Raw genomic sequence first — 57,671 nt, 5'->3', positions numbered from 1 at the left:
GCGCTCTGCCGAGGGATGTCTGCTCGCGCATTACCGTGCGGTATCGGACTGGATGTATCGGGCATCGTCACCGCTGTTGGCAGCGGCGTGCACGACGTCAATGTGGGAGACGCCGTGTTCGGCCCCGCAGATTTCAGAAACTATCCCACTGCCGGCGCGGCCGATTACGCCATCCTTTACCACTGGAGTGCGCTTCCCGATGCACTGTCGCATATCAATGCGGCAGCGCTTCCGATGGTTGTCGAAACGGCAGCACGCTACCTTGCATGGTCAGGGCTGCAAGCGGGTCAAACCGTCCTCATCAATGGCGCCGGCACGATGGTCGGCTTTGCCGCAGTCCAAATGGCGCTTAAGTTAGGCGCCCGCGTCATCGCCTCGGCCGGCGAGACATTTGGCCCATCGCTCCGCTCTATGGGGGCCGTCGTCGTCGCGCACGGTGCAGGAATGGTAGAGCGAGTCCGCGCCCTTGACGGCTACACACCCGACGTTCTCGTGGACGCGGCGCCCGTCAACTTGAAAGCAGGCACTCCCAGCGCACTACCCGATTTGATCGCCATCGCGGACGGAGATGTCGCACGCGTCATCACGATCACCGACTTCGAAGGCGCAGCGAAGACCGGCGTCCGCACCGGCGCAGAAAACGTCGAAGCCGAAGGCGGTTTCAAACTGCGCTGGGATGTGCTCGGTGATTACGGGCAACTGGCAGCCAAGGGGCAATTCGCCATACCCGTCGCCCGCACCTTCGCCTTGGAGGACTGGCGCGAGGCGCTTGATATCAGTCTTGCGGGACGCGCGCGCGGCAAGCTTGTTTTGACGACCGGCGTTTGAACTGCTCACCTACCCATCCTTCGCACGGAAGCAGACGCGCGACGCGCCGTAGTCGGCCGCCTCCGCAGGCGCTCATCTCAAAACGCCACTACCGAAAGCCTTCTTTGCAATAGGCTTTTTCGCATCGCCAGGACAATAGGCTTTTTCGCATCGCCAGGATCTCAGGCACCATGGGGATGGCGACCGGCCGCCATTGCTGCGGCTTTCTCGACGCGCCATCCGGCCAGGCCGCTTGCGCCCATCCGCCCATCGGCGCGGTAGGCGGCGAAGGCTATATGGCGGGCGCTGCGGAGGAGAGGATTGCCGCCGCGCTTAGAACGCCACGCGCAGTTTCGCAGACACGGTTTGATTGGTGTAATGCTGCCGCCCTTCCGCCGCGTAATCCAACGACAAGGTCGTCGCCGAACTCAACTGTCCCGAAATACCCAGCCCACCATCGACTAACCAGTGACTGGGGCGCACACCGTACGTGGAGAACGTCGCACCGCCACCGACGAAACTCGATGAAATCAAGTTCTGGCGCGCCAATGCGTCATAGCCGGCGCCCAGCGAGAGCGAGACCTTAATGCGGTCGGTGATGTACTGATCCAGCTGATTACCGAAGCGGAAAATCAGCGCTTGCGTCGTATGGCCGCCGACGTTCAGATTCAACGCACCGGCCCCCGTTTCCTGATAGCCGCCCTCGCGAATCCACGTGTAATCCATGCTCAAACGGGGCGTGAAGTAGGCATGATTCAACGGCAGCGGGATCGTGCGCGACAAGCCGATTCCAGCGTGCCCGCTATAACCATTGAAGCCGGAGCTGGCATTACGACTGAGGCCACCAAAGCTGATCAGTCGTGCACCGCTCGTGCGGTGATAGCCACCGTCGAGCTGGAAATCGGCATTCGTGATTTCATCGATACGGTGGGTGCCGTACAGAATAGCTTGATAGCTGTTGACATCGGCCGTGCTCGGCGCATCGCTGTCGCTGTTATTGAGATGGCTATGACCATATGCCAATGCCACGCCGACGCGATCTGCGCCGGAAACATTGGCGTCCGCTCCCGCGACCAAGCCGAAACTGTTTGCCTGGAACCCGGATAAGCCGTCGTATCCGCTTTGGGCCGCATGCGAGCCGAATGGCTTCACCCATGCGGCTTTGTTTGCCAGCACGGCTTCGCCGCTCGAAATCCCCGTCAGCGTGCTCTGCCGCGCCGATACCGCCGATTGGGTTTGCGACAACGTATCCTGTACGCCCGCAACAGCATTACCTGCCAGTACCGGCAGCGTCTGCTTGGCGGCATTGCTTACCTGCGCAGCCGTCGACAAGCGCCCCATTGCACTGATCACCGTATCCATATCGCTGTTACCGGTCGTGCCGTTTGCCGCGAAATTGACCACGAAACTGTCAAGCACGCCAGCCGCGCCACGGGCCGCGCTCGCATGCTGTATCGAGACGGACGACGTGACGGAATCCGCACCACTCGTATTGCTCGTAGTCGTGACAGGGCTCGTTGTCGATGTTCCGCTGCTGCCCGTATCGGTACTTCCCGTACCAGTACCAGTACCAGTACCAGTACCAGTACCAGTACCATTGCCAGTGCCAGTTCCCGTTCCGGTGCCACTGGTCGATGCCGCTACCACTTGCAATCCGACCGTGTTGCCGCTCACGACCGGTACAAAGTTGAACAGCAAGGAATTGTCCGTCACGGTGAAGCCGCTCTGAACCAAGGTGCCGGCGGTGATAATGCCGCTCAGCGCAGCAGTGGTGAAATTAAACGACGAATTGGCAACGTTGACGTCGATCGTCGTGCCGGCGGCGAACGTTGCGGTGCCTGTTACATTCAGCTTGCCATACGTGCCGTCGGTTCCTACATCGGTACGAAACACACCGGTGGACGTCTGCGTGTAATTACCGTCGATCGTTGGAGTCTGATTCGCCTGCACTTCGAAGGTGCCGGCGTTAGTGACGCCCGTAGCATTGTAGGTCGTGATAGCGTTGGACAGATTGAACGACGTATTGCGCGTTGCGCCAACCACCCATGTTGCGCCATCCGCGATGTTCAATGCGCTGACGCCAAAGTCGTTCACCTGCGTAAACGTGGCGCCCGTCGCGAGATTAACCGTGATCAGACCGCCATATACGTCTCCATTGATCGCCGACGTCGTGCCCAGAATGTTGAGCGTGACCGTTTCGCTGTTCCCAACGATCGCGAACATGCCCCCGGTAATCGTGCCGGCGTTGTTGATCACTAATCCGGACGCATTGCTGTTCGCAATCACATCGATCGCCGTTCCTGCCGAACTCGGGAACGACGCCCCATTCGTGCTCGTGATCAGGCCGTAGTTGTTCAACGTTTGAAGTGTACCAACGCGCGTATTACCGCTGCCGTTACCAACTTGTACAGCGTCATAGCCTGCCGAGGTGCCATCGATCGTGCCATAGTTCGTCAGCGTCGTGCCATTGGTGACATAAACAGCATAAGGCAACGCCGTGCCACCCGTGGCTGTCACGGTATTGCCGCTCGCATTCGTATAAACGCCGCCTGAGGAGAACGTGCAAGTGCTAGTGGACGAATCGGAGCACGCGGGAGACGTCACCGGAACCGCATGCGCTTGCTCGGACAGCACCATCATCGCCGCACTGGCCGCCAGTATGGGAGCGATACGACGCAATGCTGAGGAAGACGACTTACCGTTTGATCTTGCACGCTCGTCTGCCACCACGAAACATTGCAGACGATGACTCCAGACGCTACGAAAAATGCGATTCATTGGTTTTTTAATTCGATTTGTTCAGATGCAATCTCTCGTCCCCGGTAGCGCATCGACATGCTTGTACTACGACGAGATTTCGATCGAAACTTTATCATCACGGGTTTTATTTTCGTTTTAATAAGTGATGGTTATTTTTCGTCGCGACATGCTTTGTATCAAATTAGATACAGCAAATACATTCATACAACCGTTTGATTTGTCTGTCCGTGCCACCTATTGAATAGACGCTCGGGGGGGCTAAGTCGCGCACAATGGCCGCTGCAACAAGGCCGGCCAAACGGAAGCCCAGGCACCTTCGTGTGACATTTCGGGAACCACGACGGTGCTTGCACAGCGGCCATGGCTAAGCTGTATCCGCTCGACGAAGTCGTGTGCGATCACGGGAGGAACCACCGTATCGCGTGCGCCGGTAAAGTGCACTTGCGGAATCGTCGCGACGCGCCCTACCACGTTCAACGGGTCGAGAGATGCGGGCATCGCACTGACTTTATGAAGTCGATTGACCGCTTCTGACTCCAGGTTTCCGGCAACGGTGCGGATCGACATGACGTCATGTCGCCGGGCCGCCATCAAGATGGCTATCGCGCCGCCGCCGGAATAGCCCACCAGCTCGACGCCCTGTCCTGGGGCTCGCGCGACGAATGTGTCGAGCGCCGCGTTCTCTGCATCGACAATTCGTGACGCAAACCTGGCATCCGTCCAATCGGGAATACGGCACCCGTGACGCGCCGGTCCCTCCACGAACTGACATGGGCGCGCGAGGTAGACGACGTTGTCGCTAGTATCGCTGGCCGCGAGCAGCAAGCCCGTAGCTTGCCGCGGCGTTGGGTCGAGCGACGGTAGATCGACCTGCGTCCATGCCAGGCCATCGCCTTCAATGTAGACACGTATCGGCCTGTCCGCGCTCTGCAAGCGCGAAAACGTCGCGATAGTGTAGCGGGCTGTCGGTATGTCGATACGCTGCAAGCGAGCGGCGGCCGCGATCTGTCGTGCATGCGCCTGCGCTGCCATCAAGCTATTCGGGTCATCGTCAAGCGCGCATCCGATCAAGGCGAAACTCAGGGAGGCACAGAGCGTCAACGCACGATATACATTCATTTTAAAGACGGTCCGAAAACGACTTAGCACGATGAGAAAGTCGAGAAGCGGATTCTACAAACATTTGCCGCCTAGATGGCATCTCCTTTACGTGCGACCTCGAATCGGAAGCGGCTTCCCTGCGTCACTTCGGCTCTCGGCGTGATCTTCATTGGCGTCTCTGCAACGAAGGCACCATCGCGCAACGTCAGCCTTTCGTCGACCAGGTTCGCCAAGCCTTCGAGCCGATGCGTAATCAGGATCACCGTACGCCCCTCCATCAAATGCGCCAGTGCACGGTATAGCGATCGTGCCGTTGCCGCATCCAGCCCCTCGGTCGGTTCGTCCATTACCAGAATCGGACGGTCTGCCAGCAAGGCACGCGCGATTGCAACTCGCCGCGCTTGCCCACCCGACAGCAACACGCCGCCCTCGCCCAACCAGGTATGCAAGCCCTCGGGCAGGCTGTTCAGCATCGGCTCCAGCTGGGCCGCGACGATGACGTCGCGAATCTGCTCGGTGGTTGCGTCGGGCCGTGCGACCAGGAGATTGTCGAGCAGCGTGCCATTAAAAATATGCGTCCGTTGTTCGACTACCGCGATCAGCTCACGCACGGCATCGCCGGCAAGCGCGTCCACCGCGCGATCCCCCACGCGTATCTGCCCTTTTTGAATCGGGTAGAAACGCAGCAAGGCGCCGATCAAACTGCTTTTCCCCGCACCCGAGGGACCGACGATCGCGATCCGGTGCCCCGCAGGCACGTCCAGATTCACGCCACGTAGCGCCCACCCTGCCGCCTCGTGCTTTGCAAAAGCGTGCCCGACATCTGACGCGCCGAAAGACGCCGCGGTATTTTCGGGATAGCGCAGCCAGACATCGCGAAACTGGATATCCACTGCAGCGGGCCGGGACGCATCGATCATCGGCAAGCCCCCCGATTCCGACGATTCCTCAACCGCCGGCGTCGCATCGATCAACGCGAACACGCGTCCCGCCGATACCAGCGTGGCGCCAAGCTGGCTGATCGCTTCAGGCAGACTGGCCAACACGTCGAACTGCGCCAAGGCCAGCAACACGACCATCGATAACTGCGCCGCGCCAAGGTGGTGCTGATCCAACTCGCGCGCCGCCAGGAGAAAGCTCGCAATCGTGGTCCACTGTGCAGCCAGCGCCACGACCGCACTGCCACCGGCTTGCAAGCGATCCAATTGGGCACGGCGACGACCATGCTCTGAAGTAAGCGCCGCAATGCGCGCCGCATGACGGCACTCACCGCCGTAGAGCCGCAATTCGGCCGCACCCAGTAAGGCGTCGCTGGTCAACGTTCTGAGCGTCGTTTCAAGCTCGACCACCGCTACCGATGCGGCGGCACTCCGGCGGGCGAGCCAGATTGGCAAAGCGACTGCCACGAGCAACACCATCGCGACGCTGACCACCGCCACCGGCCACACGAAGCAGGCAAGTACGATGGTCACCAGCGGCAGGGAGATCGCGGCAACGAGGATCGGCAAGAGGACTGCCAGATAGGCATGCTCGAGTCGATCGACATCGGCACGCAAGCGCGAAAAAAGCGCGGCATGACCGAGAAAGCCGGTCCGCGCAGGCGCCAACGGCAACAAGCGCCTAAAGAGCCAGACCCGCAAATGACTCACCACACGCAGCGTGACATCGTGATTAATAAGCCGCTCCGCATAGCGGCCCACCGTACGCACGATCGCCGCGCCACGAATGACTGCAGCAGGCACGAAATAATTCATGCTGACGCCCGCAACGCCGGCTAGACCCATGCTGGCGAGAAACCACCCGGACATGCCCATCAAGCCGATGCCGGCAATGGCAGCCACGCTGGAAAGCAAGACGCCCACGACCATCCGCTTGCGGTAGGGCGTGAACAGTGTCAGCACGCGCCAGAACACATGCCAGGACGTCGCGGCGTTCGAATTCATTTGCGTCCTGGCTTGCATCGCTTGCGTTTTCATAGCACACCATCCGCTTCCAGCAAGCTGGCGTAGAGACCATCCGCTTGTTTCAATTCCGCAGGGCTGCCTTGTTGCACGACGCGTCCCGCATCGAGCACTACGACGTGGTCGGCGCGCTCGGCCAGCGCCATCCTATGCCCCACCTGAATAATCGTCCGTCCGTCTGCCGCGCGTTGCGCCAGTACTTGATTGATGACATCTATGGACGCCGGATCCAACTGCTGCGTCGGCTCATCGAGGATCAATACAGGCGCATCTCGTAATAAGGCGCGCGCCAGGGCGATTCGCTGTGCTTCGCCACCCGACAAGCCGTAACCATGCTCGCCCAGCGGCGTCTCCCAGCCACGCGGCAAGCACGCGATGATCGGATCCAATGCGGCACGAGACGCTGCGGCCCGCAGCGCGGCGTCGTCGGCATCGGGCATCGCAATCAGGATGTTTTCTCGCAAGCTGCCAGCAAACAACCGCGGACGTTGTGGCACCCAACTGATTTGTCGATGCCACATCGCGCTATCGATCTGCGTCAGCGCAACGCCATCGACGAGCACGCTCCCTAGCTGAGGCTGCTCCAATCCCAATAACAGTTGCAGCAACGTGCTTTTTCCCGCACCGCTCGGGCCGATGATCGCTGTCGTTCGGCCGGCGGGGAAAGTCGCGCTGACATCGTGCAGCGCACCGCGTGCTTCGGCATAGCAGAAGCTGACATTCGCCAATGACACCGTTGGCGCTTTATTCTGGGATGCCATGGCGGAACACGCCGACCGTGGACTGTCGTTTGCTGATTCCGGCGTTTTTTCCGCCGATGCCTCCGACGAAATCGGCGTCTCCAGCAAGAGACGAACATCTGTGGCGATCGCCATAGCGTCCATCTTCACATGACGCAGAGCACCCAGGCCACGCAGCGGCAGGTAGAATTCAGGCGCCAGCAACAGCACGAACATCGCGTGCGAAAACACCTGCTGGCCCCAGTACAAGCGAAAGCCGATCAATACCGCCACCACGGCGATACTGACCGTCGCAAAAAACTCCAGTACGAACGACGAGAGAAACGCCACGCGCAGCACCTGCATCGTGCCGCGTCGGTAGGTTTCGCTGCCGGTCTCCAACAACAGGCTCGCGCGCTCGCCTGCGCCGAACAAGCGCAGCGTGACCAGGCCTTGCAGCAAATCGTTGAACTGCGCGCCAAGCCTTGTCAGCACGGACCAGCGACGCTGGCTGGCGCGCTCGGCCGCATTGCCGAGCAGAATCATGAAGACCGGCACAAGAGGCGCAGTCACCAAGAGCACGACACCGGCAATCCAATCCGATGGGAAAACCGCGATCAACACGACCACCGGCAGTAATGCGGCGGAGACCATCTGCGGCAAGTAACGCGCGTAGTACGCTTCCAACGCTTCGGTGCCGTCTACGACCCGGGTGACCCAGACGCCACTGGATTCCCGTGCCATCCACGAAGGCCCCAAGCGCTGCAGATGGCCCAGAACGGACTGCCGAATCTCACTGACCTGCTGGCGCCCGGCGCGGAAACCGTAGTGCCGACTCACCATCGCCAAGCCGAAACGCCCTACTGCGCAGGCCGCGAACAATGCCGCCGACGATAGGAAGCGATGCCATGGCTGATGCAGAAAAGATGCCGCATACAAGTCTTGCGCGAGAATCCATGCCTGAACGCACAACAGCACTGCCGACAACGCGCTTGCGGCCATCGAGCAGCCGATCAAACCGCGCACGGACTTGGCACGCATTTTCAACCAATCGGCCGGACGTTCGATAAGTCGCTCGGTGGAAGCCATCGTACACCTCGTGATCGCGGCGAGTCAGCCGCGTGAAAAGCGTCGCGCGAGACGTCTCGCGCGAGGGACTTAGCGAGAGGTCTCGCGCTCGTCCTGGGTATCCAGCATCAAACCGGCTGCCGCGGCGATCAAGACGATGACGACCGTCCCCAGCAGCCAGGCCAGGTACCAGGCGCCCCGATCGCCCAACACGATCGCCAGCAGAATGGCCAAGCCACCGATGATCATCAATATGACGAATTGCAGAAAGATTTTCATGATCAGGTCCTTAGTAGGCGTGGTCGTCGGCGGCGACGTGATCGGCGGACACCTTGCCGCGCATCACATAGAAGCACCAGCTCGTGTACCAGATGATCAGCGGCACGAACACGACGGCAAATCCGAGCATCCAGGCGAGCGTCAATTCACTCGAACTAGCGTTCCAGATCGTCAGGCTATGCGACGGTTCGGCACTCGACGGCATCATGAACGGGAACATCGCCGCGCCAACCGAGCCGATCACGCCGGCCCACACCACCAGACCTAACCACCACGCCAGATAGCCGCGACGGGCGCCGATTGCGGCACTCCCCAGCAACAGCGCCGCTAACGCAGCGATCGGAAGCACCCACAACACCGGATGCGCCGAGAAATTCGTGAACCAGGCGCCTAACTGCGGCATGACGCTTTGCTGCAGCGGGGTTTGCACGGCGCCCGGCGTCGGGCCGCCTGTCAAGACATAGCCGGTCAACGAGTGGAGCCAGACACCGCCCAACGCAAACAGCACGAAGGAAGCCAATCCTGAAATAACGCCGGCTCGACGTGCTCGGTCCGCCATCACGCCCTCCGTACCGTTGCTGATGGTGGCCGCGCCCACATAGCACGACAGCGTGACCGACAACAGACCGCAGAGGATCGCAAACGGGTTAAACAAGGACAGGAAGCTGCCCGTGTAGTACGACGTCATGTTCCACGACAGATGAAACGGCACGCCTTGCAGTACGTTGCCGATGGCGGCGCCGAACACCAGCATCGGCACAAAACCGCTGACGAACAACATCCAGTCCCAGCCATTGCGCCAGTTCTGGCCCGGCAGCTTGCTGCGGTATTCGAAGGCGAGCGGCCGGACGATCATGCTCCACAGCAGCAGCAGCATGACGATGTAGAAGCCGGAGAACGCCGTACCGTAGATCAAGGGGAATGCGGCAAACAAGCCGCCACCGCCCAGGATGAACCAGACCTGATTGCCTTCCCAATGCGGCCCCACGACGTTCAACGCGACGCGTCGTTCGATATCGCTGCGCCCGACATATCGCAGCAAGGTGCCGACCCCCATGTCCATGCCGACCATCGCACCCACGCCGATCAACACGACGCCGACGATCAGCCACCAGACCACTTTCAATCCGAGATAGAGTTCCATCGCTTAAATCTCCGTACGGCGCGCTGCCGCGGACATACCAGCAAAACCAGGCAGCAGATCGGCAACCGGGACGTCGTGTACATGCACCTCATCCGGGCCCTGCTTGATTGCCTTCACCATCAGCGTCATTTCGATGATGATGAAGATCGTGTAAATCGAGACGAAGCCGATCAAGGAAAACACCATATAGCCGACGCTATGGGTGGACGCCGACATCCAGGTCGGCAGCACGCCGTAGACGGTCCACGGTTGGCGTCCGACCTCGGCGACGACCCAGCCGCACTCGTTCGCAAGGAAGGGCACCGGGATCAACCACGGCACGATCTTCAGGAACCAGCCGCGCTTATGCACGTCGTTGCGCACGCTGAAGATCATGGCCAGCACGAAGAAGGCGAACATCACCAGACCCAGGCCCACCATCAGGCGGAACGCCCAGAACACCGGGGCCACCGGCGGAATGGAGTCCTTCGCCGTCTGCGTGACTTGCGCCGGCGTCAGCGTGGACAGATCGTCGGTATAGCGCTGTGCCAGAAAACCGTAGCCGAGGTCGTTCTTATGTTCGTTGAACAGGGCGAGCGCGGCGCTATCCTCCGGGTGCGTCGCAAGAACTTGCAGTGCCTGTACCGCTGGAATGCCGCTGCGAACGCGGGCCTCCGCCTCTTTCTCTAGTTCGCTGATGGCCGGAACGGTGCCGGTCAACGAGTGCGTCTCGAGCAGGGACAAGACATACGGCACTTGAACGGCGCCGTAGTTCTTCTGATCCTTCTGCGATGGGAACGCGATGGCATTGAAGGACATCGGCGCGGCTTCCGGCTGCCAGATGCCTTCCATCGCGGCCAGCTTTGCGGGTTGCGCATTGCCGCCGATGAAACCGAGCGCATCGCCGAGCGTGATGACGCCAGCGGTTGCCAATACCCCGAACACGGCCGCCATGCGGAAGGATCGACGTGCCAATTCGAGATGGCGGCCACGTGCCATATAGAAGGCGCTGATGCCGCATACCGCGATAGCCGCCGTGACATAGCCGGCCACGCTGGTATGCACGAACTTCGCTTGCGCTTCATTGCTGAAGATCAAATCGCTGAAGTTCGTCAATTGCAGGCGCAGCGTGTGATAGTCGAAGGCCAAGCCATGCGGCGACTGCATGAAGCTATTCGCCACCAGAATCCACAGCGCCGACAGGTTCGAGCCAAGCGCCACCAGATAGGTCACGGCCAGATGCTTACCGCGCCCGAGACGCTCCCAGCCGAAGACCATCATGCCGATGAAGGTCGACTCCAGGAAGAATGCCATCAGGCCTTCGATCGCCAGCGGTGCACCGAAAACGTCGCCGACGAAGCTGGAATAGAACGACCAGTTCGTGCCGAACTCGAACTCCATCGTCAGGCCGGTAGCGACGCCTAGCGCAAAGTTGATGAGAAAGAGCTTGGCCCAGAACTGGGCCATTTGTTTATAGATCGGCTTGCCCGTGACGACATACACCGTCTCAATCGCCGCGAGAAAGAACGTCATGCCAAGCGTGACGGGTATGAAGAGATAGTGATATAGCGCCGTTGCCGCAAACTGTATGCGCGACAACTCGACGACTGTTGCGTTAACCATGAGCCTTGCTCCCCGAAGCCAATATTCGTTCAGCGGCCAACTTTTATCGAGAATTCATGCGACGGTCGTGAGCGGCGGTTGTATGAAAATCGAGCAGAAAGTCGCTTTCCTGTCATCCCATAAATGGACAAGCGGAGTATGGGCGCGGCAATGCGCGCAAAGCTTGATCTACATCAAGTCCGGCACCGCGGCCCATGCGACAGAACGACGCCGCGTTGCGCGGGCGACGCGTTGCTCCGAGAGCGGGTCGAGAATACTTGCCGCAACAGTCATAACTTGACGAAGGTCAACGCCGGGCAAGATCCGTTGGAAGAAGATGGCTCCGTCGAAAACGAGACCGTGTTTCTTTCAAGGGTGATCAGCGTGAAGCATCTTAAAATCGCCGCAGCCGTGCTCGGCTTACTTGCCAGTACTGCCAGCTTCGCCGATCAAGGCGACATCATTGCGCGGGTGCGAGCCGTCAGCATTCGGCCGGACGTCCATACGAGCGGCACCTTGTCCGCGCTCGGTACGTCGGTAAACGAGGCCACGGTGCCGGAAATCGATTTCACGTATATGGTCCGCAAGCATATCGGCGTGGAATTGATCCTGGGGACATCGCGCCATAAGGTGACATCAAATGCGGGCAGCTTGGGCGGCCTGAGCGTGTTGCCGCCAACTTTGACGGCGCAGTGGCACTTTAATCCGGAAGGTAAGGTGCGACCGTATGTGGGTGCGGGGGTTAACTACAGCTGGTTTTATAACGACAAGCTCAGCTATGGCGGTGAAGGCGTTGGCGTAAAGCGCAATAGCTTCGGGCCCGCGTTGCAGATTGGTGTGGACGTGCAGGTGAGCAAGCGGATCTTCGTCAATCTCGATTTGAAGAAGTTGTGGATGCGCACGGATCCGACGCTGGGAGGAGCGTCACTCGGGACATTGAAGATCGATCCGTGGGTGGTGGGCGTGGGTGTGGGGACGACGTTTTAAAAGCAATATGCTCCAGGAGCCGGCCGCATTGGACGGAACAGACTCACCTGCGGTGCAGTGCGATCTAGCGCCCAGGCTGTGCGGGGTCCATCGCGCTGATGTTTGATATCCCCATTGGATGCGCGTCGAGAAGATTCTGAGACTCATTCATTAAGGGACAGACAAATCTCGCACATGTCTTCGTGAATCCGGAACGCGACCGCTTTTTCCGGACAAACAGCACGAATGGAACTGCTTTTGGTTCGGGACTTCGTCTGCGTATGCGATAGCGCTGAGCCAGTATGTTAGCGTCGACGCTTATCATGACGATGACTGAGGCGATTATGGATATCAGCCGCGGTGGTAGCAGTATTTCTTATTATTCTCCCGAATCATCGCCGGCTACTGCTGCTGCGGAATCGCCTCCGGATTCGTCGACGTGCGTGAGACAGGCGGAACTGACCTCTCTTCCCGCAGAGCTTGCGTCACTGATTGCGACGATAGGTGGCCCCGAAGTCCGTAAGCGTTTTCGAGAGACTTCTGTGTGGTTTTGCGATGTTGCAAAGGGCACAATACGGTGCCTGGCGATTACAGATCCGCGCGCCATATCATCGCTCAAAATCAGCCGCTATCGGTCACTGAAACAGCTTATCGTCAACAACATCGGCTTCGGCCTGTCTCCTGATAGTGCTCGGACGATAGCAGAGGTGCTACGTGGTCATCGCGCACTGACGTCCCTTAATCTGCGCAACGCTTCTTTGGGATTCTGCTGGGAAAGTACGCAAGCGATAGCAGTTGCACTGAGTGAGAATGACACCCTGACCTCGATTAACCTGAGCTACAACTGGCTCGGGCCATGTCTCTCGGATTGCGTGCGTGCCATAGCAGGTGCTCTGCGTATGAACAGCAGCTTGACTTCGGTTGATTTGAGCGCGAATTATCTAGGAAGCAGTATCCAAGTCGCCGAGGCTATAGCTGGCGTACTACGCGAAAACACAAGTCTGACCTCGATCGACCTTCGCGGCAACGGATTGGCAATGCATCCTAAAGCGATATCGACCCTATCCGCTGCGCTGCGTGAAAACAGTACGTTGAAATCGGTAGATCTACGCTGGAACCAATTGGAAAAACCGGATCGAGAAAGGCTGACTGCATTGTCCCAGGAAATAGGCAAAACGATCTTGCTGTAGTGCCGACCGAGTACGCTAGCAGACTCTCAAATGCACCGTGCTGTATCGCGTTCCATCTTCCGATGGTGTGCGCCCCTGTTAGGGCGAATATTCCAACATCGAATACGTCAGCGCTGGGTCCGAGCGTTTGACTCTCGCGTGCGTGCATGTCCCAAAGACAGCGCTAGGCGTTCGAGCCCGACGGAATCAAAAAGCCCAAGCAGCTTTACGATGGATTTCGCCTAGTTCGATCAGGTCAATGTGCGGCCTTGCCTCGAGGAGTGCGTAAGCTTAAGTGGAGGGCAGTCATCGGCTTTCATCCATCACAGGAATCCACATAAGGATACTTGTAACCGGCCGCTGCGCCCGCCTATCTGACGGGAGTAACACAGGGAACCACCACTTTTAACGACGGTCATGGGGTTAGGCATTGAATCGCCCGCAATGTGATGCGGTCTGCCTCGGGGTTCTGCGAAAGCGATGTACTGGCCAGCATGCGAACACCTTCTCAGTGTTTTATTGGCTTCGCCAATCCCAATAGCGTTACTCGCGCTTCATCAAGATCGTCGGCGATGCCATCCATCGCAATGCCGATCGTTTCGGCATCGAGGGTAACCTCGCGTGAGTCGTCCACACCGGCCAAATCGGCGTGCAGGCGCAGAGTTTTAATAACGCGAAGAAGTTTGATCGAGAGCGTGTCGACGCGGTCGTAAAACGCGTCTGATTGAGCATGCAGAGGAAGTGCGGCAGGTGGGATGGTATGCATGGCGCGGTCCTTTTATGTGTGTCGACCCACCAAGTTTGAAAATGGTGGGCGAACAATGAAAGGATTAGTAGACCGAGACCAGTAATAAACCCGGCAGCCTTGCGGCTCCCTCGCAATGCCCGCCCATAGGACGTGCAACACTGCGGGAATCAATCCGAATAGATTGATTCCCTTACTGGTATTCAGGCTACTAAACCTGATCACCTTGGTTAAGGTGACCGAGCCAGGATAGCGTTCAGAGCAGCGCCGCAGCAATCAGACTAGTCTGAAAATTCGTTGGCGTCTCGGGTATTCGAGCGGCACTTCGTTTTTTGCGAATTGATGCGATGTAGGTATCTTCGTAGGACATGGAGATCGACAATGACGTCCTCGATACACACGACCTGTTGCCGACACACACATACGCGTGATTTACGACGTCCCCCGGTACTACCGGGGAGTCCAACCAGCCGCGTTTCATGCACTGACTTGTGACTACCCTGGTTTTACGTCCGGGCCACGGGCGCCGCGACTTGGTTAGTCAGCACTCTCGTTCCATAATTGCCCCCGATCCACGACCGGGCGGACCTTCGTGACCGTGCATATCACCGTGGCGTGCAGCTCTTCCGCCCTCGCATCACCAAACCGGGCTCTGATCCCCTCTTGGATCGACTCGAATAATTCCCCTGAGGTCAATATCTGGCTCGCCTGCGCATGCACGCGTGCGGCAAAATAATCTCGCGCTCGTGCTCCAGGTACGTATGCGAAAAATAGCACTGCGCTGTTCTCCAGGAGGTTCTTCAGCGAAGTGGATGCGGGATCTCTGATTTCGAACTGGATCGTGCTGTTCGACAGCATTCGTGGGGATCCCATCACCGCGATATAGGATTCTCAGTACTTATTCGCCGTCACTAACAGCTTAGGTACTGTGTTGGAGCCAGCAATCATGGACGCCGCCTGGAGTGTCTTGGTCGAAACAGGATATGACGGCTCTACATATGAAGCCGTCGCGGCGCGTGCAGAGACCAGTCGTCCAGTGATCTATCCGCGCTGCTCTGATCGAGCGAGCCTACTGCTCGCGGCGGTGCCCGATCACTTGAGAAAACAGCCCATTCATCTTCCCGATACCGGGAATCTTCGCGACGATGCGCTGGAATTCTCACGCAACACTAATCAGACCCGTGAGGATTCGACAGCACTCATCGGCGCGCAGTTGATGACGTACTTCCGCCAAACGGGATCGAGTTTTAGCGACCTGAGACAGTCGTTGAAACGAAACGGAAAAGCGGCTTTTGAAACGTTCGTCGAGCGCGGGGTCAAACGCGGAGAACTTCGCGACTTCCCGACTTGCGCCCGTGTGATCGACCTGCCATATGACCTGCTACGCCACGATATTTACATGACCTTGCGCCCGGTTTCAGAGGCTTCGATCGAAGAAATCGTGGACAAAGTTTGGATGCCGCTGCTACTAGCGTCCGATGGCGTGAAGGCGCAGTAGCGGACGGAAAGGTCGCACGCTCCGTCTAGATGCGCCATTCTCGTGGATCAATTTGGTCTTCGTTTCACGCGTCAGACTCCTCCGTAGGGTCCATTCCCAAGGTGTCGAAAAATAAATATCTAGCATTGGGTGCAAGTCTTGCTGTGTGTTCAATGGGAGTTGCGGTGCAAGTTGCCGAACTACAAGCCAGCACCCAATCTAACAAATCCACTCGATTCAGATGGAGCCAGACATGACGAAAATAGTGATCGGGGAGTTTGATTCGGAAGTCGAAGCTAAAGCAGCAATCAACAAGCTAGTGGCCGCTGACGTTTCGATGGCAAAAATTGACACTTATCCCAGCCTCACAACGCCTGAGAAAAAAGATCCGAAGTTGAGTGAAAAAGTACAGGGCGCCGAAACACCTATGTCGAAGGATGGCCCGCTAGGGCACTTTGGCGCGATCGTCGCTAAGCTTTTTCATGCCGAAGATCACAGCGAAGCCGTTTCGGGAGGGAGTGAGCCTACTAGAGAACGCACCAACAAGACGCCGATCTTCTTATCGGTTCGCGTCGACGCGACGGAGGGTGAGATAGAAAAGCTGGAATTGATTCTGGAAGGCGCGGGCGCTTCCCGCGTAGCGCATCACGACGAGTGAGTCGTTCACAGGAACAGACTGGAGCTCTATATAGTCCAACAGCAGCCAGGCAAGACCTACATTGACTTCGAGGGCCAGAGCGTGAAGATCCCGCCGACGCCACACCTCTTTAGACCTTTAATCCACGACAAAATCGGGAGCCCAAATGATCCGATAGATGCAGCCGCGAAGAAATAAAAATTTATAAATTCCATACGCTTACCAACCGCCGAATCTCAATTTGGATTTTTACCCCATACATATTCTTGCTCTGCGCGAAGGATATCTTGTCCAATTGACAGCAGAAGGTGTAGATCACTTGTATCGAGTAGTTCGCGATTGCGGCTTATCCAACTGGCAAAAAGTTCCGCGCGAGGGCTGTCTCCCATCCCATGCTGCGCCGCACCATCGAAGAGTTGCATCGCATTGATCGTTACCATTTTTAATCCTCCAGGTTGTCAGACACTAACAGACCTTAATACTTTGGCAAGCAAGGCTTTGTAACTGTGCTTGCAGTCGAGAAGACGGTGTAGTCCTGTGGGGTCTAAGGGGTAAGCTGTGACCTGTTTTCTGACGCTTAGGATACGGAAGGAAGAATCTTGTTGGCCCTCCGCCTTACGTCACGATTCCCGACGAACTTTGCGTAAAAGATCACAAGTCAGATCTACGTAGCAATCAGCAGACGATGTCTATGAGTGTCACGCCAAACGCAACAGCTTTCGACCGGTACCCGCGATAATCGACGCCTGGAACATCAAGCACAAGGCGTTCGCAGTCCGACATCGCGTGGTCTCCCTGAGAATAGACGCATCACCCGCATCGTCGCTCACGCAGCGACAAGTTGGGGTTGCATCCCACGCGACGCATCATTATTTGGAATCCATCAGCGATGATCGACGTTTCTCCCCGGGCGATCAGGTTCCTAACTCGAACACGGTACCGCCCTTTGCCCCAGCTTCCGCGATCGCGTTACACCATATATGCCTGCAAATCTTTCCGTCGGTAACTTACGCCATAAAGGGCGTTGTCATTCGAGCACGTGATTCTTTTTAGCCAGCTCCTGCGCCATGCGGTAATGCTCACGGAGCTCCGGCAGTTGCTTTGCGGCGAATGCGCGAAGGCTGCTGTTCTTGCCGTTACTCGCTTCGTTTTCAAAAGCCGCAATTGCCGTCTTGTGTCCCTCAAGCGCCACGGTTTTGATATATGCCATATTGAACGCATCACTTTGCTTATCTTTTAGGGCATTAACCATCGCGGCATCAACATTCCCCATGGGCGCACGTGCCGACAACGGGACCGCAGCTTTCAGTTTTACTGCCATAATCCGATGTTCCGACATCATTCGTTTAGCATAATTTTCAACATCAGTATTGTGTGATTTATTAAGCGCGAAATCGCCGGCCGTAATCTCGTTACTCGAAGCCATGGTCGCAGCTTGAACAAATGATTTGTCCGGCTCAGGCAAATCGTTCGCCGTCGTAGCACTGGATTCCGCGGTAGCAGCGTATCCCGACGCTGGCAAAATGGCAGCACACATTACGAACGTGGCTAGGACGGTCGGCAGATAGTTTCGGTGGATCATCGCGAGTCTCCTCTTTGTGATATTGCCCGCACGTCGGCGAAGACCGACAGTCTTCCTTAGGAAGTGCGAATCGATTTCCCTATAAGCAATGTTTGTTCCGTCGCGAATATTGATTTCATGGTTCGTGCTTTTCTAGCATGTATAGCGCGGACCATGGCCGTTCACTTACGTCCATATTTTTGACAGTGTGGACTTCCCCCGGTACGGAAAGCAGATTGAACCCTCACGCCGAGGCTAGCTCAAAGGCCTCGGGACTGATGCCTCCGCGATGACTGTGACGGCAGGTGCGAGGCAAAAGAGTGAGCGTCCATCCAGCAGATCACCGGACGCTTACCTCTAAGCCTCGCAGAGCGGCCTTTGAAGAACACCTAACGGCACGTAAGAGTTCCAAAGATTGCCAAAGCAATTACATTGCTGCGGCAGAAGTGCATTAGAATTAGTGGCCGTCGTCACCCGCCCACGAGTGCCCCCCCATGCGGACCCCTCGCATTAATCGCCCCAATCAAGCGCTACATTGGCGCGAGCCTGGATTCGCCAACGCCGAATTCCTGAGCGCAAGTTATCGCACTCATAGTTTCCCCCCGCACGCGCATGACGAGTTTGCGCTTGGCGTGATCGAGCGAGGTGCGCAGGCTTTTCTTGATGGGGACGGCAAACGTGCGGTGATGCGCCAAGGCACCATTTGCGTCATCAATCCAGGTCAATTTCATGAGGGAAGGCCTGCAGTCGACGGCGGGTGGGATTATCGAATGGCGTATCTGCCTACCTCCGACTTGGTGCGACTCCTACGGGAGTCAAACCATAAGGTTCATGGAGTCCCTCATTTCGCTGAGGTAGTAATCGACGATGTTGAAACCATGGGCCTGCTATTGGCGGCGCTTCGCTGTTCGGAATCCAACGACGCAAGCCAACTCGAAAAGACGTCTCGCCTCGTCGCTGCCATATTTCAACTGTTCAATAGGCACGCTCTGCCACCCTCGTCGGCAGCACGGGCGGATGTGGTGTCTGGTGCCGTGAAAAGAGCGAGAGAATACATTGACGCGCATGTGGTCGAAAATCCGACGCTTGATTCCATCGCTCTGGCCGCAGGAATGAGTGCCTTTCATTTGCTGCGCGAATTCAAGAGAACTGTAGGTATTGCGCCGCATGCTTACCTCGTTCAACGTCGCGCCGCGCTCGCGAAGCATCTCCTTATGCAGGGACGGCCCTTGCGCCAAGTCGCCATAGACGTCGGTTATTGCGACCAGGCGCATTTAAGCCGGGAGTTCCGGCGGTTCTTCGGCGTTCCCCCCAGCATCGCGATGCGTTAAAAATTAGCAAGATTATCCAAATCGCGAACTAAAGACGGCGCCACACTCTGCAGATACAACTTTTTGCAGACAGAGGAACTTGTCATGATCGATTTGCGAAGCGATACCTGTAGTCGTCCAACGGACGCGATGAGGAAGGCCATTGCCGCAGCCCCTGTGGGTGATGACGTTTACGGCGACGATCCAAGCGTCAAGGAACTAGAGCGTGAGGTCGCCGACCTTCTTGGCAAGGACGATGCGGTTTACATGGTCACCGGCACAATGACCAATCAGGTAGGCATTCGCGCCCACACGGAGTCTGGCGACTCGGTACTGTTTGATCAGAACGCTCACGTCTATATCCTCGAGGGTGGCGCTCCGGCAGCCTTCTCTGGCGTGCTTCCCAGATTGCTTCCTGGCGTTCGAGGCATTTTCACGCCAGAAAATGTCAGTCAGGCATTGGGCGTGTCGCATCGTTTTTTTCCAAGCACCATACCATCGCCCATCAAACTTCTTTGCCTTGAAAATACGCACAATATCGGTGGCGGAAAAGTATGGCCATTGGATCAATTGAAAGCGGTCTGCGATCTTGGTCGTGCGAATGGCTTAGCACTACATCTCGACGGCGCACGGCTATGGCACGCGACGGCGGCCACAGGCATTCCTGAGCGCGAATATGCCAAGCATTTCGACTCGGTGAGCGTATGCTTTTCGAAAGCCTTGGGGGCGCCTATGGGCTCAGCGCTTGCGGGCAATCGCGAATTTATCGCCCGCGCCCGGCGTTTCAAGCAACAAATCGGCGGCGGCTTCCGCCAAGCGGGCATGATGGCCGCAGGCGCGCTCTATGCCTTGCGTCACAATCGTGAGCGTCTTCAAGAAGATCACATTCACGCCAAGATGCTAGCGAACGGCATTGCGGATTTGCCAGGCATTGCGCTGGACGTATCGACTGTCGAGACGAATATTGTTCGCTTTGGCATCACCTCGCTTGCAGCAGGTGAATTCGTCGAGAAGTTGTATGAGCGCGGGCTATATGCCCTGCCATCCGGTCCCGATGGCGTCAGGATGATCCCGTACCTCAATATCACTCCCCAGCAAATCAAAGACGCAATTGACATCATTGCGTCGGTTGCAAACGACCACAAGGCAAAAGCTTCCGCTGTATCCGTAGCACCGAGAACGTCTAGTGCCGCAGGCTACTAATTAGAGCACTATGCGGGAGCATTCCGCGGCGTAGGCCGTCCTTCGCAGCGATCAAACTCATTTAGATGATAGTTGACATCGATATATTCATATGCCACCCTTCTAAAAGATGACATATATCATCTATATATTCGCTCGATGGATCTAAATAGGTATTCTCGTGAACGTCTCCCCTTCGACCACGCCTTTGCCCGAAAGCCGTAGCAATCGAGGGGGGTGGATCGTTTTCTGGATCGCCAGCGTAGCCGTGTTCTTGGTATCGCTAGATACGACAATGCTTTATTCCGTCTTCAGTTCGCTGGAGCGCGGGTTTCGTGGTGCCAGCCCGGCAAACTTGTCCTGGGTATTGAACGGATACACCTTGGTCTACGCGGCGATGCTGATACCGTCGGGTGGGCTGTCGGATTCATATGGGCGCAAGCGCATCTTCTTGCTTGGCGTAGCGCTTTTCATCGCAGCGTCGGGCGCCTGTGGCCTTGCACCGAATGTTCCGCTGCTAGTGACCGCCCGCGTAGTACAAGCGTTCGGTGCTGCGTTATTGACACCAGCATCGCTTTCGCTAGTGCTGGCCGCCTTTCCATTAGATCAACGTACTCTGACGGTTAGCCTATGGGGCGCGGTGGGTGGATTTGCAGCAGCGATCGGACCAAGTCTAGGCGCTTACTTCGCGCAAACGACAAGTTGGCGTTGGGCTTTCTTTATCAATGTTCCCATTGGGTTGATAGCGTTAGCGTTCGGATTTAGGCACCTCCATCGGATCGATCAACCTTTGAAGCACGAGACCGGTCGTCGTGTCGACTTTATCGGCATGGCGCTCCTGATATCGGCGGTCGGCGCTTTGGCGCTCGGCCTCACCGAGGTGGGATCCCCGACATGGAGCCGCGGCGATATTGCCGAGGTCTGGGGCATAAGTGCGGTGGGAATAGTGGCCTTCATCGCTTGGGCGAATACTGTCAGGGCCCCCCTTATCGACCTTTCGTTGTTCCGCTACGGAACCTACAACGCGGTCAATCTGGCAACGCTGACGTTCGGTATCGCGTTCTCGATGATGTTTTTGCGTTTTTCTTTTACATGACGCAAATCTGGCATTTTGACCAGGTCCATGCCGGCCTGGCCATCGTGCCCGGCCCACTGACTGTGGTGCCTGTAGCCATCATGACCGGAAGGCTGGCAGGGCGCTATGGTCACCGGCGATTTCTTGTTTCAGGTGCGCTTCTTTACGCCCTTACAGGCTTATGGTTTTACTTTGTTCCGGGGACCAGTCCGGAGTATTTCTCTCGCTGGTTGCCAGGTCTTTTCATGAGCGGTGCAAGTGTGGGTCTCGTGATGCCATCCTTGTCTGGCGCTGCTGTTGCGCGCTTACCTGCGGAGCACTACGCAGTGGGTAGCGCAGTCAACCAAGCCACACGTCAGATCGGCTCGGTAATAGGTGTCGCTCTGATCGTCATGCTGCTTGGAAATGGTGTTGTGACACGCGGTAACTTTAATGCGGTCTATGGCGCACATATTTTCCTCGCCTTATTGACCGCGTTGCTCTGTGCATTCGTTCAGACGCGGCGTACTGCAACGTAGACGCTCACGCTCGTGTTCTCGGTATCGCGTCCAATACCCTCCCCCTATTTAAGTGGTCGAAATGGAAACACACGAACAAGGTCTCAATATATTGGTTTTGGGTGCGGGTGCTTTAGGCGGCTATTACGGCTCACGTCTACTGCTCTCTGGAAAGGCAAATGTCACCTTCTTGGTACGTCCTGCTCGAGCGGAAAAGTTAGAAAAAAATGGATTGCATGTGTCCAGCAGTCTTGGCGACTTCCAGGGTGGCGTCACAACCGTGTCAGAAGATAGCCTTTCAAAAGATTTTGATCTGGTACTCCTCACCTGCAAGTCATACGACCTGGACGCCGCAATAACGTCGATCGCTCCAGCGATCACCGAGCGCACCGTCGTCCTGCCGCTCTTAAACGGCTTGGCCGTTTACGATCAGTTGGATCACCGGTTCGGTCGGCAGCACGTAATGGGCGGCGTGTCATATATTGCGGCGAGCGCGAAAGGCAATGGCGATATCGTACATATGGGCGAGAGCGATACGTTGATCGTCGGTGCGCGGCACCCTTCCCAGGAGGCGCTTGTACAGAGGGTCCATTTAGCGATAGCTGCAACGCCTGGCATTCGAGCTTTGTCCGAAAATATCGAGCACGATCTATGGCAAAAATGGGCCATGTTGTGTGCTGGGGCTGCGGCCACGTGTTTACTGCGCGCAACGATTGGCGAGATCCTGCAATCAGATGATGGATACGCGGTAATTAGAGCCCTTTTGGACGAGGTGCTTCGCATCGCACGTACATCGGGCAATGAGATTTCGGCTGAGGGTGTTCGCAAAATCGAAGCGCTATTGTTTGACAGGAAATCTGCCTGGGCCGCATCAATGATGCGTGATATCCGTATAGACGCTCCCAAAATTGAAGCACGAGCAATTGTGGGCGACATGATCTCCCGGGGAACGTCGCTGGGAATAGACACACCCTATTTGCGCGTTGCCTACGCTTCACTGCAAGCGTATCAAGCTCAACAGATGATCAGTGTATCCAAGTGATCGCATCTGCTCCCTCGTCCGATGACCTTTTTTCTCTGTTAGATGACAGTTGACATCAAAACTACGCTCAATCACTATCAAAGCCTAGAAGGATTCGTCAATGCATGGCAAAGGAAGCCCCAATGAGGAAATCGAAAGAGGAGACAGCGCAAACACGCGAAACGATTGTCTCAGCTGCATCGACACATATTCGAGAAACGGGTCTGACTGGCGCGAGCGTGGCGGAAATCATGTCTGCTGCGGGATTGACGCACGGCGGTTTCTACCGTCATTTCGACAACAAGGATCAACTTATCCACGAAGCGCTCGAAGTTGCCGCCCAAGCCTCTTTGGAAAACGTCCAGAGGAATATCGACAAAGGTGGTTTCAACGCGGCGTTAGACAGCTACCTCTCCGTACATCATCGAGACGCCTCGCCGCCACGCTGCCCCTATGCGGCGCTGGGCAGCGAACTCGCGCGATCTTCGGACGAAGCTCGGACGTCAGTAGCAACCGCTATTGCGAAATTTGTGACGGCTTTAGAGAACGAAGGCGAGCAGTCGCACGAGGATTCGGTGGTCGCAGTAGCGACCATGGTGGGTGCGTTGATCCTGTCGAGGATTACAGCCGGCACAGCGCTTTCCAACGAGTTTCTCGCCCAGTCAAAAAAGCGGCTTCGACGACCGACTCCGTAGTCGTACCGCATGCGCGGCGGCGACCACGACGATGCATCTTCCCTCGCATATCTCGTTTGATGCATGGTGCTCGGACGCTCATTGCAGCTTCTGGTTTTCTGCGCTCGTCCCCAGCGATCGAACCAGGTTCATATTTTACGTGACCTGTGCCCGGCTGACCGTGCGTCATTAGATCCATACCGTCTAGCTAATCAAAAACGAGATTGAAGATGTCTTTATCGCCTTTGCCAGAACGTTCACCGCAAAAGATCGGCCGTGTTCACTACGGTTGGTTCATGATGGCCGTAACGTTTCTTGTGTTGCTTGCCGGCGCCGGTGTTCGTGCCACACCAGGTGTCATGATCCAGCCGCTTGAGCAAACGTTTGGATGGAGTGCCGCGCAGATTTCCAGTGCCATCTCAGTGAATCTGGTTCTTTACGGTCTGCTTGGTCCCTTTGCTGCCGCATTGATGAAAACGATTGGCGTGCGAAGGGTGGCAGTCATTGCGCTTGCGTTGCTGGCGATTGGGGCGTTGTCGAGTCTCTTCATGCGCACGCCCCTTCAACTGCTCCTTACATGGGGAATATTGGTGGGCACGGGATCTGGCATGGCAGCGCTGACCCTTGGTGCGACCGTCGCGAATCGCTGGTTCACAAAACATCGCGGCCTCGCAATGGGACTGATGACTGCAAGTTCAGCGACGGGGCAACTAGTCTTCTTGCCGCTCATGGCTGCTTTGGTTACCTCATACGGATGGCGCGCAGCGGCTTGGACGTCGGGTCTTGGCGCCGTGATTGTGCTGCCGGTGGCTTGGTTGTGTATGCGAGAGTCTCCTGCGGCGCTCGGACTGGCGCCAGTCGGCGGCCACGGCCCCGCAACTCCGAGCAACAATAACGATACTTCAAGCGCGAATCCGTTCGCCACGGCTATAAACGGATTGTTGGACGCTTCCCGCCATGGGGCATTTTGGCTACTGGCAGGAAGCTTTTTTATTTGCGGTGCCAGCACAAACGGTTTTATCGGGACGCATTTTGTCTCCATCTGCGCCGACCATGGCATTTCCGCAGTTCATAGCGCCAGCCTGCTGGCAACGATGGGCATTTTCGATCTGTTTGGCACCACGCTCTCAGGATGGCTCAGTGATCGCTTCGACAATCGGCGGCTGCTCTTTTGGTACTACGGACTGCGGGGCTTGTCGCTACTGTTTTTGCCCTATGCCTTTGGTTTTTCATTTTATGGCTTACCGATATTTACGGTGTTTTACGGACTGGATTGGATCGCAACAGTACCGCCCACAGTGCGCTTGACCAATAGCGTATTCGGCCGTGACAAAGGGCCGATCATTTTCGGCTGGATCGTCGCGTGCCACCAGGTGGGGGCGGCGTTCGCAACCCTCGTCGCCGGCATGATGCGTGCCTCTCTTGGCAATTATCAGTTAGCAACGATGTGTTCCGGCGGTCTTTGTATCGTCGGTGCGCTTGTTGTTCTCAAGGTTCGTGCGGGAAAGCCCGCAGCAATGCTAGGTAGCGCCGGTTAAGGCGGAACGCCCGATAAAAATTCGACTGCTCAAACGTGAGGATGGTTTCTCCACCGGACAAAGCCATTTTGCGATATTTGTTGCTATGGCGCACGAGCATCCCGACGAACGGCTTGTGGCGTCACGCCTAGTCCTCGAAGGAACACCTCTCTCATGTGCCGCCGGTCGCGAAAACCGGTCTCTCTTGCGACGACATCAAGGGTGTGGCGACTGCGCTCAATCATGAGTCGTGCCGCCTCGAGTCGTAGCGATTCGACGGCTTTTGCGGGTGATTTACCTGTCTCTTGCATAAAGAGACGGTGAAATTGCCGCGGACTCAGATTCGCCGCCTGGGCAAGCTCGTCGACGCCAAGCGTCTTATTCAGATTCTGCTGCGCATAGTTCAAAGCAGTTTGAATGCGGTCTGTTTTAGGCGCCAGTCGTAACATCTGAGCATGCTGCGTTTGCCCCCCCGATCGACGTTGGGGCATCACGAGCATGTGAGCGACAGTTCGGGCGACCTCAAGGTCAAGGTCTTTCTCGACCATGGCAAGTGCTAGGTCTAATCCGGCAGTCATACCGGCGGAGGTCCATATCTGTCCGTCAACGATGAAGATGCGATCGCTTTCAATTACGACGTCTGGAAACCGATCTTGCATTTGCGTCGCGAATGCCCAATGCGTCGTCACTCTTCGGCCGGAAAGTAAGCCGGCCTCCGCTAAGACGAAACCACCGGTGCATATCCCAGCAATTCGTTGAGCGTGGGCGCTTCCTTGACGTAAAAGCTTTGCCATTCGAGCGGGAGGGGGCTCCGAAATCGGATCGCTGACGCCCGCAACTAGCCACGTATCAACCTTCGACGTACTCCTCGCGACACGCGTACCGATCGGAAACCCAGCAGAAGATCGAACGTCCCCCCCATCGACCGAAAAAAGCTCGAAATGATAAAACGCATCGGCAATCACGGCGTTCGCATGCTCAAAGACCGATTGAGTGGCGAGCGCCATCATCTGGAAGCCATCACTCAAAAGGTATCCAATTCTGTGCATCGATTCCCCGCAAGTCTATATGGCACGAAACATGACTATATACGTCATTTGAGACAAGGAGTAGTTCTCCCATAATAAACATCAGAACGTGACTAAACCCTTATCTGGAGAAAATCATGGTGGTGCAATCTCATCTTGGTACCGCAGTCGTCACAGGAGCATCCTCGGGCATTGGCGCTGTGTACGCAGATCGTCTCGCGCGGCGCGGTTACGATTTGATCTTAGTTGCGCGCAATGGCAGCCGTCTGAACGCGTTGGCGGAACGAATCCGCGGCGATTTCCATCGAAACGTGGAGGTTATGGTTGCGGACCTGGGCAATCGTTCTGATTTGCAGAGAGTCGAGGAGACCCTTCGAAGCGACGCCGGTATAACGCTGCTCGTAAACAATGCTGGCGTTGGAACGCACAGCCCCCTTCTAGAGAGCGACGTTGACGCGATGACCTCACTCATCGAGCTAAACGTGACCGCACTAATGAGACTGACGTACGCTGTGGCGCCAAAATTCGTATTACGCGGAAACGGCGCGATTATTAACATAGCGTCGATTGTCGGCATAGCGCCCGAGGTGCTTAATGGCGTGTATGGCGGGAGCAAAGCGTTCGTCTTGGCCTTTACCCAGTCTTTGCACCACGAGTTGGCATCCAAGGGAATACAAGTGCAGGCAGTGCTACCAGGCGCGACGGCTACCGAGTTCTGGGAGCGGGGGGGATTACCAATTGAAAATTTACCGGCGGAGATCGTAATGCCAACGGATCAGATGGTCGACGCGTCCCTCGTCGGATTTGATCGCAAAGAACTGGTAACCATCCCGTCGCTGCACCACGTCGAGGAGTGGCAGGCTTATGAAGCCGCTCGTCAGGCCATGGCACCGCATCTGTCGAATCGCGCCCCCGCCTCGCGTTACTCCCAGGCGTGATTAAATCGCGGCAAGGCGTGGGTAGAGTGAGCTGAAACTCAGATTACCCGCGGCATAACGTTATTTCTCGGATAGTGTTGCCATGTCCATGACGAAGCGGTAGTGCACGTCGCCTCGCTCCATGCGCTCGATGCCTCATTAGTGGAGATAAGGGTAGCGTCGGCGCCCAATGCACGTGCGTTCGCCGCTTTGTTTTCGGTTCGGGTGATGACGGTCACACTCGAACCTGAACTACGGCACACCGCAGGCGTATCGCGACCGCTTGGAGAACGATTCAACCACTGCAGTTATTGCCAGAACCGAGTCGTCTTAGGAAAGCGGGCAGGTCAGGTGCATCACGAAGCGGTCATTTCGATCGTCACGCGCGTAAATTCAGAAGAAGGTCAGGTAGCAGCGATTTACGGAACAAAAAGCGAAAGACTCGCGCCGGGTAGACGCGAGCCTTTCGCAGGTGCCAACTACTCTGGATTTAGCGGCGTTCTAATTTGCGTCACGATGCCATGAGGCAATGTCGCGTATGCGTCGTTCACGACGTAAACATAAAGGCCGCTATTTTCAGGTTAGAGCGACTCCTGAACGCCCTTACCAGAACCCAAATCAGCCCCCGTGAGCGGGTTTGACTGCGTGTCTGACTTGGTCCGAGCTGCCATGGCTTCCAGCGCGGCCACATCTTCCGGAGCACCATTAGCTGTCGCAGTACCGGTGCCCCCATCGACGGCTGGTTCTGGTGCCTCAACATACTCCCACTGGTCGCCAGAATTCCATGGTCCTCTCACATCGTCCCCTGAAGACATGTTGTAGTACACGCTGGTGAACTCGGGCTTGCCTGGCAGCTTTCCTTGCGGGAAATTCGGCTGAATCGAGTGCAACGCTTTCTCAAACGATTTTTGATGCGCAATCTCTCGTGTCATCAAAAAACCAAGCGCATCCTTCACTCCCGCATCATCAGTAACATTTATCAGTCGCTCATAGATGATTTTGGCCCGTGCTTCGGCGGCAATGTTGGAGCGAAGGTCTGCCGTAGGCTCACCAATAGTGTCGATATATGCCGCACTCCATGGCGTGCCCGCAGAGTTAGTCAATGCTGGCCCTCCACCATAAAGCAACGCCGTGGTGTGCGAATCGTTGCCCCCACCTGTCATCGATCGATACAGCGCCGCCTCTTCTTCTACGCCCTCGGCTAACTGCCCCTTTGCTCCCTTGTTTAACATGGCGACAATCGAGCCGATGATTTCCAAGTGACTGAGTTCTTCCGTTGCGATATCGAAAAGCAGGTCTTTGCGACCCGGGTCATCTTCAGCAACCGCCTGCGTGAAATAACGGCATGCCGCAGCAAGTTCACCTTGCGGGCCTCCAAACTGTTCAAGCAGGAGATTAGCTAAACCCGGATTCGCACCTGCGACACGTACCGTATATTGCAACCGTTTGTTGTGCATGAACATAGTATGGCTCCTGTGAATGGCGCAGTACCTGCTGTGTGTAGCAGTACTATTCGCCGTTCCCGAACGGCAGCACCGACTGTGCTACTCCCAGAATGGGCATTCGGGTCTCAGAGGCGTGCTCTGGCTTATGCGGACTGACCGCAAGAGAAAAGGGTATTGCACAATGTCTCTCGCAGAAACCATGCCCGGGAAGGCATAACCCCGAAAACGGAGATGATTGGGTGCTTCCATACCGATGTTTCGGTAACTTACATGATTCGACTTTTTCGATTTCGGCTCGCCGCCGGGGACAAAGTACGATTGCAATTTCATTCAATACAGAACGCGCTGCGCCCGGACACGCCGTTGTTCGTCGTCCTGCAGCTGGCCGGCTGCGCCTATTTGCTCTACCTCGGCGCGCTGTTCCTACGCTATGCGGGCAGCAACGATCTCAATGCCGCGGCATCCGGCGGCCGGGGCTCTCCGCCTGACCTGCCCCCGGCATTAGTCTTCAACGGCTGTAGAGTCCGTCGCTAAAAAACTTTCTGACCGTGCGCGGTGGCGAACTGTTCAGGCGTCAGATAACCAAGCGAACTGTGTGGCCGCTCGGTGTTGTACTCGATGCGCCAAGCTTCGATGATTTCCCTGGCATGACGCATCGACGTGAACCAATGCTCATTCAGACATTCGTCTCGAAACTTGCCGTTGAAGCTCTCGATATACGCGTTCTCGACAGGCTTTCCTGGTCGAATGAACGACAGCGTGACACCTGCATCATAAGCTCAAGCATCAAGCACTTTCCCTGCAAATTCCGGCCCGTTGTCCACAGTGATAGATAACGGCACGCCGCGCATCTCGCATAGCCTCTCCATTACCTGCCGTACCCGCAAGTCCGGCAACGACGTATCAACTTCAATCGCCAAACATTCTCGCGTGTAATCGTCGATCACGTTCAAGCTTCGCAAGCGCCGTCCATACGCTAGGCCATCCGATACAAAATCCATCGACCAGCTCTGGTTAGGGCCGCTGGGCACGGGCTTTTGCACTCGCTCCACAGCCGCGATTCGTTTGCGCTTGCGTCGGCGAACGCTCAGACCAGCGAGGCTGTACAGCCGCCATATTTTCTTATGGTTCGCAACCCAGCCTTCGTGTCGCAGAAGTACGTGAATACGGCAATAGCCATAGCGGCGCTTCACGGCCGCGATGGCGGCCATGCGTTCGTTCAAAGCCACATCGCTCTCGCGAGTCGACTTATAAAGAAACAAGGACCGGGAGATACCAACCAGCCCGCAGGCACGGGTGATGCCCATAGCGCGTTCGGTCATCAACTTCTGAACCGCTTCGCGCTTGGCCTGCGGGCTTGCTACTTTCGGCGCACGAGGTCCTTTAAGGCGGCGTTGTCGAGCATCGACTCCGCTAGTAATCGTTTAAGCCGGGCGTTCTCGGATTCCAATTCCCTTAGCCGCTGAGCTCCGAAACCGCCATCCCGCTGAACTTCGCCTTCCAATTGTAATAGGTCGCCTCGGAAATCCCGTGTTTGCGACACAGCTCCGGTGCCTTCAGACCGGCATCGGCTTCCTTCAATATGCCGATGATTTGCTCTTCAGTAAATCGCTTCTTCATATTTCCGCTCCCTTTGGAACGGACTCTACATCATTCGCGTACTAATCGCGGGGAGCAGGTCAGCATAAGCGGCGGTAAGAAAGTGGTCTTAAACGACAGATGATTAAGGTCTGCCTGCGTTCAGCAGCTCGGCTTTCCGATAGAAAGTGATGGTTCAGCGTATACCGTTTGAGCGAAAGGCGGGCGCTTGAAAAATAGTGCCCGCGTTACGTGACATCGACCAAATCCGTCACATGCAAACGAATCATGCTCGGGTGATTAAGAAGTCGCTTCTCTCCGCGTTCACAATGCTTCGGTCAAAGCGAGTGCTGTCCCCGCCGAGAGTTCCAGTCGCACGCTTTGCTTGTTCAAGCAAATTCAGTAGGGCCGCCTTCAGCGTCTCCGGTGTGTCGAATCTTCCCTTCGGCCCAGATACTGTCAGCGCGCCAATAAAGCCCCCACTCCCGCTAAACACTGGCACGGAGACGGAAGCAGTCTCAGGGTCGCGCTCACCAAAGGAAACTGCCCAGAGCTGCTCTCGAATTTCACTCCATCGAGATGCGTCGGCCGGCTCCGTAAAGGCAAGCAAGACCTTTCCGGATGCACCTTTGTGGACGGAGAATTCTTCTCCTACACGAATCGAAACGCGGACGCTGCGCGACGGCTCAACGCGGTACAAGACCTGCCTCACTTCACCCAGCCGCACATAGAACGACGCAGTCTCCCCTAGCGCTCCGCTGACCTGTTCAAGAACAGGCTCGATGATCGGGCCCACTCGGTACGAGCGCTGATACAACGCCGCCAAGCGGAGGGGTTGATGTCCAACAGCGTATTGACCTGCTTCCAGCTTGCGGAGGAAACCACCGTGTTCGAGGGCAGTTACCAACCGCAACACCGTACTTTTGTACAGGCCCGTGCGCCGTGAGAGTTCGCTCAATGTCAAGTCATCATCCGTTGGGCCAAAGGAATTCAAAATCGAGAACGCGCGGTCGAGTACAGCGACACCGCTGGATGCGTCCGTTAAGCCTTGAATCTGCATGTCCGAGTTGGGCACTTATTTCTCCCTTAACAATACATTTTGCACTATATCGTTCCGCCTGACAGAACGCAACTAAAGATAAGTTCCAAAACACGGGGTTAACCCCGGTTATTAAGAGGTTTATTGCGCACTATAGTTCTCTCTAACAGAACAGTGGTCTGCCTAAGAGAACGATGTTAGGGGGTGTGTATGTCTGGTTCGAAGGTGTTGGTGAGTGAGGTGGGACCGCGCGACGGATTGCAAAGCATCAAGAAGGTAATGCCAACCGAAGCGAAGCTGCGATGGATTTCCGCGTTGGCGTCGGCTGGCCTGAAGGAAATCGAAGTTGGTTCGTTCGTGCCCCCAAAGCTTCTGCCGCAGATGGCTGACATCCGGGAGGTTGTGGCCCACGCGCTTTCCATTCCTGGATTGCACGTTGCCGTTCTCGCACCCAATCTGCGAGGCTGCGAAAGCGCTTTCGAAGCTGGCGTACACAAGGTTACTTTGCCAGTGTCCGTCACGGACGAACATGCGATGGCAAACATTCGTAAAACGACCTCTCAGTTGATAGACGAGGTCCGCGAAATTGTCGCGCTGCGCAATGCGCGGTACCCGGGAATCGAAATCGAGGCAGGGATATCGGTCGCGTTCGGGTGCACGATTGCAGGCGTAGTGACCGATGACCAGACAATTCGAATGTGCCAGGCGATGGCGGACTGCGGAGTAGACGAGATTGGTCTTTCGGACACCAGTGGTTACGCCAACCCTACCCAAGTCCGTCGGCTCTTTCGTCGCCTGCAATCCGAGTTCGGTAATAAGGCCGGCGGTGCCCACTTCCACAACACGCGTGGCCAAGGCTTGGCGAACGTCGTGGCCGCCCTTGATGTGGGGGTCCGCACTATCGATGCGAGCCAGGCCGGGCTGGGTGGGTGCCCGTATGCTCCTGGCGCGACAGGCAATATCGTCACTGAAGACCTTATCTTCATGCTTGAGGCGATGGGATACGACACAGGAATTGATGTAGATGCGCTTGTCGCTGCGCGCTCGATACTCTCCGATGCGCTGCCAGGCGAAGCGCTGTACGGCCATATTCCAGACGCAGGCCTGCCGAAAGGTTTCCGATACGCCGACGGGCGAGCACCTAGCTCGCCTCAGCCTGAAGGTTGCTTGCTCGGGGTTTCACAATGAGCAATGCTAAAGGTTCCCAATCGCTGCCCTACAGTGGCGTGCGCGCTGTCGAAATGACTCACATGGTGATGGGGCCCACGTGTGGAATGGTCTTGGCAGACCTCGGCGCAGATGTCATCAAGGTCGAGCCTATTTCTGGCGATGCGACACGAATGCTGCGAGGCTCTGGCGCTGGATTTTTTGGCACCTTCAATCGCAACAAGAAGAGCATCGCAGTCGACGTGAAGGACCCGAGAGGCATCGAGGTCGTTCATAAATTGCTGGCGAACGCTGACGTCTTCAGCGAGAACTTCAAGAGCGGCGCGATGGACCGACTCGGACTCGGCTACGCCGCACTGTCTAAGTTGAATCCACGGCTCGTCTACGTTTCACATAAGGGCTTCTTGCCAGGTCCTTATGACCATCGAACAGCACTCGACGAGGTAGTGCAGATGATGGGCGGGCTCGCCTACATGACCGGCCCCGAAGGCCGACCATTGCGCGCGGGTACGAGCGTCAACGACATCATGGGAGGCATGTTCGGTGCTATCGGTGCGATGGCTGCGCTAGCCCAGCGAGAAAAGACAGGGCGCGGTCAGGAAGTTCAGAGCGCACTGTTCGAAAACAACGTGTTCCTGGTAGCGCAGCACATGATGCAGTTCGCTGTCACTGGCACACCAGCCGCGCCAATGCCTAGCCGAATCTCCGCCTGGGCAGTCTACGACGTGTTTGCGGTCAAGGACGGCGAACAGATTTTTCTGGCAGTGGTGTCGGATACGCAGTGGGCAATTTTCTGCGATGCGTTCGGTCTCGCCGACTTGAAGTCGGATGAACGGATTTCGACTAACAACAAGCGCGTTCAAGCACGCGACTGGCTGCTCCCGCTCTTGCGAACACACCTGGAAGCGTTCAGTGCAGCGGAAATCAGCAAAATCTTCGAGCACGCTGGCCTGCCCTACGCACCCATCACAAGGCCCCATGATTTGTTCGAGGATGAGCACCTCCTGGCGACTGGGGGCCTGGCGGATGTGACACTACCTGCAGACGCAAGTGGCGCGGGCAACGCCGTGACCACGAAAACTGCGCTGCTACCAGTAACGCTCAACGGGGAGCGCTTGCATCTTCGCTCGTCACCTCCATCGTTGGGACAAGACACGAAGACGCTCCTCAATGAACTTGGTTATTCGCTGGAAGATATCAAGCAACTGAGCGATGCCGGCGTCGTGAAGTGTGGCGCCAGCAATACTGGCGATGCATCCGGTGCGACGGCCAACGAAATGGCAAGTGCCTGACTCTGCATATCAATAAGCATTGGCAGCGAGGGCACGTGTCCTCGATAAGCCTAGGTGTCCCGGAGACAAAGCATGACATATATTCCTTCTGATATGCAGGGTGCCACGCAAGCTACGTCGTCCCTTGAGCAGCAGGCTGTTCGCAAAGCAGCGTGGCGATTCATTCCTCTGCTCGCGCTTGCGTACTTCTTCAATTATCTGGACCGTACAAGCGTCGGCTTTGCGGCCTTGACTATGAATCGCGACCTCGGCTTGACTGCCACCCAATTTGGCTGGGGTGCGGGCATCATGTTCGCGGGGTACTGCCTCTGTGAAGTTCCGAGCAATCTTGCTCTTTATCGATTTGGTGCTCGCCGCTGGCTCGCGCGCATCATGGTTACGTGGGGATTCTTCGCCGCTGCGACCGCGTTAGCGACTGGGCCAACGAGCTTCTATGTTATACGCCTCCTACTCGGTGTTGGCGAGGCCGGGTTTTTCCCCGGCGTCATCTTTTTCCTCGCAATCTGGTTCCCCGCAAACTATCGGACACGTGTGCTGGCATGGTTCACCGTATCGACTCCGCTCTCTTCCTTGATTGGTGGTCCGCTTTCAGCATGGCTGCTGAAGCTGGATGGTGTATTAGGTCTCGCCGGTTGGCAATGGATGTTCGTCGTCGAGGGGCTTCCTGCTTGTCTGCTTGGATTTGCGGTCTTGAAGTTGATTGTAGACAAGCCTGAGGATGCGAAGTGGCTCTCGCTCGAGGAGCGTCAAGCGCTGCAGACAGCATTTGACCGGGAGGGAAATGCAAGCCGAAAGCAGAAGGATTTCGCAGCGGCGTTGAGAGATGTCCGTACCTACCTTCTCGCGGCGATTTCATTCGGCTTTACGATGGGCTCATACGGAATCGGAATCTGGTTGCCGCAGATGTTGAAGGCGCATGGGATGAGCGTCACGCAGACCGGCTGGGTTTCAGCCGTACCTTATTTTTTTGCGACGATTGCCCTGCTTTTCTGGGCGAAGCGCGTAGACAAACGCGGGAGTCCGGTAGCAAATCTGGCAGTTGGACTTTTTATTGGCGCTATTGCACTTGGTGTGTCGACCTACTTCCAACAGTTGGTCCCAGCGATGACCGGTATTACGCTTGCGCTCATCGGTACCATTGCAGGCAGAACCATTTTCTACACGCTGCCTGCGCGCTACTTGTCGGGGCAAGCGGCCGCTGGTGGACTGGCGCTCATCAATTCAATCGGTGCGCTCGGTGGCTTCGCGGGACCTTATCTTGTGGGGTTCCTCAAAGATAGCTTCGGAACGTTCTCCGCAGGGATGATAGGGCTCGCCATCGTCCTAGGCATCACGACGCTGCTCACGCTCTTGTTGCTTGCCTTCAATAGGAGCGACTAAGCATGCGTGAACACACTTCCTTGCTCCGTCGTCGGCTTTTGACTGCCGCGACCGCATCAATCCTGCTTCCCGCCGTGACATCACGGCCTAGCTCTGCAAAAGAGGTAACGCGAACCATGGCCACTCCCAGCAACTACTTGCCAGTTCGCGCAGATTGGTTGGCGTCCGGCACGGAGCCGGCTCTCGAGCCAGAGATGCCTATCGTTGATGCACATCATCATTTTTATGAGCGACCAGGCTGGACGTACCTCCTCGACGAGTATCTGGAGGACGCGCGGTCGGGACATAACATCACGGCGTCTGTCTACATGCAAGCGCTGACGCGGTACAGGACTGTTGGGCCCGAAGAGTTGCGCCCGGTCGGCGAAGTTCAGTACGTCACCGATGTTACTGCTCCACTGCAAACACAGAAGCCTCAGGTGGCCAAGGGTATTGTCGGCTATGCAGACCTTCGTCGCGGTGCAGCTGTGCGCGACGTACTAGAGCAAGAGATACAGGCAGGCGCGGGAAGGTTTCGGGGTGTCAGGCATTTGGTAACGTACGATGCAGATTCGGCGCTGGCGAATCCGTTGACAGCGGCACCTCCTGGATTGCTACTGGACAAGCGTTATCGGGAGGGGTTTTCGCAATTGGGACAGCTGGGGCTCTCATATGACGCTTGGTTGTTCTTTCCTCAACTGCCTGAGCTTTTCGACTTAGCAAAATCCTATCCAGAGACCCCCATTATCATCAACCACTGCGGCGGGATTCTGAGAATTGCCAGTTACGCAAAACACCGGAAAGAGACCTTTGAAGTGTGGTCGCGTTCAATGCGTGAGTTGTCAAAGCTACCAAACGTCTACGTCAAGGTTGGCGGGCTCGGCATGCGCATCAACGGCTTCGACTTCGACAAGGGCGAGCGGCCGCCCTCCTCCATTGAGCTGGCGAATGCGTGGGCACCATGGATGATGTCGTGCATCGAGATTTTCGGTGCTGAGAGATGCATGTTCGAGAGTAACTTCCCGGTGGATAAGGGTTCCTATCCGTTCAGCAATGGTTGGAACGCGTTCAAACGCTTGACGGCGCAGGCTAGTACGGAAGAGCGGGACGCACTATTCCGCGGAACAGTGTCAAGGGTATATAGACTTGCGACGTCACCCCGGTATTGAGTAGCGCGAGGATTTAGAGTCCAATCACGTAGTCAGGAGATTGGGCATGAAGAAGCGGTTCAGCGAAGAACAGATCATTGGGTTTCTGCGCGAGGCAGATGCCGGCTTGCCGATCAAGGAGCTTTGCCGGCAGCACGGCTTCTCGGAGGCAAGCTACTACCTGTGGCGAAGCAAGTTTGGCGGCATGAACGTGTCCGACGCCAAGCGGCTCAAGGAGGTTGAGGCGGAGAACACGCGCCTGAAGAAGTTGCTGGCCGAGTCGATGCTGGAAATCGAGGTCACACGCGAGGCGTTACGAAAAAAGTGGTGAGCGCACCGTCACGCCGAGACTTGGTGCGCCATATGACCCACAGCGGCTTGAGCGAACGACATGCGCTGCGGGTGATCGGCATGAGTGCGAGCTCGTATCGTTATGCGGCTGCGGCGGATAAGAATCAGGCTCTGCGGGAGCAGATTGTGGCGCTGGCTCAGCGGCATCGCCGATACGGCTCTGGCATGATTTATCTGAAGCTTCGTCAGTCGGGCCTAGTCGTCAATCACAAGCGCGTGGAGCGGCTGTACGCCCAGGAGAACCTGCAAGTACGTCGTCGCAAGCGCAAGAAGGTGCCGGTGTCTGAGCGTCAGCCGTTGGGCAGACCGTCAGCGGCGAATCAGATGTGGTCGATGGATTTCGTGTTCGATCGTACCGCCGAGGGCCGTGTCATCAAGAATTTGACGGTCGTAGACGATGCGACGCATGAAGCCGTTGCGATTGTTCCGGAGCGAGCCATTGGTGGGCACGTTCTCACGAGAATCCTCGACCGACTGGCGGTGCTGCGCGGCTTACCAAAAGGGATACGGACAGACAACGGGAAAGAGTTCTGCGGTAAAGCGATGCTGACGTGGGCGCATCGGCGTGGCGTGAGGCTGTTTCTTATCGAGCCTGGCAAGCCAAACCAGAACGCTTACATCGAGTCGTTCAATGGCCGATTCCGCGACGAATGCCTCAATGAAAACTGGTTCACGAGTCTTGCCCATGCACGCGTTCTGATCGAAACATGGCGCAGGGAATATAACGAAGAGCGGCCGAAGAAATCACTGGGCGGTCTGACGCCAATGGCTTACGCTCAGCAACTGACGACAAACGCCATCATATTAACCCCGGATTCTGAAGCCCAGTGCTACTGAAAACGGGGTGACGTCGCTTACGGCACAACTCAGCCGCCTTCAGACCCGCCTCGGCTTCCTTCAATATGTCGATGATTTGCTCTTCCGTGAATCGCTTCTTCATCTCTCCGCTCCCTTTGGAACGGACTCTACATCATTCGCGTACTAATCGCGGGGAGCAGGTCACGTGTATTCACGCTACGTTTCTGTTGAGGCAAATCTAAACTGGAGCAGCGGACGATGCCAGTCGCGTGAATGGTTCGACCGCACGCCTGACTACCGCTGTTCCGTCGCATCTGAGTGCGCCGCATATGAACGAGCAGCTGCGATTAGCTCTGAGCAAATCAAAATGTTATAAGAAGCATCTGCCGCGTCAATGCTCAGCGACGTGAGTGGCAACATTGGTCTGTCTGGAAAGAACGTCAATTGCTTGCTCACTGAGACCGCGGCCACCCCATCACTTCGAGCAGATTCCGACCGTTGTCGGTAAGCGTCCTTAGCGCTTCCGGTTCTGAACACCCCCAACTTTCAGCAAGCAGATGCGCAGTCCTGTTCATGCTCCATGGCTGAACCTGCACACCACCTTCGTTCGCGAACGGGCCATCGCTTTCAGGTACTACTCGGTCACGGGGAAGCCGCAATGCAAGCGCACGGCCAGCAGTGCTGGCAAACGCACCAGGGCCCAAGCTGAACCAACAACCCATCTTGTGAGCGACCTCCATTTCGGCCAGGGTTCCACTGAACCAATGCAGAACGGCAGTGCCAAACCCTGGATTTTTCAGAAGGATGGACAATACTTCCTTCGCAGCACCTCTCGAGTGGATGCTGATAGTCTTGCCACCTAGTTCTTTACACCGCTCTACGACCGCTTCGAACACCTTCCGCTGTATAGCCAGGCTCGACTTAAAGCGATATGAGCCATCGATACCGACTTCACCCACGGCAGTCGCTTGCTCCATCAATTTCAGCAGTTGAGGAAGTTCCGCCGCGCGCTGTTCGACCAGTTCTGGATGCAACCCTGGGGTGATAAGGACCCGGGAAAGACGGCCAAGGACTTTCGATGTGGCTTCGTATGCACGAGGACTAGTCGTCACGAGCCACGTGAACTCGTTGCGACGTGACGCTTCTTCTGAGACCGCTTTCGCGCCTGGATAGAGGTCCAAGTGACAATGGAAATCCATCAGAGCACACCATCTCTGCGGAGTATCGCCTCAACTTCCGACAGGCCGCGCCTCATAGTCTCGCGATATGAACCGCGGTCGGCCACTGGAGCAAATCCAAGGGTCGCACCAAGGAACCTATCAAGCCCTCGCTCCTGGACGGTTAGTACCGCGAGGGCCGCTGCCATAGCATCGTCGGGGCCGCTAGATTTCTCCGCTACCAGAAGTGACTGGTGTTTATAAACAGTTCTATCTTTTCCGGCACCCCAAGCATAGAACGCACCCTTACGAATCATGCATGGCACGCATCGTCCACAATGCCTCCGATTGTAGGTTCGGAACCGACCGCAACTTGTCGTGCCGCTTGCCAGTCTTTCCAGCATTTGCTGATTGAGACACTCTCGAAGCATCTGCCCTTTTGTTTTAAATCTATAGGGCAGTTCCAGTGTGATGTTGAGTCCGATACCGTTCAATAGCTCTTGCATCATCGAAATGAATTGAGGATGCGTCGTCTTCGTGCTCAAGCTCGATACGCGGCCCGGTACTAGGGGCGGGTTGATACAGATGAACCCGTTCTCCGGAACGAACACCTGAACTCGCTCTCCTTCCACGCGAGACGCTGCCAACACGGCGAACGCATAGAAGGCGAGTGACCGAGCACGCGTTGATGGCTCGCGCTGCCCCGGAAAATTGATGCCGTGACTCCATTGCCAATGCGCATTGGGACCACCTAGCTGTCGAGCATAATCGATTTGCTTAGCGGAATCATCGTGAGCCAACTGAGAGACGAACACTGGACGGCGACCCTGCGCCACGAGGTCGATACCACCAACCAAGCTGTCCAGGCCTCCGGACAGGAGGCATACGCAATCATGTGGAGCGACCTCGACCTTGGCCTTGCTTGCCGGAGGCGCTTCACCGCCGACGATGAAGTGAAGTTTCCAATAGTCACCTGTCAACAGCTTGAGCATCTTTTCCACGTGCTCTTCCAGGCCTATCCAACGCATTGGTTCGTGCATACCGACCGTGAGGTCGATTACTCGAGTCCAACCATCTGCGCTGGTCTCTCGAGGGCAGGCTAAGTCTGCTGCACAGACAGCAAGACACAACTGAACAAAGTCCCAGGTCGCGGCATCTGGGACGAAACCTCTGCGCTTCAGCAGCCCCTTCCACTTGTTAGCGATGTTCCCAACCCCTGCTCTCTTACTTGAACGAAAGAACGAGAAAGCTCGTTCGTCAGGTTCGAGATTTGCTGGGAGGCTATCCGAGCTAGTGCATAGAACTTTCATTCCCCGAATACCTCCAAAGTTTTCGACAGGATGTCGCGCGCCAAGCCATGAGTATCCACCGGCCGCGGCCCTAGTTTGTCGAGTTCTACCCGGACAAGCCCTTGAACATACTCACGTACATCATTACGGCATGCCTGCACTTGTTGCGGCGTGTACTTTAGCTTCTCGTAAGTTTGCCCGAGTAGTAAATCCATTCGGTTGCAGATATCGTATGCGACTGTGAACCCAATAACATCTGCTATTTGTTGGTCAGTGAGACCTAAAACATCGACATCTGGGGACGTTTCATAGAGCTGTGAAAGGGTTTCGGTCGCTGCATTGCGAAGCGACTCTTCATCAACGCTGCCAGAGTTCGGCAAGACTTCGCGCACAATTTCCAGTATGAGGTCATTGGCCGACAGTTTTGCTGCGCGAACGCGTGCAACCCAGTCTACAACACGGGGATTTGTGCCATCACGTGCTTGGGTAAGAAACTGCCCCAAAGCCCCAGCACCCTGCGCAGTGGCACGCATAGTTCGTGCGGCACGTGCGGGGCCGCCCATTCCGCGTCCAACCATGCGCTTTGCAGCGGACTTGATGTGTTCTGAACCGCCTCCGCGCAACGCTCCTGATAAAGCTGCCCGTGCCCCGGCAAGGCGCCTTGCTGGAATGAGAGGGACTGGTTGCTGGTCGCCCGGTGCGTCCGCCTCGTTACCTTTTGGCTGCCCATCGTTGTCATCGCCAGTGTTTTCGTCATCGGCGCCGTCTCCCCCCTCCCCGCCTTCGCCACCGTTTCCATCACCAACGTTGCCCGCATCACCACCGCTGGCGGGTCCATCAAGCCATTCTGGGTCAAACGGTGAGCGCGGGCCGCCGCCTTTGCTCGACGTAGAGGTCCCCATTAGTTTTTCCCTTTATCCATGGGTTCAATAGCACGTTTTACTTTTGGGTCTAGTCCCCCGTCTGCCGACCACTTATCTAGAACGTCTTTTGCCCAAGGTTGCGCTTGGAGTTCGGGAATAATGCCGGCACCGATTTGCGCGACGGGAGCAGTCAGGAGCAGCTCCTTCGCCTTTACCGAATGCTGCTGGAACACCTTGCAAGTTTCGATGAGCATCAATACGTCCTCCGCCTTCTTCCAGGTACGCTTCGATGCTTTGAGCACCCATGCACGCCCCATCGCTAATCCGGCCTGCACTTCGCCTACCGCGGTAATGGCTGCAGTAAGTTGTTGGCCTCGTGTTTTAGCTTCGACAAGCGCATCACGTAACTCCCGCCCAGCAGTTGTCAAATCGTCCACACCAAAGTCTCGGGTTGCTGTATCGCGACTGAGATGGAGCAGAGGGCGGAGGTCAATCTCGCCCAAAGGAGGAGCGAGCCCGAGCCATTGAAATACGAATGGGTCGCTGGTACTAAATGGCTCTTCCAAAGGCTTGCCGTCAGCACTTGCTTCTTCTGCGAGCCTCAACTTATCAACACGTCCATCTTGCTCGGATGTCACAAGATTCGCGAGTGCGGACGCAAGGGTTGGGGCGCAGCGCTCTAAGAGGTGCCATTTTGCAAGAGCCTGAAGATTGAGTTCGATGCCTTGCGGCTCAGCGAGACTTGACCGAAGGAAGACCGTGTTGAGAAACCGCTTCATTAGACGAGGGTTTCCGTCGACAGCAACGGACCTGGTAAGCAACGGCGCTAACCCATCAGCGAGCCGCATCAGTTCGATTATGTCTTCGTCGCCGGCCGCATGCCCCTCCAAAAATTCGAGCGTAACGGAATCCCCACGCCATGCATCTCTAAGCCGTTTGGAAGTCGAAGCTTGTGCATCTGCAAATTTGTCTTCCGCGAATGCGCCATCCTGGCATGCCCTCTGCAGAAGCAGAAGGGCGATGTAAGCCTTCGCTTCGTTCACACCAAGTCGTGGAACATGCAGAGGAACCTGAATCAGTTTGTCGAAGTAGTTCGTCGCTACCTCGTCCTTGATTTCCGTGCCAGCAAAATGAATGCGGACAGCTCCCTTAATAAAATCATTGTCTGCTGCGATAACGAATGCGCTGCGCTTAATAAAAAGCAAAAGCCGGATGGATTCAAGCGTGGAAATGGCCGTCTTTGGCAGGCACCGGTCGAGGTCGTCAACAAATACGACCAAGGTGATTTTCAGCTCTTCCAACAAGGCTTCGAGCGCCACACGAAATTCATGTATTTCGTTTGGCAACGAGAGTGGCTCCGCCTTTTTGAGAAGACCATCATCATTTTTGTCCGCTTCCTTCTTGTCCTTTTCGTCCTTTTTACCGTCATCACCATTATCACTATCGAGCAAGCCAAATTTCTTCATGGCCCGACCAATCATTCCGACAGGAACACCTGTGAAATAGGTAGCGGCAGCCTCACCACCCAGCTGTACAAGGCGAAGCACATTTATGCGTTTGAGAAGTTTTATGGCTTTATCGCGGAGCCCCTCTCGCTCCCCGGCTTCCTGCAGGACCTTGTCGCCAACTAACTGCAGAAGGGCACTACGTGCGCTATCGAAATCTTGATACAGCCAAGGATTGAATGTAACAAAAACGTAGCTGTTTTCATCTGGTTTGTTAAGCCCTTCGAGACGTTGTCCGACCATCCTCACCAGTGAGCTCTTACCAGCTCCCCATCCACCAGAAATCCCGACGGATATAGGTTCGCCACGTGCCTGTTGGAGCAACTTCGCGCACGCGTCTGCCACGATACCGAAGTTCAGATAGTCGACGGTAGTTTCGTTGTCATGCCACACTGGTTTGGCCCCCTTCGACGACGCAGCTCCGACTTGGATGAGCGTGCGCAAACGTTTTATTGGTGGATTTTCCGCTTTGGTAATGAGCGTAAATCAAGTTGCTGCTTGTTTATACCAGATTTCAATTTTATTGATGTATCTCTGGATGCGCCGGCTTCTACCTTTAACTTGGTTTATATCGCATTCAATGAACGTATGAGCATCCGACGCGCTGTCGCCCTAACCTGTCAATGCACTCAATTGGGTGTTTATCACATGAATCCATAGACGACATCGCCTTGTCAATGCGCTATACGGATTTCCTTTATGGAATCTGTCAGCATGCGCACTCTCACATTTCAAATCTCCCTATGCGACCGAACGGCGAGCAACGCTTTTCCCCTGACGAGAGCTCGCGTAATCGAGCTCGTCAAACAGAACGTTCCTGAGCCGCTCGGTATCGTCCGCGTCGTAGTAACCACGAAGGCACTCGATGACGAGTTTGATACAGAGTTGGCGAGTGTAGAGCTAGTGGCGGATTCACACCGAGCCTGGCAACTTCAATACGTATCTCATCCTGAACAATCTAACGGACTAACAGCAGGCGCACTCCCATGTGAGGGCGATTTCGCATCTTATGCACACGCCTATGTCAGCCGGGAAACAAACCGTGCATTCACGGGATTTATCGCGACAACTTTACAAGCAGAGGGCCTCGGACCAATTGCAGTTCTGGACCTCAGACGGGACAACGCAATTCCTGTCGTCCCGGATGAGGATGACGTGCGCCAACTGGTCAGCTTTCTGGAATAGTGTCCAATTTCAGGGGTCTGCGCGGGTCCTCGCAGAAAATATGGTCGAGTGATTCAATAAACAGCTCAAACCTATTTTCTGTCCACTTGGGAATGCCATAGGCCCACCAGCGAACTGAAGCACCTCCTTGTGCCAACTCTTCCAAATCGCGGAGGCTGCGCTCGTGGCTGGTCGGCGAGCCCTCCGGCAACCGCCGCGCAATCGTCACAATTAATGGCAGCTTCACTGTACTTTTATATGCCTCGGGCCATTTTTCGTCGTCAGTGATAACAATATTTTCAGATTCAATTTGCATTGACCCTGAGCCGTGGAAGATACATTCCTTTGATGCTGGCGCAAGCTTCGAGCCTTTGAATGCATTGCCATATGTCAATTTTTCGCCATAAAGCGAAAGCGGATGAGATTCCAGTTGCTCACGATAGAACTTGTTGTACGGCTGTGTAGTCGGCGAAAGTCCCTTGGCCTTCGCCCGCTCAGCCGTCTGCTTCTTCAGCCGAAGGTAAGCATGTACTACGGGGCGAAGCAGTGATGTCGTGTAATGCGACGATAACGTCTTGTCTCCGGCGAGTTTGCGGCGCCTTCGGATAACCTCATTCCCATCAATTGCGACAACGTCGTCTCCAGGCTCTCGAACGGTCGATGCCTTGCGCCGACGAAGAATCAACGCCTGAGGCAACTCGACGCCACCGATTACAGTTTTCTTCGGCTTCTTCGATTCCAATATCTGCTCGATTGCTAACTCGTCGCCCGATTCTCCGTTGCATCCATGTTTGTGCTTCTCCCCCGACGGAACCTTAAAGTGCGGAGCTCTCACACAGTCGGTAACTATGCATCGCTCCTCTAGTGCTATTTCACAAAACGGGCACCTATAAGGCCCAGAAGATATGCCTGTGTCAGAAAAGTAAGTCTTGAACTCGGATGCGCTTCGCACATCCCCAGAGCGGGTCATTCCAAGAGCACTCAAGCTGTAATTCCTTTCGGCTGTTGTCTGGCACGTTGCGCTTCGCGTATTTGGAAGCAAAAACAGCTTGCATAGCTACAAGCGGCATGACGAACACATGCTTAAATAATATTGGCGGCTCTCACGCGACACTGAGTGTGGAACCTGTGCCATGACGGATATTTACATACTTCACGGTAGCCTGCATAAATTCGATGCCCTGCACTGTGAAACCGCGACTTAGTCCATGCGCTGAGCACCTCACAAATCGGCGTTGACCGTACCCCATAACCATCCCAAGAGTAGTTTGGGTATAACTTTCGGTCGCCATCAACTTGACGGAATATTGGAACCCGGTAAACCTTACAGTTTCTGAGGTGATAGCCGGTTACGCTCAGCGGGAAGGCATCGGATACATCAAGCGTGTCAATCGTATTTTTCGCAGACAACGTGTATTTAAAAGACATCTGCCCTCCCCTCTTCAAAATTACATGACAACCACGACTCATTCGGCTTTTCAACCAAGATTTTTCGGATGGGCCGCCGCTCCTGAAAATTCAATCTCCTTTTATTTTGTAAATCATCAAATCGCGGTATACTTTCTTTCGGCCTTGCTGACAGAGTTTGTGCCATGTAATCGTGGCATTTGATAACAACGTAAGAAGCTATGCCTACCTGGGACCGTGAATACGCCAGATGGCTATGAAATTGGACTCCATGGGCTATTGAGTGTCGGCAAGGCCCCTTTACGAATGAATTTGCCCCTTCTATCTGCGCTGGAAAAGCTACAAGCCTCGGCATCGCGCGCAGGACTTGCCGAAACGCTTGAGATTACCGTCAAGCATCTGACTTACTTGCTTTATGTTAGAGACAGTGCCCGGAATTATCGTAAATTTTCGATACCCAAGAAACACGGCGGCGTCAGAATCATTCATGCACCAGAAGAGCAACTCGCGTCACTTCAGCGAAAGTTAGCTGTTGTCTTGCAACGTGCCACGACAGAAATTGAGCATAAGACAAACTTTACCAACAACGCGTCGCACGGATTTCGACCGCAACGAAGCATCCTTACCAATGCATCGGTTCATCGCAATCGACGGTTTGTATTAAATATAGACCTACAGGATTTTTTCCCCTCGATAACTGGGGCTCGTATTCGCGGTTTTTTAATACAAAATCGGCATTTTGCTTTAACTCCAGCGGTAGCAACCGCTATCGCTCACATCGCGTGCAAAGATGGTCTACTGGTGCAAGGCAGCCCATCCTCGCCTGTCATATCAAATCTTATCGCGAGCATCTTAGATTTCCATCTCGCCCGACTCGCTAGAGAATGCGGATGTACTTACACGCGTTACGCAGACGACATCACGTTCTCAACAAACAAAAGAGTCTTCCCAGAAAAGATAGCTTCTGAGGATGCCGCTCGTCCAGGCGCATGGACGTTGTCTCGCACGCTACGTGGGCTTATTAAGAAGAGCGGCTTCTCAGTCAACGACAAAAAAACCCGCATGCAGAGTCGGCACTCTCGGCAAGTGGTAACTGGTTTGGTCGTGAATAAAAAGGTTAACGTGCCGGCAGAATACCGTCACCTCGTAAGAGCCTACGTATTCAAGCTCATACACACGGGGGCGTTCGTCATTCACGAGCGCAAGGTACTCCCAGATGGAACGACTCAGTCGGTCGAGATTCCGGGCACACATGAGCAATTACATGGAATGCTCGGATTCATTCATTCTGTGGATACCGTCTTGAGAACTGAGCTCGAGGCGAATCCATACAATCACTTGCCGCCCTACAAATTGATGACGGGAAAGCAAGACTATCCTGCACCTTCCCAACTGCGCAATCTCGCAATCTATCGCAGGTTCTTGCTTTACACCCGGTTCTTTGCGACCGACGTTCCGCTCATCGTATGCGAGGGGAAAACTGATATTGTTCATATCAGTACGGCTATTCACCAATGTAAAAATGAGTTTCCATCGCTCGTGAGAAAAAAAGATGATGGAAAGGATGTCCTGGCCGTTCAGTTCTTTAAATACGAACGAAAGCACAAAACCGAAGACCGTGGCTATCTTCCCAATTTCTCGACAGCCGAGATACTCGGCGTCGGAAGCGGCGGGGGCCCTAACCTGTCAGCTTTAATTAGATTGTATTCGGAAGAAGCCATAAAGTATCAAGCTCCACGTGGAAAAAATCCCGTGCTATTTGTCGTTGATAACGATTCTGGAAAAGATACGGTTATCAGTACCATCGGCAGTAGCCTGTCAAAAAAAGTTGACCGCGATAGCCCGTTCACTCACCTATTTGCTAACGCGTATCTGCTCTTAATTCCGCGAAACGGAAAAGCAAACAGTAGCATTGAGGACTTGTATGCCACACATGATGTGGCCAAAGGTCTGAACGGAAAGGCTTTCGAATTTTCAAACAAAAAAAATCACGGCAAGACCGTTGGCAAAGCGCCTTTCGCCTACGAGTTCGTGGCAAAACGGGCTGCCGAACTCGATTGGTCAGGATTCAAGCCACTGCTTCAGAACATCGTGTCCTCGATTGAAGCTTACGGCGTAAAAATAGCTTTACCGAAAGGCACCTAGAGAAATTCACCTCTTCACTGACGCGAGGAGGCAGCGGCCCCCTTCATCCTGAGCCGATGTACCGCCACGAAGGCGCTATTAGGTCAAACCTATGAACGCAGATACCACTCGTTGGCACCGCCATATTTGCCAGCTCGCGTATCCTCATCGCGCTTATAGCCTAGTTCTTCGGTGAAGCCTACTTCATGTAGCACCTCCCTCGCTCGCATCACATCGGCCCGGTCGTTCCAATCCGAGGTGTAGACGCAAATCAAGTGGGTGTTGTATGGCCTCGCATGGAAAGCAGTCGCCATCTTTGCGCACACGTTGCACCCACTTCCACATTGCATTGTCGATGTTAGCTTGGAGGCTAACAAATTACGCTGCACTGTAAGCACATAAGCTAACAGGTGAAGCGCGCTAAGCTCTCAAATGCCATTCGTCAGGGCTGCCATACTTACCAGCTCGCGTATCTTCATCGCGCTTGTAGCCCAGCTCGTCGGTGAACCCCAACTCTCGCAGCACCTCCCGGGCCCGCATCACATCTTCCTGCTCGTTCCAGTCCGAGGTGTAGACGCAAATCAGGTGGGTGTCGTATGGCATCGCGTGGAAAGCAGTGGCTACTTTCGCGCAGAAGAGACGGTCTGCGGCTATTGCGTTGCATATGAGCTCCCAGGTGGCGTCAATCTGGGCAAGAGGAATATAGAGGCACCACTTGCCGGCATTTCGATACAGCGCGTCTTCGTCGAAGCTCGGGGACTTACGATATTGCCAATGGCGGCTCATGTTCTCTGACGGCTTATCCGAGCGTTTAAACACCTCTTCTGCGCGTGCTTGCTGGCCGTCCATTGCGCTTCCCACCCTACCGGTTCGTGAAACAGCATCTTCACGATAGTCGGTATCCAGGGGAATTCAAGAGAGGTAAGGCAGAAACGAAGAAGGCCACACCTTTACGGCATGGCCTTCTATCGGGGGACGCTTCTAAGGGAAATCAACTCACGAATTGCGCGCCAGAGAGGGGTCAAGGGCCAAAAAAATTAGAGAATTGACACATGACCTTGAGTAGTGTCCCCGACCTTATCTGACAAGGGTTAGCGGGGAATTTAACCCCACCGAGGGACGCTTCTTGATGCTGTCCGGGGACGCTTCTATTTTCTGGCTAACAACACAACAAATTGGGATTTCCCCTCACTCCACCGTCACCGACTTCGCCAGATTCCGTGGCTTATCCACATCCGTCCCTCTCGCACAAGCCGTGTGATACGCCAGCAATTGCAAAGGCACCGTATGCAAAATAGGCGACAACTGCCCATAGTGTTCCGGCATGCGAATCACGTGAACACCTTCATCGCTTTCAATATGCGTATCCGAGTCGGCGAACACATAAAGCTGACCCCCACGCGCGCGGACTTCTTGCATATTCGACTTCAGCTTTTCCAGCAGCGAGTCATTCGGCGCAACGGTCACCACTGGCATCGCTTCAGTCACCAGCGCCAATGGCCCGTGCTTCAGCTCGCCAGCCGGATAAGCCTCAGCGTGAATATAAGAAATCTCCTTCAGCTTCAGCGCACCTTCCAGGGCGATCGGGTAATGCAAGCCACGCCCCAGGAACAGCGCGTTCTCTTTCCGAGAAAACTCTTCCGCCCAGGAAATAATCTGCGGCTCAAGCGCCAGCACGCTGTTCAACCCTGCCGGCAAGTGCCGCAGTTGCTTCAGATACTTCGCTTCCGCTTCCGCATCCACATGCCCGCGCAGCTTGCCTAAGGTCGCGGCCAGAATAAACAGCCCCACCAATTGCGTCGTAAACGCCTTGGTAGAAGCAACGCCGATCTCCGTGCCTGCGTGCGTCAAGAACTTCAGCTTGGTCAGCCGCACCATCGCGCTCGAGGCGACGTTACAGATAGCCAGCGTATTGTGATGCCCCAGCTCCTGCGCGTACTTCAGCGCAGCCAAGGTATCCGCCGTTTCACCCGATTGCGAAATCGTCATCACCAGCGCATTCGGATTCGGCACGGACTCACGATAGCGATACTCACTCGCCACCTCGACATCCGCCGGAATCTTCGCAACCGATTCCAACCAATACTTCGCCGTCAAACCCGCGTAATAGCTCGTCCCGCACGCCAGAATCAGCACGCGATCGATCTTGGAAAAAATCGCCGGCGCTTCTTCGCCGAACAACTTCGCATCAAAGCCATCGATCGCCGGGATCGTGTCGTTGATCGCGCGCGGTTGTTCGAAGATTTCCTTCTGCATGAAGTGACGATACGGCCCCAACTCCACCGCGCCACCATACGCCGCCACCGTCCGCACTTCCCGATCGGCAACCTGATCATGCGAATCGATGATCGTCACGCCGTCCAGCTTCACGTCCACGACATCGCCTTCTTCCAGGAAGATGAAGCGATCCGTATTGCCCGCCAATGCCAACGCATCGGAGGCAATGAAGTTCTCATGCTTACCCGGCGCGCCCAGGCCCACCACCAGCGGCGACCCGGCACGCGCACCCACCACGCGATGCGGCTCGCCCTTGTGGATCACGCCGATCGCATAGGCACCGCGCAGCATTTTCACGACCTTCCGCACCGCTGCAAACAGATCGCCGGCGTAGTGCAGATGCACCAGGTGCGCGATCACTTCGGTATCGGTCTGCGACACGAAGGTATAGCCCTTCGCGATCAGGTCCTGACGCAGCGGTTCGAAGTTCTCGATGATGCCGTTGTGCACCACGCCGACGGTGTCGTGCGAGAAGATCGGATGCGCGTTGTGCGTGACCGGCGCGCCATGCGTCGCCCAACGCGTATGCGAGATACCCGTTTCCGCTTCCAAGTGCTGCGCAAGCACCTGCGCGTCCAACTCGGCCACGCGTGCCGTGCTGCGCACACGCGTCAGTGCGTCGCCTTTGACGACCGCTACGCCGCAGGAGTCATAACCGCGGTATTCAAGCCGCCGCAGACCTTCCACCAGCACATCGACGATATTGCGCTGCGCTACCGCGCCTACGATCCCACACATGGTTTGTCCTCGATATCACACGTCAATCCACCTCGGCCGCGAGCCCGTCGCTCGCGCCGCGCAAGGCGGCCGGCGTTACGCCTTCTTCTGTTTTGTCGGCCGCTGATAGCCGCTCTTGGCTACCTGCGTCTTCTCATTGAGCGTCAACGACGCCGCAGGCACATCCTTCCACACGGTCGTCCCGGCGGCCAGGCTCGCACCCTTGCCCAACCGCACCGGCGCCACCAAGCTCGCATTCGAGCCCACGAAGACATCGTCCTCGATGATGGTCCGGTGCTTGTTCGCGCCATCGTAATTGCAGGTGATCGTGCCGGCACCGATGTTCACGCCGGTGCCGATGTCGGCATCGCCGATATACGTCAGGTGGTTGGCCTTCGAGCCCTTGGCAATCGTCGCGTTCTTCACTTCGACGAAGTTGCCGATATGCACCTCGTCCGCCAAGGCCGCGCCAGGACGCAGACGCGCATACGGTCCGATCACGGCACCGGCGCCCACCTTCGCGCCTTCCAGATGGCAGAACGCATCCACACGCGTTCCTGCAGCAATCTCGACATCACGCAAGACGCAGTTCGGGCCGATGCGCACGTTGTCGCCCAGGACAACGCTGCCTTCGAACACGCAGTTCACGTCGATCGACACATCGCGGCCGGTTTTCAAGACACCGCGCACGTCGATGCGCGCCGGATCCGCCAGCGTCACGCCTTCGTCCAGCAGCGCAGTGGCGATGCGCGCTTGAAACGCCCGTTCCAACACGGCCAGTTGCGCGCGGCTATTGACGCCCAGCGTCTCGGTCTCGTCCGACGACGACACCGCCTGCACGGCGACACCATCGGCGATCGACGATTCGACCAGATCGGTCAGGTAATACTCGCCCTGCGCATTGTCGTTGCGCAGCGCTTCGAGCCATCCAGCGAGCCTGGCCGTCGGCAAGACGACGATACCGGTATTGACCTCCTGGATCGCCTTGGTCGCCGCGTCCGCGTCCTTCTCCTCGACGATCTTGGCCACCACACCCGATGCGTCGCGCACGATGCGGCCATAGCCGGTCGGGTTGTCCAAAGTGACCGTCAGCAGGCCATAGCCTTGCGGCCCGGCAGCGTCAATCAAACGTTGGAGCGTGGCGCCGGTCGTCAACGGCACGTCACCGTATAAAACGAGCGTAGGAACGGAGGGATCGAGCGCATCGAGGGCTTGCTTTACAGCGTGCCCCGTACCCAGTTGCTGGGTCTGCTCGGCAAAAACGATATCGGGCGAAGCCACCGCTTCGCGCACCGCGGGGCCGCCATGACCGACCACGACAACGATCCGTGTCGGTTGCAATGTGCGCGCCGTATCGATCACGTGGGTCAGCAGCGGACGTCCCGCCAGTGGATGCAGGACTTTCGGCAACGCGGAACGCATCCGCTTACCCGAACCCGCGGCCAGAATCACGATGTTCACGTGGCACCCTTCGGTCAGAATGAGCGCTCCATTCTAGCACGCGAAGTTGGCGGTAAAACTGCCCGCCAGACCGCAAATCGGCCCGGAAAACCCACCGCATTGCGGTCCATACAACGGTCGATGCAATGCCGGCTGATCAATCAAGTAGCAGGACGCCGCCGATCCGCCAACAAGCAATCATCGATCATGCGGCGCACTGGCGAATCGCATTGCGCATCGCCTCGGCCAACTCCGCCGCGACGAACTTGGCGACATAGCCGTTCGCGCCAACCTTGCGGACGTGCTCCTCGTTCGCCGATCCCGACAGCGACGAGTGAATGACGACCGGAATCCGTTGCAAGCCGGCATCGGCCTTGATCCGGCGCGTCAGCGTGAAACCGTCCATCTCCGGCATTTCCAGATCGGTCAGCACCAGCGCGATATCGTCGCTGATATTGCGGCCTTCGGCGACGGCCTTCTGGTTCATCGCATCCAGCAGATTCCACGCTTCCTGCCCGGTCTTCGTCATGATGAAGGGCACGCCCATCGCGGTCAGGCTCTGCTCCAGCAAGCCGCGCGCAACGGCGGAGTCGTCGGCGGCCAGCACCTTGGCGCCCTTGCGGATCAACAAGGCGCCGGTCTCTTCGCGGTCGATCGGCGGACGCTCTTCCGGCATCACGTCGCGCAGGATCTGCTCGACGTCCAGCACCTGCGCCAACAAGTTCTGATCGCCCGGCAGGCGCGCGATGCTGGTGACTGTCTTGCTCTTCGAGTGCGCTTCCGCCGACAACACATTGCCCCATTCCAGGCGGACGATGTCGTCGACTTCCTCGACGGCGAAGCCCTGCGTGGTACGGGCAAATTCCGTGACCAACAGGATCTTCAAGCCATTACGCGGCTCGCAGCCGGTGATGCGCGCGAGATCGATCACCGGGATGATCTGGCCGCGAATATCGGCCACGCCCAGCATTTCCGGTCCGGCGCCCACCAGTGCGGTCAGCTTCGGCATGGCCATGATCTCGCGGACCTTGAACACATTGATGCCGTACAACTCGCGCTGCGCCGTACCCGGCGCTTCTCCGAGCCTGAACAGCAGCAGCTCGAACATATTGTTGCCGGCCAATCGGACCCGTTGCTCGATGTCCTGTTGCGTCGTATCCATGCTTCCCTCTCATGCCGTCTTGAAATGCGCCTGGTGCACCCGGAGGCGAAACGCGCCGCCGTCTCACGCGACGCAGCGGCGTTTCCCAGGCGCGTGCCATGCACGCTGAATCAGAAATCGAACTTGCAGTGCCGACTATCCGGCGGGAAGCGCGATCAGAAGGTTTCCCATTCGTCTGCCGACGCCGCCTTCGGCGCAGGCACCGAACGCGATGCCGTTTGCATCGGCGTGCGCAAGGCCGTATCGGCCCCCGCCATCGCCATCGCCGGTGCGCCCGATGTCATCGCGGTGCGAGGCTCGACACGTGCGCTTGCGGCACGCGTGACCTTCGATACCGACAGCGACTTCTTCGCACGCGGTGCCGACGTGGCGCGCAAGGACGCCTTTGCCCGTGCCGCGCTGCCCGATGCCAGCAGGCTCGTCGATACTGGCGCGGTCGACAGCACCGCGGCCGCCACTTGCGCATTGCGATCGACGCGGAACGTGCCGACAAGTGCCTTCAGCGCGCTCGACTGTGCCGCCATCGATTGCGCGGCAGCCGATGCCTCCTCGACCAACGCCGCGTTCTGCTGCGTAACCTCGTCCATCTGCGCCACGGCTTGATTGACCTGCTCGATACCGGTCTGCTGTTCCGTGGAAGCCGCCGACACTTCGCCCATCAGATCCGTCACGCGCTTCACCGACTTGACGACATCCTTCATCGTCGCGCCCGCTTCGTCGACCAGGGTCGAGCCCGCCTTCACGCCTTCGACCGATTGATTGATCAGCTCGGTAATTTCCTTCGCCGCCGCCGCACTGCGCTGCGCCAAGGTGCGTACTTCGCCTGCCACCACCGCGAAGCCGCGACCCTGCTCGCCGGCGCGCGCCGCTTCCACCGCGGCATTCAATGCCAGGATGTTGGTCTGGAAGGCGATGCCTTCGATGACCGAGATGATCTCCGCGACCTTCTCCGAGCTGGTGGTGATGCCACGCATCGTGCCCACGACCTTCTCGACGACCTCGCCGCCGCGCTCGGCGATCTCCGACGCATCACGCGCCAGCATATTGCCCTGCTTCGCGTTCTCGGCGTTCTGACGCACGGCGGCGGTCAACTGCTCCATGCTCGCCGCGGTCTCTTCCAACGCGGCGGCTTGTTCTTCCGTACGCTGGCTCAGATCCGTATTGCCGGCAGCAATTTCCGACGAGCCGGTGGCAATGCTCTCGCTGCTATCGCGCACCTGGCTGACCATCGTCGCCAGCTTTTCGTTCATGTTCGACAGCGCGCCCAGCAATTGCGCCATCTCGTCACGACCTCGCACATCGATGCGCATCGTCAAGTCGCCGCGTGCCACCGTTTCGGCGACCAAGACGGCTTCGCGAACCGGCGTGACGATCGAACGGGTGATCAGCAAGGCGATCATGCCGCCAAAGGCGAAGGCCAGCACGATGATCACGACAGACGTCGTCAGCGTTGCACCATAGGCTGACTCTGCATCAGCCACGGCCGCGTCGCCGCCCTTGCGGTTCATTTCGATGTCTTTTCCGATCGCATCGACCATCGCGCCGAATGCCATCGTCGCGGTCGTCAACGCCAGATCGCGCGCCTGCGGCAAACCTGCGTCGCCGGTCTTCACCAGATCGGCAATCTGCTTGTCGACGGCCGTATAGGTCGTCCAGGCCTGCTGAATCTTGTCCGCCAGCTGTTTTTCCTCGCCGTCGGCGACGAACTTGGTGTACCTGGCCCACGCATCGTCATAGGCTTTGAGTGCCGTGAGGCGTGTCTGGCCGTCCTTCGCGCGCGCCGCATCCGTGGTATCCAGCAGGATCTTCACCTGCGTGCGACGCACGGTGTTCGCGGTGTTCTGCACTTCACTGAGCGCCTGTATGCTCGGCAACCAGTTCTTCCCCAGGTCCTCGGTCCCGCGGTACACACGCGACGTCTGGATATACGACAACACACCCATCAACGCGATCAACAGCAGCGTGATGCCGAAACCCAAACCCAAACGGGCGCCAATCTTCAAATTGCTCAAGGCTTTCACGACAGCTCTCCATGACTATGCAATCTGGTGAACGGCTGTTCAAAATCTTACTGAAGCCCTACCGCGATATTTATTTAGCTATGCCGAGGCTTTGACTGCCTTCGCATCTAAAAACCAGGAAGAAACCAGGACTTTCTACCGACTTTCGCCTTAACAACGAGGCTATTCCACCACACTTCGGCGGCAGCCTAGCCGCGCATCGTGTCTGAGTGATGTCGCCCGTCTTTGCATCCTGGCTGATCAATGCATTCGTTTGTTCGCCGCGCCCCGCAGCCGAAAATGAAAAGCGCCCCCTATCAATGAGATAGAGGGCGCTTCCTGTCGCGTTGGCGAGTACCGCGGAACCAGCCGGCCTCGAATGCGAATCAGAATCGATTAGCCATCGCGTTTGCCAAACCGGATTATCTGTTCCTGCGGACCCAACTTGGTGCCGGACGCCGGCGCGGCGGGCAGCGCGTCGTCCGCATCGTCGTCATTCAGCAGCAGCGGCTGGGCCGCTTCCGTGCCGCAGGGATCCTCGTCGAAGGCGATATCGCCGTTCGGGTCCGGACGGCCGGTGGCGCGCAGGCCGGCGAAATTGAACAGATCGCGGTCCATCAAATGCGACGGCACCACGCTGGAGAGCGCATTGAACATATTGTCGACGCGGCCGGGGAAGCGTTTTTCCCAATCGCGGATCAATGCCTTCATCTCGGCCCGCTTCAGATTCGGCTGACTGCCGCAGAGATTGCACGGGATGATCGGGAATTCACGCAAGACCGCATACTTCTCGAGGTCCGTTTCCTTTACATAGGCCAACGGTCGAATGACGATATTGCGACCGTCGTCCGACTGCAGCTTCGGCGGCATGCCCTTGAGCTTGCCACCGTAGAACATGTTCAGGAAGAGCGTTTGCAGGATGTCGTCGCGATGGTGGCCGAGCGCGATCTTCGTCGCACCCAGCTCCCCAGCCACGCGGTACAGGATGCCGCGACGCAGACGCGAGCACAGCGAGCACGTTGTCTTGCCTTCCGGCACCAGACGCTTGACGATGCTGTACGTATCCTGGTTTTCGATATGGAAGCGCACGCCGCGTTGCGCCAGATAGGCCGGCAACACGTCTTCCGGAAAGCCCGGCTGCTTCTGATCGAGATTGACGGCAATGATCTCGAAATCGATGGGCGCGCGTTCGCGCAGCCGCATCAGGATGTCGAGCATCGCATAACTGTCCTTGCCGCCGGACAGGCAGACCATCACACGATCGCCGTCTTCGATCATGTTGTAGTCGCCGATGGCCTGGCCAACCTGGCGTGCCAGGCGCTTGAACAGCTTGTTGTTCTCGTACGCGTCGCGGTCTTCGCGACGCGCGGCGGCACGTTCGGCGCGCTGCGCGGCGTCCATGCCGTCTTCGGGCACGGCGGCGTCCGCCGTCACGGCGGCGTGAATATCGTCAGGCATTACGCCTCCTTGAATCGGAATACCTCGACGCCGACGGACTGACAGTCCGGATAGACATCGATCTTCTCGGTGATGACGCGGACCGCGCGGATTCGCGGGTCGGCGAGCAAGCGCTCGGCCAGGCCATCACACAGGGTTTCTTGTAAATGCACATGACCGTCGCCGATGGCCGCAACGATGGCGTCGCGGATGATATCGGTATTGACGATCTCTTCGAGTGCGTCGCGATGCGGCGTCGAAATCGCCAGCGGCACGAACAGCTCGACATTGAATCGGACCCGTTGCGGTCCGTGCTTTTCCCGCTCGTACGCGCCAATATGCATCCGGACTTCATAGTCACGGACGAACAGGCGGCGGCAGTCGGCAAGACGCGGGTCGATCAGCACGCTGGACATCGCGCGGCTCCACTGGAAACTATCGGCGGCGGGCGTCGGTTCGACGTAAAAACGCGAATACGCCCGGCTAAAAAACGAAAAACTTCAATATTATCAATCACAACGCCGTTTCGGCAAAAGCCGTCGGCAGCGTCATGACAATTTGGGACAAATCGCCACGACGATGCTTCCCAATGACGCGTTTGCACCACAGATTCCCACGGGCATGGCGACGGCGAACCCGCTCGCGTGGATCGACGTTCGCCGTATCCTCGGTATCGACGGGAAACAGCCAGGCACACCCGGCGCGTCGGGTCGCCAGTTTACTCGCTCCCGGCGATTTGGTTCGCCGCACCGCTCAGCTGCAATGTCGCACCGGTAATCGTGTTGGCCTCCGCGACATAACAGAGGGCTTGCGCCAGTGCGGCATCGGCGCTGGCCTGATCCGCGACAGCCCGGGCATCCCGATCACACAAGGGCGCGCTGAGAGCGGCCACGCGCATGCCCGGCGCGAACGCCCGCGCCAGACTGGGTATCGTGGCGTGCAGGGCTACCTGCGACGCGGCATAGGGAATACGGCCGATGTCGACATGGCGCTGCAATCCGACGGCGTCCAACAGGACCATGATCGATACGTCCTCGCTGGCATAACGCGCGAGCACCTCGACGGACTCGGACGATACGCGCTCCCGGACGAGGTGCCACGCCGCATGATGCGCACGCGCCAGGCACAGCGGCGCGGTGACATTGGCTTGGTGAAACGCGTTGATCTCGTCGCTGTCCCAGCGCAGCGCATCGCTCGACGGGCCCGACGCCACAGGCACGCTTGAATTGCCGATCGTCTCGTGACCGACGACATCCGGCCAGATCGATGGCGCCAGCACCAGGCAACGCGGCGCTTCGCCGAACGCCGTCGGCGCCGCGCAGTCGGCGATCAGCGCCGACGCGGCATCGGCATGCGCCGCCATCGCGTCGAATGGCAGGAACGTCAGACGCAAGACGCGGCCGGCCTGCGCGCCAACGGCCCGTAGCGCGTTGGCACGCGGTGAACCGCGCAGCGCCTCGCCGACATTACAGCCCGCCGGCGCGACGCCGTAGAAACCGATATCCCAGCCCGCCTCGGCAAACGCTGTCGCCAGCCGCGCCGCGCGTTGGCCCAGGATGTCGATGATGCGGCAAGAAACGCCATCGGACGGGCCCGCGACCGCGTCGGGCGGCGCGTCGGCGTCGGGCGCATCGGCAATGCGGGCGGGTAATAGCACGACGGGCTTACGCGCGGAAGCGGGTAGGCCGGGACACACAACAGGAGCGGGGGAAAGATCGCTGGTCATTTACAATGTCGCGATGAACGCCAATCAGCC

At 56.8% G+C, this 57,671-nt stretch carries 47 protein-coding genes and 3 pseudogenes (2 of these 50 running past the window's edge); 22 read left to right on the top strand and 28 right to left on the bottom strand.

Features of this window, described 5'->3' with window-relative positions; genetic code table 11:
* Positions 1–828, top strand: partial view of an NADP-dependent oxidoreductase gene (locus ABEG21_RS02295; protein ID WP_347555667.1) — the 3' portion only. Its footprint begins 150 nt before the window's first position; the window shows 828 of its 978 coding nt (coding positions 151–978); its start codon lies beyond the left edge, outside the window; its stop codon occupies positions 826–828.
* 312 nt (positions 829–1,140) lie between these two features.
* On the opposite strand, the gene ABEG21_RS02290 is transcribed toward ABEG21_RS02295, so the two are convergent.
* The 7 genes from ABEG21_RS02290 to ABEG21_RS02260 form a co-directional block, all read right to left on the bottom strand.
* Positions 1,141–3,585 (bottom strand): autotransporter domain-containing protein, encoded by a 2,445-nt coding sequence (locus ABEG21_RS02290; protein ID WP_347555666.1) that lies wholly within the window; start codon positions 3,583–3,585, stop codon positions 1,141–1,143.
* A 240-nt stretch (positions 3,586–3,825) separates the two neighbouring features.
* Positions 3,826–4,686, bottom strand: a complete 861-nt coding sequence (locus ABEG21_RS02285; RefSeq protein ID WP_347555665.1) for an alpha/beta hydrolase — start codon at positions 4,684–4,686, stop codon at positions 3,826–3,828.
* A 71-nt stretch (positions 4,687–4,757) separates the two neighbouring features.
* The gene (cydC, locus tag ABEG21_RS02280; protein WP_347555664.1) at positions 4,758–6,644 is read right to left on the bottom strand and encodes a thiol reductant ABC exporter subunit CydC; all 1,887 of its coding nucleotides are present in this window, start codon (positions 6,642–6,644) and stop codon (positions 4,758–4,760) included.
* Positions 6,641–8,437, bottom strand: a complete 1,797-nt coding sequence (gene cydD, locus ABEG21_RS02275) for a thiol reductant ABC exporter subunit CydD (RefSeq protein ID WP_347555663.1) — start codon at positions 8,435–8,437, stop codon at positions 6,641–6,643. The genes cydC and cydD overlap by 4 nt, the downstream gene beginning before the upstream one ends.
* Before the next feature lie 69 nt (positions 8,438–8,506).
* Entirely contained in the window at positions 8,507–8,695 is a 189-nt protein-coding gene (locus ABEG21_RS02270) for a hypothetical protein (RefSeq protein ID WP_347555662.1), read from the bottom strand.
* Positions 8,696–8,705: 10 nt separating this feature from the next.
* On the bottom strand, positions 8,706–9,839 hold the full coding sequence (gene cydB / locus ABEG21_RS02265; protein WP_347555661.1) for a cytochrome d ubiquinol oxidase subunit II: 1,134 nt from the start codon (positions 9,837–9,839) through the stop codon (positions 8,706–8,708).
* 3 nt (positions 9,840–9,842) lie between these two features.
* Complete coding sequence (locus ABEG21_RS02260; protein WP_347555660.1) at positions 9,843–11,441, bottom strand: cytochrome ubiquinol oxidase subunit I; 1,599 nt, start codon at positions 11,439–11,441, stop codon at positions 9,843–9,845.
* Positions 11,442–11,819: 378 nt separating this feature from the next.
* On the opposite strand from ABEG21_RS02260, the gene ABEG21_RS02255 reads away from it, so the two are divergent.
* Complete coding sequence (locus tag ABEG21_RS02255; RefSeq protein WP_347556586.1) at positions 11,820–12,407, top strand: OmpW family outer membrane protein; 588 nt, start codon at positions 11,820–11,822, stop codon at positions 12,405–12,407.
* A gap of 302 nt (positions 12,408–12,709) precedes the next feature.
* Positions 12,710–13,576, top strand: a complete 867-nt coding sequence (locus ABEG21_RS02250; RefSeq protein WP_347555659.1) for a hypothetical protein — start codon at positions 12,710–12,712, stop codon at positions 13,574–13,576.
* Positions 13,577–14,063: 487 nt separating this feature from the next.
* Here ABEG21_RS02250 and ABEG21_RS02245 read toward each other — a convergent pair whose 3' ends face one another.
* A complete protein-coding gene (locus ABEG21_RS02245) occupies positions 14,064–14,321 on the bottom strand; it encodes a hypothetical protein (RefSeq protein WP_347555658.1) in 258 nt (85 codons plus the stop codon).
* Positions 14,322–15,246: 925 nt separating this feature from the next.
* Here ABEG21_RS02245 and ABEG21_RS02240 point away from each other — a divergent pair.
* Together ABEG21_RS02240 and ABEG21_RS02235 are read left to right on the top strand one after the other, a co-directional pair.
* Positions 15,247–15,798 carry a TetR/AcrR family transcriptional regulator gene (locus ABEG21_RS02240; RefSeq protein WP_347555657.1) on the top strand — a complete coding sequence of 184 codons (552 nt, stop codon included), beginning with the start codon at positions 15,247–15,249 and terminating at the stop codon, positions 15,796–15,798.
* Between the two features lie 232 nt (positions 15,799–16,030).
* Positions 16,031–16,435, top strand: coding sequence for a hypothetical protein (locus ABEG21_RS02235; RefSeq protein ID WP_347555656.1), 405 nt, complete (start codon positions 16,031–16,033; stop codon positions 16,433–16,435).
* 215 nt (positions 16,436–16,650) lie between these two features.
* On the opposite strand, the gene ABEG21_RS02230 is transcribed toward ABEG21_RS02235, so the two are convergent.
* The gene (locus tag ABEG21_RS02230) at positions 16,651–16,854 is read right to left on the bottom strand and encodes a hypothetical protein (RefSeq protein WP_347555655.1); all 204 of its coding nucleotides are present in this window, start codon (positions 16,852–16,854) and stop codon (positions 16,651–16,653) included.
* Between the two features lie 587 nt (positions 16,855–17,441).
* On the bottom strand, positions 17,442–17,996 hold the full coding sequence (locus ABEG21_RS02225; protein WP_347555654.1) for a DUF4142 domain-containing protein: 555 nt from the start codon (positions 17,994–17,996) through the stop codon (positions 17,442–17,444).
* A 473-nt stretch (positions 17,997–18,469) separates the two neighbouring features.
* Here ABEG21_RS02225 and ABEG21_RS02220 point away from each other — a divergent pair, with 473 nt between their 5' ends.
* The 7 genes from ABEG21_RS02220 (at position 18,470) to ABEG21_RS02190 (ending at position 25,272) form a co-directional block, all read left to right on the top strand.
* The gene (locus tag ABEG21_RS02220) at positions 18,470–19,306 is read left to right on the top strand and encodes an AraC family transcriptional regulator (RefSeq protein WP_347555653.1); all 837 of its coding nucleotides are present in this window, start codon (positions 18,470–18,472) and stop codon (positions 19,304–19,306) included.
* 84 nt (positions 19,307–19,390) lie between these two features.
* The gene (locus tag ABEG21_RS02215; protein ID WP_347555652.1) at positions 19,391–20,488 is read left to right on the top strand and encodes a GntG family PLP-dependent aldolase; all 1,098 of its coding nucleotides are present in this window, start codon (positions 19,391–19,393) and stop codon (positions 20,486–20,488) included.
* A gap of 274 nt (positions 20,489–20,762) precedes the next feature.
* The gene (locus tag ABEG21_RS02210) at positions 20,763–21,563 is read left to right on the top strand and encodes an MFS transporter (RefSeq protein WP_347555651.1); all 801 of its coding nucleotides are present in this window, start codon (positions 20,763–20,765) and stop codon (positions 21,561–21,563) included.
* Positions 21,560–22,060, top strand: a complete 501-nt coding sequence (locus ABEG21_RS02205; RefSeq protein ID WP_347555650.1) for an MFS transporter — start codon at positions 21,560–21,562, stop codon at positions 22,058–22,060. The genes ABEG21_RS02210 and ABEG21_RS02205 overlap by 4 nt, the downstream gene beginning before the upstream one ends.
* A gap of 61 nt (positions 22,061–22,121) precedes the next feature.
* Entirely contained in the window at positions 22,122–23,081 is a 960-nt protein-coding gene (locus tag ABEG21_RS02200; protein WP_347555649.1) for a 2-dehydropantoate 2-reductase, read from the top strand.
* Between the two features lie 104 nt (positions 23,082–23,185).
* Positions 23,186–23,755 (top strand): TetR/AcrR family transcriptional regulator, encoded by a 570-nt coding sequence (locus ABEG21_RS02195; protein WP_347555648.1) that lies wholly within the window; start codon positions 23,186–23,188, stop codon positions 23,753–23,755.
* Positions 23,756–23,964: 209 nt separating this feature from the next.
* The gene (locus ABEG21_RS02190; RefSeq protein ID WP_347555647.1) at positions 23,965–25,272 is read left to right on the top strand and encodes an MFS transporter; all 1,308 of its coding nucleotides are present in this window, start codon (positions 23,965–23,967) and stop codon (positions 25,270–25,272) included.
* Positions 25,273–25,355: 83 nt separating this feature from the next.
* Here ABEG21_RS02190 and ABEG21_RS02185 read toward each other — a convergent pair whose 3' ends face one another.
* On the bottom strand, positions 25,356–26,300 hold the full coding sequence (locus ABEG21_RS02185; RefSeq protein ID WP_347555646.1) for a GlxA family transcriptional regulator: 945 nt from the start codon (positions 26,298–26,300) through the stop codon (positions 25,356–25,358).
* 119 nt (positions 26,301–26,419) lie between these two features.
* Here ABEG21_RS02185 and ABEG21_RS02180 point away from each other — a divergent pair, with 119 nt between their 5' ends.
* Complete coding sequence (locus ABEG21_RS02180; RefSeq protein WP_347556585.1) at positions 26,420–27,217, top strand: SDR family oxidoreductase; 798 nt, start codon at positions 26,420–26,422, stop codon at positions 27,215–27,217.
* Between the two features lie 560 nt (positions 27,218–27,777).
* Here the strand turns inward: ABEG21_RS02180 and ABEG21_RS02175 are convergent.
* The gene (locus tag ABEG21_RS02175; protein ID WP_347555645.1) at positions 27,778–28,659 is read right to left on the bottom strand and encodes a manganese catalase family protein; all 882 of its coding nucleotides are present in this window, start codon (positions 28,657–28,659) and stop codon (positions 27,778–27,780) included.
* A gap of 252 nt (positions 28,660–28,911) precedes the next feature.
* Between ABEG21_RS02175 and ABEG21_RS02170 the strand changes: the two genes are divergently transcribed.
* The gene (locus ABEG21_RS02170; protein ID WP_347555644.1) at positions 28,912–29,175 is read left to right on the top strand and encodes a hypothetical protein; all 264 of its coding nucleotides are present in this window, start codon (positions 28,912–28,914) and stop codon (positions 29,173–29,175) included.
* Between the two features lie 23 nt (positions 29,176–29,198).
* Here ABEG21_RS02170 and ABEG21_RS02165 read toward each other — a convergent pair.
* Positions 29,199–30,261 (bottom strand): annotated as a pseudogene (locus tag ABEG21_RS02165) (IS3 family transposase); the annotation flags it as partial.
* A 244-nt stretch (positions 30,262–30,505) separates the two neighbouring features.
* Positions 30,506–31,279, bottom strand: coding sequence for an IclR family transcriptional regulator (locus ABEG21_RS02160; protein ID WP_347556584.1), 774 nt, complete (start codon positions 31,277–31,279; stop codon positions 30,506–30,508).
* Between the two features lie 189 nt (positions 31,280–31,468).
* On the opposite strand from ABEG21_RS02160, the gene ABEG21_RS02155 reads away from it, so the two are divergent.
* From ABEG21_RS02155 to ABEG21_RS02135, 5 genes are all read left to right on the top strand, one after another.
* Positions 31,469–32,446: a hydroxymethylglutaryl-CoA lyase gene (locus ABEG21_RS02155; RefSeq protein WP_347555643.1), complete on the top strand. Its 978-nt coding sequence runs from the start codon at positions 31,469–31,471 to the stop codon at positions 32,444–32,446.
* Positions 32,443–33,717 (top strand): CaiB/BaiF CoA-transferase family protein, encoded by a 1,275-nt coding sequence (locus ABEG21_RS02150; protein ID WP_347555642.1) that lies wholly within the window; start codon positions 32,443–32,445, stop codon positions 33,715–33,717. Before ABEG21_RS02155 ends, ABEG21_RS02150 begins: the two co-directional genes overlap by 4 nt.
* 72 nt (positions 33,718–33,789) lie before the next feature.
* Positions 33,790–35,097: an MFS transporter gene (locus ABEG21_RS02145; protein WP_347555641.1), complete on the top strand. Its 1,308-nt coding sequence runs from the start codon at positions 33,790–33,792 to the stop codon at positions 35,095–35,097.
* 2 nt (positions 35,098–35,099) lie between these two features.
* A complete protein-coding gene (locus ABEG21_RS02140) occupies positions 35,100–36,245 on the top strand; it encodes an amidohydrolase family protein (protein WP_347555640.1) in 1,146 nt (381 codons plus the stop codon).
* Positions 36,246–36,291: 46 nt separating this feature from the next.
* A protein-coding gene (locus ABEG21_RS02135; protein WP_347554400.1) for an IS3 family transposase occupies positions 36,292–37,412 on the top strand; the annotation gives its coding sequence in 2 pieces (ribosomal slippage) (positions 36,292–36,547 and positions 36,547–37,412; 1,122 coding nt in all).
* A 16-nt stretch (positions 37,413–37,428) separates the two neighbouring features.
* Here the strand turns inward: ABEG21_RS02135 and ABEG21_RS02130 are convergent.
* The 5 genes and pseudogenes from ABEG21_RS02130 to ABEG21_RS02110 form a co-directional block, all read right to left on the bottom strand.
* Positions 37,429–37,515: pseudogene (locus tag ABEG21_RS02130) on the bottom strand (transposase); the annotation flags it as partial.
* A 310-nt stretch (positions 37,516–37,825) separates the two neighbouring features.
* Entirely contained in the window at positions 37,826–38,572 is a 747-nt protein-coding gene (gene qatD, locus ABEG21_RS02125; RefSeq protein WP_347555639.1) for a Qat anti-phage system TatD family nuclease QatD, read from the bottom strand.
* Positions 38,572–39,711, bottom strand: coding sequence for a Qat anti-phage system QueC-like protein QatC (gene qatC / locus ABEG21_RS02120; RefSeq protein ID WP_347556583.1), 1,140 nt, complete (start codon positions 39,709–39,711; stop codon positions 38,572–38,574). The genes qatD and qatC overlap by 1 nt, the downstream gene beginning before the upstream one ends.
* A gap of 125 nt (positions 39,712–39,836) precedes the next feature.
* A complete protein-coding gene (gene qatB / locus ABEG21_RS02115; protein WP_347555637.1) occupies positions 39,837–40,721 on the bottom strand; it encodes a Qat anti-phage system associated protein QatB in 885 nt (294 codons plus the stop codon).
* Positions 40,721–42,580: a P-loop NTPase fold protein gene (locus ABEG21_RS02110; protein ID WP_347555636.1), complete on the bottom strand. Its 1,860-nt coding sequence runs from the start codon at positions 42,578–42,580 to the stop codon at positions 40,721–40,723. Before ABEG21_RS02110 ends, qatB begins: the two co-directional genes overlap by 1 nt.
* Positions 42,581–42,886: 306 nt before the next feature.
* Between ABEG21_RS02110 and ABEG21_RS02105 the strand changes: the two genes are divergently transcribed.
* Positions 42,887–43,372 (top strand): hypothetical protein, encoded by a 486-nt coding sequence (locus ABEG21_RS02105; RefSeq protein ID WP_347555635.1) that lies wholly within the window; start codon positions 42,887–42,889, stop codon positions 43,370–43,372.
* On the opposite strand, the gene ABEG21_RS02100 is transcribed toward ABEG21_RS02105, so the two are convergent.
* On the bottom strand, positions 43,356–44,093 hold the full coding sequence (locus ABEG21_RS02100) for a hypothetical protein (protein WP_347555634.1): 738 nt from the start codon (positions 44,091–44,093) through the stop codon (positions 43,356–43,358). The two genes, ABEG21_RS02105 and ABEG21_RS02100, sit on opposite strands and share 17 nt — an antisense overlap.
* 971 nt (positions 44,094–45,064) lie before the next feature.
* Here ABEG21_RS02100 and ABEG21_RS02095 point away from each other — a divergent pair.
* The gene (locus tag ABEG21_RS02095) at positions 45,065–46,903 is read left to right on the top strand and encodes a retron Ec67 family RNA-directed DNA polymerase/endonuclease (protein WP_347555633.1); all 1,839 of its coding nucleotides are present in this window, start codon (positions 45,065–45,067) and stop codon (positions 46,901–46,903) included.
* Between the two features lie 399 nt (positions 46,904–47,302).
* Here ABEG21_RS02095 and ABEG21_RS02090 read toward each other — a convergent pair whose 3' ends face one another.
* From ABEG21_RS02090 to ABEG21_RS02055, 8 genes are all read right to left on the bottom strand, one after another.
* Positions 47,303–47,731, bottom strand: a complete 429-nt coding sequence (locus tag ABEG21_RS02090; protein WP_347555632.1) for a putative phosphothreonine lyase domain-containg protein — start codon at positions 47,729–47,731, stop codon at positions 47,303–47,305.
* Positions 47,732–48,070: 339 nt separating this feature from the next.
* Entirely contained in the window at positions 48,071–49,897 is a 1,827-nt protein-coding gene (gene glmS / locus ABEG21_RS02085; RefSeq protein WP_347555631.1) for a glutamine--fructose-6-phosphate transaminase (isomerizing), read from the bottom strand.
* A 75-nt stretch (positions 49,898–49,972) separates the two neighbouring features.
* On the bottom strand, positions 49,973–51,337 hold the full coding sequence (gene glmU, locus ABEG21_RS02080) for a bifunctional UDP-N-acetylglucosamine diphosphorylase/glucosamine-1-phosphate N-acetyltransferase GlmU (RefSeq protein ID WP_347555630.1): 1,365 nt from the start codon (positions 51,335–51,337) through the stop codon (positions 49,973–49,975).
* 184 nt (positions 51,338–51,521) lie between these two features.
* A complete protein-coding gene (locus ABEG21_RS02075; RefSeq protein ID WP_347555629.1) occupies positions 51,522–52,478 on the bottom strand; it encodes a chemotaxis protein in 957 nt (318 codons plus the stop codon).
* Positions 52,479–52,633: 155 nt separating this feature from the next.
* Positions 52,634–54,499, bottom strand: coding sequence for a methyl-accepting chemotaxis protein (locus ABEG21_RS02070; protein WP_347555628.1), 1,866 nt, complete (start codon positions 54,497–54,499; stop codon positions 52,634–52,636).
* Positions 54,500–54,874: 375 nt separating this feature from the next.
* On the bottom strand, positions 54,875–55,879 hold the full coding sequence (gene ttcA, locus ABEG21_RS02065; RefSeq protein WP_347556582.1) for a tRNA 2-thiocytidine(32) synthetase TtcA: 1,005 nt from the start codon (positions 55,877–55,879) through the stop codon (positions 54,875–54,877).
* A gap of 56 nt (positions 55,880–55,935) precedes the next feature.
* Positions 55,936–56,331, bottom strand: a complete 396-nt coding sequence (locus tag ABEG21_RS02060; protein ID WP_347555627.1) for a dihydroneopterin aldolase — start codon at positions 56,329–56,331, stop codon at positions 55,936–55,938.
* A 302-nt stretch (positions 56,332–56,633) separates the two neighbouring features.
* Positions 56,634–57,572: a hypothetical protein gene (locus ABEG21_RS02055; protein ID WP_347555626.1), complete on the bottom strand. Its 939-nt coding sequence runs from the start codon at positions 57,570–57,572 to the stop codon at positions 56,634–56,636.
* An 82-nt stretch (positions 57,573–57,654) separates the two neighbouring features.
* Between ABEG21_RS02055 and ABEG21_RS02050 the strand changes: the two are divergent.
* Positions 57,655–57,671 (top strand): annotated as a pseudogene (locus ABEG21_RS02050) (SAM-dependent methyltransferase) (its annotated part continues 1,291 nt past the right edge of the window); the annotation flags it as partial.

It is taken from the genome of Robbsia sp. KACC 23696, assembly GCF_039852015.1.
Lineage (GTDB): Bacteria > Pseudomonadota > Gammaproteobacteria > Burkholderiales > Burkholderiaceae > Robbsia.
Note: the sequence above shows the minus strand (reverse complement) of the source record. Positions and strands in the feature narration are given on the sequence as shown.

Excerpts from the sequence above, each read along its gene's own strand:
- ABEG21_RS02290 (WP_347555666.1), bottom strand. The coding sequence starts at position 3,585 with ATGAATCGCATTTTTCGTAGCGTCTGGAGTCATCGTCTGCAATGTTTC.
- ABEG21_RS02285 (WP_347555665.1), bottom strand. The coding sequence starts at position 4,686 with ATGAATGTATATCGTGCGTTGACGCTCTGTGCCTCCCTGAGTTTCGCC.
- cydC (WP_347555664.1), bottom strand. The coding sequence starts at position 6,644 with ATGAAAACGCAAGCGATGCAAGCCAGGACGCAAATGAATTCGAACGCC.
- cydD (WP_347555663.1), bottom strand. The coding sequence starts at position 8,437 with ATGGCTTCCACCGAGCGACTTATCGAACGTCCGGCCGATTGGTTGAAA.
- ABEG21_RS02270 (WP_347555662.1), bottom strand. The coding sequence starts at position 8,695 with ATGAAAATCTTTCTGCAATTCGTCATATTGATGATCATCGGTGGCTTG.
- cydB (WP_347555661.1), bottom strand. The coding sequence starts at position 9,839 with ATGGAACTCTATCTCGGATTGAAAGTGGTCTGGTGGCTGATCGTCGGC.
- ABEG21_RS02260 (WP_347555660.1), bottom strand. The coding sequence starts at position 11,441 with ATGGTTAACGCAACAGTCGTCGAGTTGTCGCGCATACAGTTTGCGGCA.
- ABEG21_RS02250 (WP_347555659.1), top strand. The coding sequence starts at position 12,710 with ATGACGATGACTGAGGCGATTATGGATATCAGCCGCGGTGGTAGCAGT.
- ABEG21_RS02245 (WP_347555658.1), bottom strand. The coding sequence starts at position 14,321 with ATGCATACCATCCCACCTGCCGCACTTCCTCTGCATGCTCAATCAGAC.
- ABEG21_RS02240 (WP_347555657.1), top strand. The coding sequence starts at position 15,247 with ATGGACGCCGCCTGGAGTGTCTTGGTCGAAACAGGATATGACGGCTCT.
- ABEG21_RS02235 (WP_347555656.1), top strand. The coding sequence starts at position 16,031 with ATGACGAAAATAGTGATCGGGGAGTTTGATTCGGAAGTCGAAGCTAAA.
- ABEG21_RS02230 (WP_347555655.1), bottom strand. The coding sequence starts at position 16,854 with ATGGTAACGATCAATGCGATGCAACTCTTCGATGGTGCGGCGCAGCAT.
- ABEG21_RS02225 (WP_347555654.1), bottom strand. The coding sequence starts at position 17,996 with ATGATCCACCGAAACTATCTGCCGACCGTCCTAGCCACGTTCGTAATG.
- ABEG21_RS02220 (WP_347555653.1), top strand. The coding sequence starts at position 18,470 with ATGCGGACCCCTCGCATTAATCGCCCCAATCAAGCGCTACATTGGCGC.
- ABEG21_RS02215 (WP_347555652.1), top strand. The coding sequence starts at position 19,391 with ATGATCGATTTGCGAAGCGATACCTGTAGTCGTCCAACGGACGCGATG.
- ABEG21_RS02210 (WP_347555651.1), top strand. The coding sequence starts at position 20,763 with ATGCTTTATTCCGTCTTCAGTTCGCTGGAGCGCGGGTTTCGTGGTGCC.
- ABEG21_RS02205 (WP_347555650.1), top strand. The coding sequence starts at position 21,560 with ATGACGCAAATCTGGCATTTTGACCAGGTCCATGCCGGCCTGGCCATC.
- ABEG21_RS02200 (WP_347555649.1), top strand. The coding sequence starts at position 22,122 with ATGGAAACACACGAACAAGGTCTCAATATATTGGTTTTGGGTGCGGGT.
- ABEG21_RS02195 (WP_347555648.1), top strand. The coding sequence starts at position 23,186 with ATGGCAAAGGAAGCCCCAATGAGGAAATCGAAAGAGGAGACAGCGCAA.
- ABEG21_RS02190 (WP_347555647.1), top strand. The coding sequence starts at position 23,965 with ATGTCTTTATCGCCTTTGCCAGAACGTTCACCGCAAAAGATCGGCCGT.
- ABEG21_RS02185 (WP_347555646.1), bottom strand. The coding sequence starts at position 26,300 with ATGCACAGAATTGGATACCTTTTGAGTGATGGCTTCCAGATGATGGCG.
- ABEG21_RS02175 (WP_347555645.1), bottom strand. The coding sequence starts at position 28,659 with ATGTTCATGCACAACAAACGGTTGCAATATACGGTACGTGTCGCAGGT.
- ABEG21_RS02170 (WP_347555644.1), top strand. The coding sequence starts at position 28,912 with ATGATTCGACTTTTTCGATTTCGGCTCGCCGCCGGGGACAAAGTACGA.
- ABEG21_RS02160 (WP_347556584.1), bottom strand. The coding sequence starts at position 31,279 with ATGCAGATTCAAGGCTTAACGGACGCATCCAGCGGTGTCGCTGTACTC.
- ABEG21_RS02155 (WP_347555643.1), top strand. The coding sequence starts at position 31,469 with ATGTCTGGTTCGAAGGTGTTGGTGAGTGAGGTGGGACCGCGCGACGGA.
- ABEG21_RS02150 (WP_347555642.1), top strand. The coding sequence starts at position 32,443 with ATGAGCAATGCTAAAGGTTCCCAATCGCTGCCCTACAGTGGCGTGCGC.
- ABEG21_RS02145 (WP_347555641.1), top strand. The coding sequence starts at position 33,790 with ATGACATATATTCCTTCTGATATGCAGGGTGCCACGCAAGCTACGTCG.
- ABEG21_RS02140 (WP_347555640.1), top strand. The coding sequence starts at position 35,100 with ATGCGTGAACACACTTCCTTGCTCCGTCGTCGGCTTTTGACTGCCGCG.
- qatD (WP_347555639.1), bottom strand. The coding sequence starts at position 38,572 with ATGGATTTCCATTGTCACTTGGACCTCTATCCAGGCGCGAAAGCGGTC.
- qatB (WP_347555637.1), bottom strand. The coding sequence starts at position 40,721 with ATGGGGACCTCTACGTCGAGCAAAGGCGGCGGCCCGCGCTCACCGTTT.
- ABEG21_RS02105 (WP_347555635.1), top strand. The coding sequence starts at position 42,887 with ATGGAATCTGTCAGCATGCGCACTCTCACATTTCAAATCTCCCTATGC.
- ABEG21_RS02095 (WP_347555633.1), top strand. The coding sequence starts at position 45,065 with ATGAATTTGCCCCTTCTATCTGCGCTGGAAAAGCTACAAGCCTCGGCA.
- ABEG21_RS02090 (WP_347555632.1), bottom strand. The coding sequence starts at position 47,731 with ATGGACGGCCAGCAAGCACGCGCAGAAGAGGTGTTTAAACGCTCGGAT.
- glmS (WP_347555631.1), bottom strand. The coding sequence starts at position 49,897 with ATGTGTGGGATCGTAGGCGCGGTAGCGCAGCGCAATATCGTCGATGTG.
- ABEG21_RS02075 (WP_347555629.1), bottom strand. The coding sequence starts at position 52,478 with ATGGATACGACGCAACAGGACATCGAGCAACGGGTCCGATTGGCCGGC.
- ttcA (WP_347556582.1), bottom strand. The coding sequence starts at position 55,879 with ATGGACGCCGCGCAGCGCGCCGAACGTGCCGCCGCGCGTCGCGAAGAC.
- ABEG21_RS02060 (WP_347555627.1), bottom strand. The coding sequence starts at position 56,331 with ATGTCCAGCGTGCTGATCGACCCGCGTCTTGCCGACTGCCGCCGCCTG.